We start from the raw sequence: 56,111 nt of genomic DNA on the forward strand, positions 1-56,111 counted from the left end.
TCCCCCTAGCGCGCAGCCTTACGCCCACTCCTCCGACCAGCTGCGCGCATATCGGGCGTGCCTTCCCCCGAAGGCACGCCCTCTTTTTGGCCTTCCCTCGCCGTGCTCCGCCTTCGGCCGGGAACCTGCGCGGCCGAAGCGTGGTTGTCCGGCCCGAGCAACAAGGAACCCCCTATGAAGAACCTCCTGATCGGCGCCGCCTTCCTCGGCCTCGCAGCCTGCGGCGGCCAGGGCGACGACAAGGCGGCCGAGGATGTCGAGCAGGCGTTCGAGAATGTCGCGCAGAATCTCGAGGCCCAGGCCGAGAACGCCACCGGCGCCACCGAGGAACGGCTCGAGGACGAAGCCGAAGTCTTCCGCGAAACCGGCGAAGCCGCCGCCGAAGCGATCGACGACGTCGATCTCAACGCCCAGGCCACCGTCAACACGCAATAAGTCGCCGCTGCAAGGCATCAGCGGCCGTGACACAGCGTCCCCCGTCACCCCGGACTTGATCCGGGGTCCACCTTCCCCTTTACGTCGGGAGAGAAGGTGGATGCCGGATCAAGTCCGGCATGACGAGGAGGGATAGACGTGCGCATCATGATGGCGGCCGCGGCTGCGGCCTTGCTCGCTTCCTGCACCACCCAGGGCGCCGCCGATGCGGAGCCGGAGGCCTCCTCGCGCTACACCTTCTGGCGGCCCGCGCCGGTCGAGAACGCGACCGAGCCGTCCGAGGTCATCAAGAACGCCGCCGCCACCGACTGGCGCGACGTCGATCCGCAGAACCTCCTGATCATGGACCTCAAGGACGGCGGCCGCGTCGCTATCGAGCTCGCGCCCGATTTCGCGCCGGTCCATGTCGCCAACATCCGCGCCCTCGCCCGCGGCGGCTGGTGGACGGGCGCCAGCATCTACCGCGTCCAGGACAATTACGTCGTCCAATGGGGACTCAACGAAAGCGACAAGCCGCTGCCAGCCGGCGTCGCCAAGACTCCGCCCGCCGAATATCACCGCCCCCTCACCGGCCTCGACGTCCGCGCGCTTGGCTTTCCCGACAGCTATGCGCCGATGGTCGGCCATGCCGGCGGCTGGCCGGTCGGCTACGATCCCGAAGAAGGCCGCGCCTGGCTCGCCCATTGCTACGGTATGGTCGGCGTCGGCCGCGATCTCGCGCCCGACACCGGCACCGGCGGCGAGCTCTACGCGATCATCGGCCACGCCCCCCGCCACCTCGACCGGAACATCGCCGTCGTCGGCCGCGTCCTCGAAGGCATGGAGAGCATGACCGCGCGGACCCGCGGCACCGAGGCGCTGGGCTTCATCAAGGACCCGACCCAGCACGTGCCCATTGCCCGCATCCGCCTCGCCGCCGACATGCCCGAAGGCGAACGCCCCGCCTATCAGGTGATGCGCACCGACGCCCCCGCCTTCACCGCCTACGTCACCGGCCGCGCCAATCGCGGCGGCACCTTCTTCCAGGTCGCCGCGGGCGGCGTCGACCTCTGCAACGCCCCAGTCCCGACGCGCCGCAAAGGCGTCGGCTGAGGCGAGAGCCGGTTCGCGAGCACCTGCCAAGGGCGGATAGGCGGACGCTAACCTGATGCGATTGCTGGTTATTGACATGGACGAGCGGCATGTCGTCTAACTGCAACCTGTCGCGCGACTCACTGTCGTGCATTCATCGGACGAGGAGGACAGCATGCGGCTTGGCTGGTTATCCACTCTGTTCCTGACGACCGCTCTCTGGTCGGCCGGTGCAGCGGCTCAGGCAAATCCCCGCGAGCAGTTGCGCGTCTACAATCAGCAAGCTGACCCGCTCAGCCGCGAGCGCGACTGGCGTGAATACCGCAAATACGATCATGACCGGCTGGAGAGCGGCCAGCGAGCCTATTACGCCAATCGCTATTATCGCGACGGGCGCTTCTATGAAGCGCGTCTGCTGGGGCCGGACGATCGTATCTATCGGGGTCGCAACGACCAATATTATTGCCGGCGGCCGGACGGGACGACGGGGCTGATCGAGCGCGGGCTGGCAGGCCGCATCAGCCAGGACATGTTGGACCGCGGCGCGTCGGTCATTCTCGCTGACCTGGCCAATACGCGCGGCGGATCGGCTCTCGCTCTGGCCGTTGACCGGCAGGAAGTGGTGTGCCGCTGAGCCATGGTGGCGTCACATGGGGGCGACACCCGTTCCCCTAGAGGAGTCCGGGGTGTCTATTTTCGGAAAGAATGCAGGGTCGCCGGCCCTCGCGTAAAAGGGCCGGCGTTGAAAGGGCGGTGCAGCCTCTCGGCGCACCGCCCTAACTTGATAGTCTGAGATTAAGCGGCGAACGCCTGGGCCGGATCGCCATAGACCGGGCCGCGGATCGTGCGGACCGTGGCGCCGCCGGCGACGAGAGGCGCGCTCTCGAGCGGCAAAGCGGTGGTGCAGAAGGCGCATTCCGCCATCATGCGGCCGATATACCAATGGGTGTGACCGCAGCCGGGGCAGTGGTTGGTCTCATGCTCGCGATAGACGATGTGATAGCCCCTCACGCCCGCCTTCGGGATGATGCAACCGCCACGCGCTTCCAGAACATTGGTAGCCATTTCAAATACCTCGTGAACTCTACTTCGAATGGCTCAACGAGCATCAAGGTTAATCGTTGCATGTCGCGGAGATGAATGGAGCCGCGCGCGCCCGCCACGGACGTGAAAAAAGGCGCCCGCTCCGAGGGGTTGGGAGCGGGCGCCAGAGGACCAGGTCCAGGCGTAGACGAGGTCCCGTCTCAGACGATCATGAGGTCGGTCTGCAGCATCATCGGGTCGAAGCCGGAGGCCGAGAAAGCCGACAGGTCGACGATCGACTGGATCTCGATGTCGCCCTCGACGCCGCCGTCCAGGATGTCGATGCCGGGCCCGCCGATCAGCACGTCGGTGCCGAGACCACCGAACAGGGTGTCGTTGCCCCCGCCGCCGATCAGCACGTCGTCGCCATCGCCGCCGTCCGCCGTCAGCAGGATGCCGGAGGCGTCCAGCCCCGACGCCTCGATCACGTCGTCGCCGTCGAGGCCGTTGATGATCAGCCGGTCGATCCCGGCCTCGAAGCCCGTGATGTTGACCTGCGCACCGAGCCCGAGCACCGACACTCCGCCGGCGTCGCCGAACACCAGAACCACGTCGTCCAGGTCGGTGGCATTGATGATCACCGTGTCGGCCGCCCCGTCGCCAGCCCCGCCGGCACCGGCGAGGTTGAGGTTGATCTCGCTGACGTCGGTGCCGCTGAGATCGCCGATCCGGATCGTGTCGGCACCGCCCAGCGCGCTGAAGTCGATGGACTCGGTGTCGTCGAGGTCCATCACGACGCTGGCGACATCGCGGGTGAACAGCGCCCGCCCGCCATTGGCGACGATGTTGATCTGCTCGCTGGCATTGCTGCCGTTGAAGACCATGGTGTCGAAGCCGTCCTGGCCCTCGATCACGTCATTGTCGTCGCCCGGGTTCCACACGAACGTGTCGTCGCCCGCGCCCATCAGGGCGAGGTCGTTGCCGTCGCCGCCGGTGAAGAGATCGTCGCCCTCCGAGCCCAGGATCACATCGTTGCCGAGGCCGCCGTTGATGGTGAGCTGGATGCCGTCCGCCTCCAGGCTGGTGGCGTCGATCACGTCGTCGCCCTGGCCGCCGTTGAGCGTCACCCGGTCGTTGGCCTGCTCCGCCTGGAAGACGTTGATCTGGGCGCCGAGCCCGAAGATCGTCACCCCGCCCGCGTCGCCGGCAATGCCGAACACGTCGTTGCCCGCGGTGCCGGTGGCCGTCACCGTGTCGGCCGCGCCGTCGCCGCCGCCGTTCGGGCCGCGCAGGTCGATCTCGATGTCGGTCACGTCGGTGCCGCTGAGGTCGCCGATCACGATATTGTCGGCGCCGCCGAGGCCGCGGTACATGATGCTCTCGACACCATCCATGTCCATGGTGACGCTGGCGACGTCGCGGAACAGCAGCGCCCGACCGCCATTGGCGGCGATGCTGACATTCTCGCTGACGTTGGAGCCGAAGAAGAGCAGCTGGTCGGTGCCGTCCTGGCCCTCGATCGTGTCGCTGCCGTCGCCCGGATCCCACTGGAACACGTCGTCGCCCGCGCCGAGAAGGGCAAGGTCGTTGCCGTTGTCGCCGAACACGAAGTCGTGGCCCTCGCCGCCGATCAGCACGTCCGCGCCCTGGCTGCCGAGGATCGTGTCGTTGCCCGCGCCGCCATCGACGGCGAGCTTGGCGACGCCCGCCGGCACGGTCGTCGCCGTGAAGCTGTCATTGCCGCCCAGCAGATTGACGACGAACGAGTCGTTCGCCCCTTCCGAGCCGGTGACGTTCACGACATGAGCGAGCCCGACCAGACTGAGGCTGCCGCCCGCCCCGAACAGGTCAACGACATTGTCGTTGTTCGACGCATTGGCGATCACCGTATCCGCCAGATTGTCGCCCGCCGTGCCGCCGAACGTGCCCGACAGGTTGATCTTCACCTCGTCCACATCGGTTCCGGCCATGTTGTTGACCACAATCGTGTCCGCACCGCCCAGCGCGTTGATCTCGAGCTTCTCGACGTCGTTCATGTCCATGACGATGTTGCCGACGTTGCGCGTGAACAGCGCCCGCCCGCCATTGTTCGACAGCTCCATCACCTCGTTCGCCGCGCTGCCGTTGAAGCGGAGGGTGTCGAAGCCGTCCTGGCCCTCGATCACGTCGCTGCCGTCGCCCGGATCCCATTGCGCGACGTCGTCGCCGGCGCCGAGCAGGACCACGTCGTTGCCCTGCTGGCCGTCGACGAAGTCGTTGCCGTCGCCGCCGATCAGGATGTCGGCGCCGTTGGAGCCTAGGATCGTGTCGTTGCCGGTGCCGCCGTCGACGGTGACGCCGATCAGCGCGGCGAGGTTGCCGGTCGCCGAGAAGGTGTCGTCGCCGCCGTTCATGTTGACGACGAGCTGCTCCATCGTGCCGAGATCGAGCGAGAAGGGCGCCGGGTCGAGCCGGTCGAACCGCACCCGCGTGCCGTTGGCGGTGACGGTGAAGTTCTCCGCGCCGCCGCCGCCATTGACCTCGGCCGTGTCGGTGCCGGCGCCGCCCTCCCACAGGTCGGTGTCGTCGCCCGGGTTCCAGATGAAGCGGTCGTTGCCGCTCTCGCCGAACAGCTGGTCGTCGCCGTCGCCGCCGGTCAGCGTGTCGTTCTCGGAGCCGCCGAACAGGAAGTCGGCGCCGCCCTTGCCGAGCAAGGTGTCGTTGCCCGACTGCCCGAACAGCAGGTCGCCGCCCGATCCGCCGGTCAGCGTGTCGTTCCCGGCCCCGCCGAACAGATTGCCGCGCGGCAGCGCGCCGCTCGTCTCGCTCAGCGTCATGACGTCATTGCCGCCCTGGCCGAACATCTGGATGAGCGACGTGTTGGCGACGGTCGGCGTGCCCCCCAGCACCGGCACCGCGCCGCCATTGACCAGGATCTGGCCCGCCGCGTTGCGGCTGATCGCCATATTGTTGTCGAGCGAATCGCCGAAATTGGTGAGCGTGCCCTGGCTGAAGTTCGCCGTCACCGCGGCGATGCTGAAGTCGCCGCCCGTGCGGGCCTCCATCTCCTCGGCCTGTTTGAGCAGCTTCTTCGCTTCCTTGATCTTGTCGTGCATGTCGTACCCTCCCTGATCTCGCTGAAATGCCGGCGCTTGCGAGGTTGCCGGCGGGAGGTTCGGCTACGGGCGTGTCGTGTGAGCGAGCGTGGGAAGCCGCGTAGGATTTGTGCCGCGCAAGCGTTGAAACGGGCGCCGGCCGTTCAAACGGAAGCGGCAATGCTTGTCCTTATGGCCGGCGTGAACCGGACTGAAGCTCGCCACTCGTCCTGTCGGTCCGACTGCCACGCCTTGACGCTTTCGCAATAGCCGGGGATACCAGCGGCAACTCACGAGAAATAAGGGAGCTTCCGATGTTCCAGGCCTTTGCAAGTCGTGCGGCTGCCGTAGCGATGCTGGTGGCTGTTTCGTCTCCATCCTTCGCGGGCGGCGATAAGAAGCCCGAGTCGGACGACCGGGTGATCTGCAAGGTCGAGCGCTCGTCGACGAGTCGCATTGCCGCCGTGCGCCGGTGCAAGACCGCCGGCGAGTGGCAGGTCGAACGCAAGCGCGCGGAGGGTCTCCACGCCGATCGCGAGAATTACCTGCTCCGTAATCCCCAGAACTCGAGCGGCTCTCTCGGCGTCCCTGCGGATCTGCGCGGCACGCCGAACTGAGGCCCGTCTTCTCGGCTCGCCGGTAATCGACCAGCTCGATCGCTCGGCGGCTGAAGGCGCAGCGTCCCCAAGCCCCTCCTTGCACCGCGCGACCCGTTCACCGGCCGCAATCCTATCCGCCGTCCTCCGGCAGCTGCGCCCGCACCCCAGGCGCCGAATAGCCGCACCCGGTCGCGTTCGTCCCGTCCGGCACGGTCCCGTCCGGCAACGGCAGCACGCCGCGCGCGTTGGCGCGCTCCCACACCTCCGCCGGCAGCGCGGCGAGCTGTTTCGCCTCCTCGGTCACCGGTCCCCAGCCGGGCGGGCAGATGCGGCCGTCGGGCGCCCGCACGTAGCCTTTCTTCACCAGTTGCTCCTGCTTGCGCTTGAGCTTGGCCATCATCCGCTCGGCCGCCTCCTTGCCGCGCCGCTCGCGCTCCTCCGGGGAGAGCTCGCACAGGCAGTCCTCGTAGCGCGGCTTGGTACCGCCTCCGCCCGCCCCGCCGGCCCTGCCCGCGACGCCCGGGAGCGGTCCGTATTTCTCCCGGTTCGACGCGGTGAGCAGCATGCGGAAGATGCCGTCCGACCGCTTGATCCGCGTCCCCACCTGCTTGCCATAGTGGATCACCGGTCCTCGATGCCGGTCACCCCCCGCTCCCAGGCGAGCGTCTCCATATGCCCGCCGGCCTTGTCGATCGCGACCCGGCACTGCCGGTCGAAGTCCGGATCCTTGGCGCGCCAGTCGTTGATCGTCTTGCGCGACACACCCGAGACCCGCGCGGCGTCGGAGACGCAGCCGGTCTTGGCGAGCGTCTTGATGCATTTTCTGCGCTTGGCGGCGGTGAAGCCGTCCGCCCGCTCCCGCGGCGCCGGCGGGCGCGAGCGCCACGTCTCCAGCACCCGCTCCACCTCGGCTGCGAACCCGGCGTCGTTCTTGCGCGCCCAGTCAACCGATCCGGTTCCCACCCGAACCGCCTGCGCGGCCGCCTTGATCGACCCCAATTGCTCCAGCTTCGTCACGAACCGGCGCTTCTTCTCAGCCCCGAACTCCCGCGGCCTTCCCATCTCGTCCTCCCGCTCAAAGCAGAAGCCCATAACCAAATAGGTAATCTGTAGGAAAGGGGGTCTCTGAGATTGCGGGCTGGCAATTCTCCGCATTTTGTTGGATCAACTTATAGAGTTCGGTCTGGGTACGGCGTCACTTCGGGAGAAGCTGTGGTCACGTCGCTCCTTTATGTCAGTCGCAGCACGCTGCTGATGCCGGATCAGATCGGGGAGATCGACGCCATCGTGGAGGTCGCCCGCTCGCGCAACGCGGCGCTGGACGTCACGGGAGCACTCGTCTTCACCAGGCTGCACTTCGCCCAGATCCTCGAAGGATCGGCGGCAGCCGTCGACGAGTTGATGCGCAGCATAGAGGCCGACCCGCGCCATACGGACGTGGATGTCGTCGACGTGAGAGAGTCGAGCGGCCGCCATTTCGCCGGCTGGAGCCTGGCCTATACGGGCTTCTCAACCCGGATCGACCAGCCCATCAGCGAAATAGCCGACCGCCGCTCGGATGCAGGCCTCGAAGCCAAGATCAGGCGGTTGCGCCGATTGATGGTGGAGCTGGCGATCCCCACGGGCTGAGCTTTCCCGCCAGTCCCCGTTACGGTGCGGGAAAACGTGTCGCTCGGGCACCGCGCCTCCGCCAGATGGCAGAAGGAGACCGGGTTAACGCGCTGCTGGCGCAGACTGCTGGATGCCTCACCTACAAGGCGCGGATCGCATGACGCAGAAGCGAGAGGAGCCGCTGGCGCTGGATATGCCATTCGGGGAGCCGCTGGAGCGGTTCATTCAGATTGACCCTACCGAGCTACCGGACAACGTTAAGCTGAGACAAAAAGAGGGGCCGCCGAAGCGACCCCCAACCCCGAAAGGCGTTGACGACGAGCCTCCCCGCCCGAAGGGGAAGACTTAGCGGACTGGCCTACCCGTTACCGGGAGCGCCAGTGCGCGCTAACGTGCTCGATCCGGCCGAAGCGGATGCGGTAGTAGGCGGCGACGAAGACCATCGGCCCGTCTCCTCTACGGAGTGGGTTGCATTTGATGGCCGAAAATGCGATTCTCTCAGGGCAGACAGAGGTAACCGGTTTAGCCATCGGCGACTCGGACGCCGCCCCCTAGCCGGGGCGGCGTTTCCGATTCTGGGGGCACTCGCTACTCGATAGACGATCCTCCGATCCGGCACCTGCGCCGTCTACGGGCGCTTGTCCAAGAACGGTGGTATCGTACCCGCGCCGCCCGCGCAAGCCTCGGCCAAGGGTCACCATCTCAGTTCAGGCGATTGTTGAAATTGAGCCCGCACTCGTGTATCAGTTCTCCCGTCTGCAGGAGAACAAACCATGGCTAAGCTACCTTCGGGGCGGTTCCCGTTCATCAACCTGTCCAAAGCCCTAGAGCGGGCGCAACAGATTTTCGAAAACGATAAGAACAACAAGGGTCTCAAGATGCCGGTGGCATTCGCGGCCTGGGGCTACTCCGACAAGAGCAGCGGTGGCTTCCAGACAGTCGGCGCACTCAAGCAATATGGCTTACTGGAGGACGAGGGCGCCAAGGACGATCGTTCCGTGAAGCTCACGGCGGAAGCGCGTCACTATTTCCTGACAGAGATTGAGGAGGACAAGAACCGCCTCCGCGCCAAGTTTGCCTCCAAGCCCAGTCTCATGAACTACCTACTGGAGCAGTGGGAGTTCGGCACGATCGATGACGCGGTAGCTCGGTCGCACCTCAAGACGGTCATACACCTCAACGACCAGTCAGCTCGGAGTGCGCTTGGCGTCTACAAGGACAATCTCGCCTTCCTCAAAGTTAGCGGTTCTGCTAAGAAGGAGCCTATTAACCAGAACGGAGATCACAAGCCTAAGCCCAACCCCGATCTGTTTCGTTCTGCGCATGTTCCAGAAACGCACGTGGAGGTGTCAGAAGAGGCCCCGAAGAACGTAAGGGTCGGCGACAGAGTCCAAGCCACCGTCAATGGGATGGACCAGTTCGATCTGCCGAGGGTTGTGACGGAGGTGTTTCGCGATGCGGAGCGTGGCTGGTTTGTCTCTGTGCAAGGCGAGAAGGGTGCGCTGCCGATGGAGCAAGTGACAGTGATGGACCATGGCGCAGGCACGAAGACTCAGCGCGATGACGCGGACACTGGCGGCGAGAAGAAGCCCAACCCAATTGAGATCTTCATGTCGTCCAGCAACCGGCTGCAAATCACGGCTGACATCGACAGGCAGGGCGTGGATAAGCTTCGGTCTCTACTAGATAAGTATGCCGAGATCCTCGACCTCATGAGCTGAGAACAGAGAACGGCGAGTGCGCTACGTCTTGATCCTGCTGCTAATGCCAGTCTTGCTGCCGCTCGTCGTTTTCGTGATCGTCACGTCTGGGCTGCTTCGCTTGATTGGCTCAGAGGAGCTGGCAACCAAATACTTGCTGCTCCTCACTCGAATCCAGATGGCGCTGTTCCCGCCGCGCTAGGCGGAGTCAGACACCTATATAGGTCCCAAACGGATGATTTCAGGTGTCGATGTCAAAGCCTTTCCCGAGGACGACCCAATTGCTACAGCCCAGCCGATCCTACGCCAGCTGAATATACGTAAGGGGGCCCCGCTATGACCGCCGTCGGCAACAACAGCCTGAACACCCGCTCCACGCTCGACGTCGGCGGCCGCTCCTACGCTTATTACTCGCTCTCGAAGGCCGCCGCCGCGCTCGGCGACGTCTCGCGCCTGCCCTTCTCGATGAAGGTGCTGCTCGAAAACCTGCTCCGCTTCGAGGACGGCATCACCGTCACCCGCGAGGACATCCAGGCGATCGTCGACTGGCAGGACAATAAGGGCAAGGTTGAACGGGAGATCCAGTATCGCCCGGCGCGCGTGCTGATGCAGGATTTCACCGGCGTCCCCTGCGTCGTCGATCTCGCCGCGATGCGCGATGCGATCACCAAGCTCGGCGGCGATCCGACCCGCATCAACCCGCAGGTCCCCGTCCACCTCGTCATCGACCACTCCGTGATGGTCGACGAGTTCGGCACCCCCAAGGCGTTCGAGAAGAACGTCGCGCTGGAATATGAGCGCAACATCGAGCGCTACCAGTTCCTCAAATGGGGCCAGACCGCGTTCGACAATTTCAAGGTCGTGCCGCCCGGCACCGGCATCTGCCACCAGGTCAATCTCGAGAATATCGCCCGCGCCGTCTGGTCCTCGCGCGACCCGTCGGGCGAGGAAGTCGCCTATCCCGACACGCTCGTCGGCACCGACAGCCACACCACGATGGTCAACGGCCTCGGCGTATTGGGCTGGGGCGTCGGCGGGATCGAGGCGGAGGCGGCGATGCTCGGCCAGCCGGTGTCGATGCTGATCCCCGAAGTGGTCGGCTTCCGCCTGACCGGCACGCTCGGCGAAGGCATCACCGCCACCGATCTCGTCCTCACCGTCACCCAGATGCTGCGCAAGAAGGGCGTGGTCGGCCGCTTCGTCGAATTTTACGGCCCGGGCGTCTCCGAGCTCAGCCTCGCCGACCGCGCGACCATCGCCAACATGGCGCCCGAATATGGCGCGACCTGCGGCTTCTTCGGCATCGACCACAAGACGCTCGACTATCTCCGCCTCACCGGCCGCCCCGACGACGAGATCGCGCTCGTCGAGGCCTATGCGAAGGAGCAGGGCTTCTGGCTCGATGCGGGCGCGGCGGACCCCATCTTCACCGACACGCTCGATCTCGACATGTCCTCGGTTCAGCCCTCGCTCGCCGGTCCCAAGCGGCCGCAGGACAAGGTGCTGCTGAGCCAGGTGGACGAGGAATTCTGCGCGTCGGTGCAGAAGGAATATGGCGTCAACCGCGAGGCGATGGCGGAGCGTTATTCCTGCGACGGCCACGGCATCGGCCATGGCGACGTCGTCATCGCCGCGATCACCAGCTGCACCAACACCTCCAATCCGTCGGTGCTGGTCGCGGCCGGCCTCGTCGCCCGAAAGGCGCGGGAGAAGGGGCTCGACCGCAAGCCCTGGGTAAAGACCAGCCTGGCGCCGGGCTCGCAGGTCGTCACCGACTATCTCGACCGCGCCGGCCTCTCCGAGGATCTGAACGCGATCGGTTTCGATCTGGTCGGCTATGGCTGCACCACCTGCATCGGCAATTCGGGGCCGCTGCCGGAGCATATCTCCAAGGCGATCCACGCCAACGACCTCGTCGCCGCCTCCGTCCTCTCCGGCAACCGCAATTTCGAGGGCCGCGTCAGCCCTGACGTGCGCGCCAATTACCTCGCCTCGCCGCCGCTCGTCGTCGCCTATGCGCTGAAGGGGACAGTCACCGAGGACATGGTCCAGTCGCCGATCGGCAAGGACCGCGACGGCGCCGACGTCTACTTGCGCGACATCTGGCCGACCAACGCCGAGGTCCGCGCCCTCATCGACCAGCATGTCAACGCCGACATGTTCAAGGCGCGCTATGCCGACGTCTACAAGGGCGACGAGCAGTGGCGGGCGATCGACGTCACCGGCGGCGCCACCTATGCCTGGGACGCGACCAGCACCTACATCCAGAACCCGCCCTATTTCGAAGGCATGAGCATGACCGCGGCCGGGCTCACCGACATCGTCGGCGCACGTCCCCTCGCCATCTTCGGCGACTCGATCACCACCGACCACATCAGCCCCGCCGGCGCCATCAAACTCGACAGCCCCGCCGGAAAATATTTGACGGAACATCAGGTCAGCCGCGCCGACTTCAACAGCTACGGCGCCCGCCGAGGCAACCACGAAGTCATGATGCGCGGCACCTTCGCAAATATCAGAATCAAGAATGCCATGACCCCCGGCATCGAAGGCGGCGTCACCAAATACATCCCCACTGGCGAGGTCATGCCGATCTACGACGCGGCGATGCTCTACAAGGCGAGCGCCACCCCGCTCGTCGTGATCGCCGGCAAGGAATATGGCACCGGCTCCTCCCGCGACTGGGCGGCCAAGGGCACCAACCTCTTGGGCGTCCGCGCCGTCATCGCCGAGACCTATGAGCGTATCCATCGCTCGAACCTCGTCGGCATGGGCGTGCTGCCGCTCCAGTTCCTCAACGGCGAGAATCGCGACAGCCTCGGCCTCACCGGCGACGAGAGCTTCACCGTCACCGGCGTCGCCGATCTCCAGCCGCGCCAGGAAGTGGATGTCGAGGTCACCCGCGCCGACGGCAGCCGCACCAGCTTCCGCGCCCGAGTCCGCATCGACACCCTGAACGAGCTCGAATATTTCCGCGCCGGCGGCATCCTGCACTATGTGCTGAGGAAGCTCGCCGCGTGAACCTCGTGGCCGCATGCCATTGCGGCCGCGCGACCATCCGACTGCCGCGCACGCCCGATTTCGTGACCCAGTGCAATTGCAGCCTGTGCGCGAAAACGGGCTTTCGCGGCATCTACTACGCGTCCGACGAGATCGAGATCGCCGGCACGTTCGATGAATACACACGCGAAGACATCGGCGAGCCCTTCCTCAAGACGCTGCGCTGCCGGACTTGCGGCGTCGCTACCCACTGGGAGCCGCTCACGCCGCCGCCGCACGCGCGGATGGGCGTGAATGCCCGCCTGCTCGATCCGGCCGCGCTCGCCGACGTCGAGGTGCGCGAAGTGGACGGCGCGAGCTGGTGAGCCTGCCCGAGCTCCTCATCGAGATTGCCGGCTGGGCGGGCGCGGGGCTCATCCTCGCCGCCTATCTGCTGGTGTCAACGGGACATCTGACCGGCCAGTCACAGGCCTTCCAGTGGATGAACCTGGTCGGCGCGGCCGGCTTCGTGATCAACAGCGGCTATCACGGAGCGATCCCGTCTGCCGCGCTCAACGTGATATGGATGCTGATCGGAGCGGTGACCTTATGGCGGATCCTGAAGGCAAGAAGCTCGTCGATCTCAGCCACGTGATCGAGCATGGCATGGTCACCTACAAGGGCCTGCCGGCGCCGCTCATCTGCGACTATTGGACGCGCGAGGCCTCGGCCGCGCTCTACGACGATGGCGCCACCTTCCAGATCGGACGGATCGACATGGTCGCCAATACCGGCACCTATCTCGACAGCCCCTTCCACCGCTACGCCGAGGGCGCGGACCTCTCCCAGCTCGACCTCGCCTCGCTCGCCATGCTGGACGGCCAAGTCGTCCGCGCGCCGCACGTGCAGGGCCTCGCGATCGATGCGCCCGACGTCGCCGGGCTGGAGGTGCGCGGCAAGGCGGTCCTGTTCCATACCGGCTGGGACGAGCACTGGCGCACCGACCGCTATTTCGAGAACCACCCCTTCCTCACCGCCGCAGCCGCCAATCTCCTCGTCCAGAAGGGCGCCAGGCTGGTCGGCATCGACAGCTACAATATCGACGACACCCGCGCCCGCGCCCGGCCGGTCCACTCGATCCTGCTCGCCGCCAATATCCCGATCGTCGAGCACATGACCAATATCGGCGCACTTCCCGACGAAGGCTTCCGCTTCTCCGCCGTGCCGCCGAAGATTGCCGGCATGGGCACCTTCCCGGTGCGCGCCTTCGCCCAAGTCTAGCTTGCCCTCCGCGACGCGCGCCCCCTAGGGCGCGTCCGGAATGGACGACACCTCTCCTCCCAGCTCTCCCCGCGCCGGCCGCTACGCCTTCGCCGCCTTGATCGTGGCGAATATCTTCCTGGCCTTCGGGCCGTGGATGGTGCGGCTGTCGGACGTGGGGCCAGTCGCGGCGGGATTCTGGCGGCTCGCGCTGGCGATACCGTTCCTGCTGCTGCTCATGCGCGTCGGGCGCAAGGGGAGCTTCGCGGTCGGCTGGGGCATGGCGGGCGTGATCGCACTCGGGGGCGTCTTCTTCGCCGCCGATCTCGCCGCCTGGCATTACGGCATCGTCCGCACCAAGCTCGCCAATGCCACACTGTTCGGCAACACGGCGAGCCTCATCTTCCCCGTCTACGGCTTCATCATCGCCCGAGCGCTGCCGGGCAAGGTGCAGATCGGCGCGCTCGTCCTCGCCATCGTCGGCGCCGGCCTGCTGCTCGGCTCCAGCTACGAGCTTTCGGCCGAGCATTTCGAAGGCGATCTGTTCGCTATCCTCGCCGGGCTCTTCTACTGCCTCTACCTCATCGTCATCGATCGCGCGCGCAGGACGTTGGCGCCGATGCCGGTGCTCGCGCTCGCCACCATCGCCGGCGCCCTCCCCATCCTGCTCTTCGCGCTCGCGCTGGGCGAGCAGGTCATGCCCCGCGACTGGACTCCGCTCATCCTGCTGTCGCTCGGCAGCCAGGTGATCGGCCAGGGGCTGCTCGTCTATGCGGTCGGCCATCTGAGCCCCCTAGTGGTCGGGCTTGGGCTTCTGACGCAGCCGGTAATCACCGCGGTCAACGGCTGGCTGGCCTATGACGAGCGCCTCAGCACGACCGATTTCGTGGGCGCGGTCCTGATCTGCGCCGCTTTGGTGCTGATCCGGCTGCCCGAGCGCGAGCCGGCGGACTTGCGTTGAGCCCGTCGGCGCATCATCTAGCGGGCGGAGAGCCGATGAGCGAAACCGCCCCGATCGCCCCCGAGGATATGACGCTGGACGAGCTGCGGCGGGCGTTGGCGCCGCTGCTGCCGGGCCACGCGGTGTTCGACGGCTGGGGCGACAAGGCGATCACGATGGCCGCCTCCGAGCTCGGCGTGCCGGCGGAGCGGGCACGGCTCTGCTTCCCGGGGGGTGCAGTCGAGATGATCGACGCCTGGTTCGACGCCATCGACCTCGCCATGGCGCGCGCGTACCCGCTCGAGCGCATCGCCAAGCTCAAGATCCGCGAGCGCATCCGCGACCTCGTCCTGTTCCGGATCGAGGTGATCAACCCGCACAAGGAGGCGCTCCGCCGCGCGCTCGCCATCCTCGCCCAGCCGGTCCAGGGCCTCACCGGCCCCCGCCTCGCCTGGCGCGCGGCCGACCGGATGTGGCGCATCGCCGGCGACACCTCGACCGACTTCAACCATTATTCCAAGCGCACCATCCTCGCCGGTCTCTACAGCGCGACGATGCTCGTCTTCCTCGACGATGACACGGAGGGGCTCGTCACCACCCGCGGCTTCCTCGACCGCCGCATCGACGACGTCATGCGCTTCGAGAAGTTCAAGGCGAGCTGGCGCGGCAGCCGCTCGCGCCTGCCCAGCCTCAGCCGCTTCCTCGGCCGCCTCCGTTATCCGGCCATCTGACGACAGGCATGACTCGCAAGCTCGTTTCCGCCCTCGCCGCCACCGCCCTGTTGCTGGCCGGCTGCGGCTCCGGCACCACCCCCGATTACACCCCCAACGTCACCGCCGAGGAGCGCGCCTTCGCCGAGAAGCAGCACCCGCAATTGCTCGCCGAGTTCGGCGGCGAATGGACCGGTCCTGAAGCGGCCTATGTGAAGCGCCTCGGCGGCACGCTCGCCGATGCCGCCGGCCTGTCCGGCCAGTGCACCTTCACCATGGTCAACACCGACGTGGTCAACGCCTTCGCCGTGCCGGGCTGCTACATCTACGTCACGCGCGGCCTGTTCGGCATCGTCAACAGCGAGGCCGAGCTCGCCTCGGTGATCGGCCACGAGATCGGCCATATCGTCGCCAATCACAGCCAGCGGCGCCAGAAGCGTTCGATCTGGAGCGGCCTAGGCGCGCTTGCGGTCGGCGTCCTCACCGGCTCCGAGACGCTCGCCAACATGGCCGGCCGCGCCGCGCAATTCTACACGCTCAGCTATTCGCGAAAGCAGGAATATGAGTCGGACGATCTCGGCATCCGCTACCTCGCCCAGGCCGGCTACGATCCCTATGCGGCCGCCGACATGCTGGAATCGCTCGCCGATCACGACACCTACATGGCGCAGACCCGCAACATGGATGAGGCGAGCGCCATTCCCGCCTGGGCGCGCAGCCATCCGCTGACCGAGGATCGCATCAAGCGCGCCAACCGCCAGGCCGAGGCGACCGGTCACGGTCCCGACGTGCTCCCCGAATATGAGGACCGGTTCCTCCGCCAGGTGGACGGGCTGATCTGGGCGGACGATCCCGAGCAGGGCTTCGTGCTCGGCCGCCGCTTCGCCCATCCGGGTATGGGGATCACTTTCGAGGCGCCGCCCGGCTTCTTCCTCACCAACAATCCCCGCGCCGTGCTGATCGACGGCGAGGAAATGCGGGGCCAGTTCGGCGGCGGGGTGCTGCCGCCGGGCGGCCTTCCGGCCTACACCCAGCTTCTTCTCAAGGAAGTGCTCGGCCAGACCGCCAGCAGCGCCCGCATCGGCGAACCGCAGCGCGCGGTCGTCAACGGCCTCGACACGATCTTCGTGCCCGCCCTCATCCAGTCCCAGGGGGGACAGGCTCAGGTCACCGTCGCCACCTTCCAGGCCCGCGGGCGCGAGGCCTTCCACTTCATCCTCGCCGGTCCGGCGGGCAACGACCAAGCGATCAATGCCCTGGTCAACTCCTTCCGCCTGCTCTCGCCGATGGAAGCGGCGAGCCTGAGGCCGCGCAAGATCGACGTGGTAACCGTCGGCCCCGGCCAGACGATCGCGTCGATGGCGCGGCAGATGGCCGTGCCGGACCACCAGATCGAGGCCTTCCTGATGCTCAACGACCGAGACCCGAAGCCGGAGCTGAGGCCGGGCGAGAAGGTCAAGCTCATCGTCCAGGGCTGATCCTGGCGCATTTCGCAATCATCGCGCCGCCGCTGCCCGGCCACATCAACCCGATGGCTGTCCTGGCGCGCGCATTGGAAAAGCGCGGCCACCGCGCCACCTTTCTCGGCTTCCCCGACATGGCGCCCCGGCTGCCGGCGGGCGCATCGTTTCAGGCGTTCGCCGAGCGCGATCAGCCGCCGGGAAGCCTGGAGCCCTATCTGAGGCGGCTGGCCAGCCTCGGCAGCCCGATCAGCACCTGGCGGTTCATCCGTGATCTTGCGGGCTTCACCGATGTGATTTGCCGGGAGCTGCCCGGTGCGCTGGACCGGCTCGCACCCGATGCTCTGATCATCGACCAGACCGACGCCGCCGCCAGCCTGGTGGCAACGGCCCTAGGCATCCCGTTCGCCAACGTTGCAAACGCACTGCCCCTGAACCTCGAGCCCGCCGTCCCGCCGCCCGTGCTTCCCTGGCCGTATGATCCGTCGGAAAAAGGCCTGCGCCGCAACCGTGGCGGCTACCGGGTCGCTCGCGTCGTCGAGCGGCCGATCACCAAGGTGATCCGACGCCATGCCGAGCGGCTCGGGCGACCGGACATCCGCTTTGCCGACGAGACCTGGTCGACCCGCGCGCAGATCACCCAGTGTGTCCGCGGCCTCGACTTTCCGCGCGAGCGGCTGCCAGCCTGCTTTCACTATGTGGGGCCGTTCAGGGAGGAGGATGAACCGCTCGACTTCGCCCTGCCACCGGACGGAAAGCCGCTGGTCTACTGCTCGCTCGGCACGCTTCAGGGCTCACGTGCCGGGATATTCCGAGCCGTGTCCAAGGCCGCTGCCGATCTGGACGTCACCTTGGTCATCGCTCATGGCGGGCTCCTCGCCGACAGGGAGATCGCACGACTGAGCGGCCAGCCGATCGTACGGCCTTATGTGCCGCAGCGGGCATTGCTCGCCCGGTCGGCGCTCGCCATCACCCATGCCGGCTTCAACACGGTCATGGACGCCCTGAGCTTCGGCGTCCCGATGGTCGCGCTGCCGATCACCTTCGAGCAGCCCGCCACCGCCGCACGTCTGGAGCGCGTCGGCGCAGCAGTCGCACTGCATCGGCGCCGAAATCCGGCGCGGATCCGGAGCGCTATCCTGGAGGTGCTGCAGAATTCGAGTTATCTCGAGGCCGCGCAAAGGCTGCAAACGGAGATCGGCAGCGCCGGCGGCGTCGGCAGAGCGGCCGACCTTATCGAGGCGTCGCTCGTAGCCGGGGAAGCGCCCACCAGGGCGTCTGCGGCGAGCGATGATGCTCGTGATGATAGCCGAAATGGTAGCAGCTGATCAGTGAGGCGAGATAGCCGAACTCGTTGCTGCGTGCCCGGTGCCGGTCGGTGAACTCCGTCTCGCCGCGGCGATGGGGCAGGTAGGTGCCGAAAGTGAAGAGCTGTAGCGACGACAGGATCGCCGGCACGCCCCAAAAGAGCAGGGCGTTCACCGGTGAGGCGCCGAGGATGAAGATGTAGGTTCCGAGCAAGGCCGCCAGCACCGCGAACTCGCGCCAGCCGAAATATTCGCGGAAGAAGGACAGATACCATGGCCAGAAACGGTTCGAATGCGAGAAGTCCGGGTCCCCGTCTGTCCCCGCATGCTTGTGGTGGTCGTGATGCTTGGGGAGCAGCCGGTCGTAGCGGAAGCCGGCATAGAGGCCGAGCATCACGCGCCCGACCGCCCGGTTCACCCCCGGCCGTCCCGGCGCCAGCGAGCCGTGCATGCAGTCGTGGGCGACGATGAACAGGCCGACGTTCAGCCAGGTGAGCGCCAGCACCAGCAGCGGCGCAACAGCGACACCTTGTCCGTCCAGGCGATGGAAGAAGACGCCGTAGATGTGGAGGCCAACCCATGCCCCGCCGATCAGCGCTGCGAGGGTCAGGCCGGTCGCGGCCTGGCGTCCGGCGCCGCGGGCGGGGAAGGCGGCTTCGGCGGTCATTTCAGCCTGATCGAGTGGGTAGCGTCGCCGCCGAAACGGAACGCTGCCTTGCCCCAGGCGGGCGGTCCGAAGAGGCCGCGGCTGTTGTTGGAAAAGCCGTAGGGCTCCAGCGGCATGCCGACGAAGTTGAAGTTCATCCGGCCGTCCAGATTGAGATCCTGGAACACCATTGCACCATAATGCCCTGCGGCAAGGCCTTCGACCAGGATCTGCGCCGAGGCCGCGCCGACCTTGCGCTTGATCTCCCGCACCGCGCCCGCTTTCGCATTCCAGTTCCGCTCTGCATCGAACAGCAGCACCATGATCTGGCCGCGGGGCTTCAGCCCCTCGATGCTGAGGCTCAAAGTGGCCGCTTCAGCCGGAACGGCGACCAGCAGGGATGCGGCAAGCAACATTGCTGTTTTCATTGGATTCCTGGATACGCTTTACATCACGGCGCCTGCTTACGCCTCAACGCTCCGGCTCGCCAGACGCTTCCGCTTGCCACTGGATTTCGACGCGGCTTATTGATAATCAGTCGCATCTAGCCACGATGGACTCACCCGCCTTGCGCCTCGACCAGCTTCCGTTCCGCACTCCCGCCACGGTCAGCGCGATCGATTGGTCGGTGCTGTCCGAGGCGGATGCCAAGCGGCTGCGCAACCTCGGCTTCGACGAGGGAGTCGAGATCGAGGCGCTGCACGGCGCGCCCTTCGGCAAGGACCCGCTCGCCATTCGCGTGGGACGGATGATGGTGGCGATGCGCCGCGCCCAGGCGCGTGCGGTGAGCGTGTCGATCGAAGCGATGGACCTCGCCGCGGAATGACCGCCATCCCGTTGATCGCCGTCGTCGGCAATCCCAATGCCGGCAAGAGCGCACTGTTCAACATGCTCACCGGCGCGCGCCAGAAGGTCGGCAACTATCCCGGCGTGACGGTCGAGCGTAAGTCCGGCCGCCTGTCGCTGCCGGACGGGCGCCCGGCCGAACTGGTCGACCTCCCCGGCGCTTACAGCCTCGACCCCTCCAGCCCGGACGAGGAAGTGACGCGCGACGTCGTCATCGGCCGCCAGCAGGGCGAGCGGCTGCCCGACGCCTTGCTGATCGTCCTCGACGCGACCAATCTGGACAATCACCTTCGCTTCGCTTTGCAGCTGATCGACCTTGGCCTCCCCACCGTCGTGGCGCTCAACATGGCCGATCTTGCCAAGCGCGACGGCCTCACGATCAACCTCGCCCGCCTCAGCCAGGAGCTCGGCGCGCCGGTGATCGAGACGGTGGCGGTGCGCCGCCGCGGGCTCGACGAGGTCAAGGAGGCGCTCAGCCTCGCCGTCACCGCCGAGCGCCGTCCGCGGGCCGCGGAGGCCGAGTTCGTGGCCGTCCAGCGCCGCGCCCGCGCCATCGTCAAGGCATCGGTGCTCGGTGGGACCACCGCGCGCCGCTCGACTGCCGTCATCGACGCCGTCGCGCTCCATCCCGTCGCCGGCCCGATCATCTTCCTCGGCCTGATGTTCTTCATGTTCCAGGCCGTGTTCGCCTGGTCCGAGGCGCCGATCGGCTGGATCGAGGGCATCGTCACCGGCCTGCAGGGCCTCGTCACCGACGCGCTGCCGGAGGGCTTCCTCCGCTCGCTCCTCGTCGACGGCGTGCTCGGCGGCGTCGGCGCGGTGGTCGTGTTCCTGCCGCAGATCCTGATCCTGTTCCTGTTCATACTGTTGCTTGAAGCAACCGGCTACATGGTCCGCGCCGCCTTCCTGATGGACCGGCTGATGGCGCGGGTCGGCCTCTCCGGCCACGCCTTCATCCCCTTGCTCTCCTCCTTCGCCTGCGCCGTGCCCGGCATCATGGCGACGCGCAGCATCGAGGATCCCAAGCACCGCCTCACCACCATCCTGATCGCGCCTTTGATGACCTGCTCGGCGCGCCTGCCGGTCTATGCGGTGATTATCGGCGCCTTCATCCCGGCGACCAGCGTCGGTGCCGGGGTCGGGCTCCAGGGGCTGGTCATGTTCGGCCTCTATCTGGCCGGCATCGCCGGGGCGCTGATCGCCGCGCTCGTCCTGCGCCAGACGGTCGCGCGGGGCGTGCAGCGCGGCTTCATGCTGGAAATGCCCAAATATCAGATGCCGAGCGTCCGCGACGTCGCGATCGGCCTCTGGCAGCGCGCGATGATCTTCCTGAAGCGCGCCGGCACCATCATCCTGGTCTCGACGATCATCCTCTGGGCCCTCCTCTCCTACCCGCAGCCCCGCCCGGGCGAATCGGCGCTCGACAGCTCCATCGCCGGCAAGCTGGCCGCCGGTCTCGAGACCGTGGTCCGCCCGATCGGCTTCAATCATGAGATCGCGCTGGCGCTTATCCCGGCCATGGCGGCGCGTGAGGTGGCCGTATCCGCCCTCGCCACCGCTTATTCGATCGAAACCGACGACGAGGCCGCGACCGAGACGTCGCTGATCGACCGACTGCGCGGCCGCTGGTCGCTGGCGACGGCGCTCGCATTCCTGGCCTGGTTCGTGTTCGCGCCGCAATGCTTATCCACAGTTGCGGTGACGCGGCGGGAAACCAACGGGTGGAAGTGGCCCGCCTTCATGCTAGCCTATCTGTTCACCCTGGCCTATCTGGCCGCCGGGGCGACATTCTGGGCGGCAACCGCCCTCGGCTTATGAGGATTCTGAAATGGCGGGCGTGAACAAGGTCATCCTGGTCGGCAATCTCGGCGACGATCCCGAGTCGCGGTCGCTCAACAATGGCGGCGAGGTTGTGAACCTGCGGCTGGCGACGTCCGAGACCTGGAAGGACAAGGACGGCCAGCGCCAGGAGCGGACCGAGTGGCACCGCGTCGTCATCTTCAACGAGAATCTCGGCCGCGTCGCCAAGCAGTTCCTGCGCAAGGGCTCGAAGGTCTATCTGGAGGGCCAGATCCAGACCCGCAAATGGACCGACAATAACGGCCAGGACAAATATTCGACCGAGATCGTGCTCCAGCGCTTCCGCGGCGAGCTGGTCCTGCTCGACGCCAAGGGCGGAGGCGGCGGCGGTGGCGGCGGCAGCTTCGGCGGCGGCAACGATTATGGCGACAGCTTCGGCGGCGGATCGAGCTCCGGCGGCTATGGCGGCGGCAATCGCCAGCAGCGCCCGCAGCCGGCCTTCGACAGCGACCTCGACGACGACGTCCCGTTCTAGTCAGCGTCACCCGGCGAAGGCCGGGGCCTCAGCGAAACCTAGCACCGGCGCCTTCTCGTCCTGAGATCCCGGCTTTCGCCGAGATGACGGCTACTTACCGAGCTTGTCCTTCAGCGCCGCCAGTCCGGCAAAGGGGCTCGACTCCGCCTTCGCCTCCTCCTCGCTCTTCACGCCGGCCTCACGCAGAGTGTCGGCCGCCGCAGCGGAGCGCGGAAATGGATCGAGCGCCAGCGACAGCGTCTCCGCCACGGCCTCGCCAAGATCGACCGATCCGCCCGAATAGAAGACGACGTCGAGCTCACCTTCGCTCAGCTCCACTTCTTCATCGGGTGTATTGGCCACCGGCTCCGGCCGAAACTTGATCTCGAACTCCTCCTCCACCTCCGCCGGCACCGGCTCGCCGGTCGCGACGCAGCTCTGGGTCACCTTCGCGCTGAGCGTGCCGCGCGCCTGCACCGCCTCTCCGTGGCGGGTCAGTTCGGCCTCGGCGCTGAGATGCTCGATCCCGATCAGCCCGAAGCGCTCGGCGAGCGCCGCCCGCTCTTCCTCGTTCGCGCCGATCGACAGCGCCCGGGCAGCGCTGCCGAGCGTGTCCACGCGAACGGTCCGGCTGAACTCCGGCTCGATCACAGCGCCGGCACCTTTCCGTCGAGCAGCGCCTCCCGCTCCGACGCCTCCAGATCGGCCCGCAATTGCAGCAGCCGCGCGGTGACGAAGGCGACCGCCTCCTCGGAGGGGGGCGTCTCATGGAAGATGTTGCGGGTCACCGCGGCGCGCATCTCCGGCTCGTCGCGCGCGTCGCGAAGGGCGCCGAGGCGTCCGCCGAGCGCCCCCATCAGGCGGCCCATCTGCTTGCCAACGACGAGGTCACCGATGCCGATCTGGCGAAGCGAGCCTTCCATGTCGTCAATGAACAATTCGGTGAGCAGGGTGGTGGCAAGCCGCGTCTCCCTGTCAGGCTCGCGCTCCAGCCTCAGCAGCACCAGCGCCGTCACCGCGGCAATGACATCGAAGCGGCCGTCGATCGTGTCGGGCACCTGGCCCTCGCGATACCAGGCCGGATCGCGTCCGAGGGCGACGACGCTTTCATAGAGCGGTAGCATCCGCGCCCGGTCGGACCGTCCGCCGCCGAGGATGCGCGAGAGAAAGGACAAGGATCACTCCATCGGTCACACGGGGCGCACCCTTGCGCGCCTCCGCCACATTGCCTTAATGGTGAAGCCGACGGTGGCCCGCAAGCAGGGCCCCGGCGCGGAGGTGTCGCGCCGGCGAGTTTCAGGAGATTTTTCAAGCATGAACGCCCGCTTCGGAAAGAGCGCCGCCCTGGCGATGCTGCTCGGCACGACCCTTCTCGCCACCGCCGCCTGCACCAAGGTCCGCGATCATCAGGGCTATCTGGTCGATCAGACGCTGGTCGCCTCGGTTCAGCCCGGCGTCGACAACCGCGATTCGGTCATCGCGACGCTCGGCCGCCCGAGCTTCGTCGGCCAGTTCGACCAGCGCGACTGGTATTACGTCTCGCGCGAGAACCGCAATTATGGCTTCAACAAGCCGCGTCCCTCGGAGCAGACGATCCTCCACATCCGCTTCGACGAGGCCGGCAACGTTGCGTCGGTCGATCGCAGCGGGCTCGAGCAGGTCGCCTCGATCAACCCGACCAGCGAGGAGACCCCGACCCTCGGCCGCAACCGCGGCTTCTTCGAGGAGCTGTTCGGCAATATCGGCCAGGTCGGCCAGGTCGGCGCCGCCGGCCGCACGACCGACAACCCGCAGTAACTCCCGAACCGTCATCCCGGCGGAAGCCGGGATCTCTACGAGAACTCACGCCGGCGCCTTCGCGTCCTGAGACCCCGGCTTTTGCCGGGGTGACGCTTATCTGACGATCCCCCCCGCGGCGAGCACGGCCAGCGTCACCAGGTCCGAGGCGCTTGCGGTCATCGGTGCGATCTGCACCGGCTTCTTCATGCCGACGAGCATCGGCCCGATCACCGCGTCGCCGCCCAGCTCGCGCAGCAGCTTGGCGGCGATGTTGGCGGTCTGCAGGCCCGGCATCACCAGCACGTTGGCCGGACCGGTGAGACGGCTGAACGGATAGATCTTCTGCATCACCGGATTGAGCGCCACGTCCGGCGGCATCTCGCCTTCATATTCGAAGTCGACGCCTGGGCCGCGGTCGAGCAGCTTCACGGCCTCGCGGATGCGCTCGAGGAAGCTCCCTTCCGGATTGCCAAACGTCGAATAGGACAGGAACGCCACCCGTGGCTCATGCCCCATCCGCCGCGCCACCTCGGCGGTATGGCAGGCGATGTCGACCAGCTGCTCGCCGGTGGGGCGCTCGGTCACCGTCGTGTCGGCGAGGAACACCGTGTGGCTCTGGCCGACGAGCACGTGGACACCGAACGGCGTCACCCCCTCGACCGGATCGAGCACCCGCCGCACCTCGCGCAGCGACTGGGCATAGGGCCGGGTGAGGCCGGTGATCATCGCGTCCGCTTCGCCCAGCTCCAGCAGCAGCGAGGCGAACATGTTGCGGTCCTGATTGACGATCCGCTCGACTTCACGGTGGAGATAGCCCCGCCGCTGCAGCCTCTTGTAGAGATGCTCGACCATCTCGGGCACGCGGCCATAGGTGCGGCTGTTGTGCACCTCGAAGCACTCGGCATCCTCGACGCCGAGCGCGCGCAGCCGGTCATGCACGTCGTCGCGCCCGACCAGCACCGGCACGCCGTAGCCGCCGTCGCGGAAGGCGATCGCGGCGCGGAGGACGGTATCCTCCTCGCCCTCGGCGAAAAGGACCCGCTTCGGATTCGCCCGCGCCGCCTCATAGGCCAGCGTCAGCACCGACGTAGTCGGGTTGAGCCGCGAGCGGAGCGCCGTCCGATAGGCATCCATGTCCTCGATCGGCCGCTGCGCGACGCCTGAGTCCATCGCCGCCTTGGCGACCGCGGCCGGCACGATCTCCATCAGCCGCGGATCGAACGGAGCGGGAATGATGTAGTCGGCGCCGAACGTATGCGCCTTGCCACCATAGGCCGCCGCCACTTCCTCCGGCACCTGCTGGCGGGCGAGGTCGGCGAGCGCTTCGGCCGCCGCGATCTTCATCTCCTCGTTGATCGTCGTCGCGCGCACGTCGAGCGCGCCGCGGAAGATGAAGGGGAAGCCCAGCACGTTGTTGACTTGGTTCGGATAGTCCGACCGGCCGGTGGCGACGATCGCATCCGGCCGCGCGGCCTTGGCCTCAGGTGGCGTGATCTCGGGATCGGGATTGGCCATGGCGAAGATGATCGGCTGCGGCGCCATATCCTTGACCATCTCGGGCTTCAGCGCGCCGGCGGAGGAGAGGCCGAGGAAAATGTCGGCACCCTTCAGCGCTTCCTCGAGCGTGCGCGCATCGGTCTTGGCGGCATGGGCCGACTTCCATTGATCGAGCCCTTCGCGGCCCTGGTAGATGACGCCCTTGCGGTCGCACATGATGACATTGTCGTGCGGCACGCCCATCGCCTTGATGAGGGCGGTGCAGGCGATCGCCGCCGCGCCGGCGCCGTTCACCACCACCCGCACGTCCTTGACGTTGCGTCCGGTCAGGTAGCAGGCATTGATGAGGCCGGCCGCGCTGATGATCGCGGTGCCGTGCTGGTCGTCGTGCATGATCGGGATGTTCATGCGCTCGCGCAGGGTCTGCTCGATGATGAAGCATTCCGGCGCCTTGATGTCCTCGAGGTTGATGCCGCCGAAACTCGGTTCCATCAGGGCGACCGCGTTGATGAAGGCGTCGGCATCCTCGGTCGCCAGCTCGATGTCGATCGAATCGACGTCGGCGAAGCGCTTGAACAGCACCGCCTTGCCTTCCATCACCGGCTTCGACGCAAGCGCGCCGAGATTGCCGAGGCCGAGGATGGCGGTGCCGTTGGAGATGACCGCGACGAGATTGCCTTTCGCGGTATAGTCGTAGGCCTTGCCTGGATCGGCGGCGATGGCGCGGACCGGTACGGCGACACCGGGCGAATAAGCGAGGCTGAGGTCGCGCTGCGTCGCCATCGGCTTGGACGCGATGATCTCGATCTTGCCGGGCCGCCCGCCCATCTGGTGGAAATCAAGCGCTTCCTGTTCGGAAAACTTGACGTTGCTCTCGCTCATGCCGGCTCTCCCCCTGTCGGCGTGAAGCTGTAGGCCGCGACTCAGGCGTTCGGCAAGGCTCGCAAGGAGAGCAGGACGGGATTCCCGCCGCCGCGCCCCAGCGGCGGCGGGCGCCCCCGTCAGCCAGTGCGAGCGGGGCCCGGCGCCGGCGGCGCATCATGCTGCCGACCAGGCCGAAGCCGGAGATCAGCATCGCCCAGGTGGCGGGCTCCGGCACCGCATTGTTCACGAACGGGATCTCGTTGAGTTTGGCGATCTCGGTCGCGCCGAGCACGCCGTCATAGACGCGGAGCGCGGCGATGCTGCCCGACGACCATTCGCCGAGGCCGCCCTCCAGGATGTTGTCGGCGAAGAAGGTGAGCTTGCCCGACCCCTTGCTGAGGCTCATCACGTCCGAAAGCGTGCTGAACGAGGCGCCGCCGTCGATGAAGGCGCTGACCTTGTTGCCGTCCACGGTGAGCACGACGTTGCGATAGGCGCCGCTGACGAAGTTCACGTTGCTGCCCGCCTGCGGAAAGACGGTCAGGTTGTTGGCGGTGTTGACGTAGAAGCCGTCGTCGTCCGTGCGGTCGTTGGTGCCGAGGATGCGGCGCCAGCCGCCGTTGCGCTCGTTGAACTTGAACGTCATCGCCACCGAATAGCTGTTCGCCCCAAGCAGCCCGGCTGCATCGAAGACGAGACCGCTCTGGCTGCCGCCAGCGGTCGCACCGCGGAAGTTGAAGACGGTGCGCTCGGTGCCGAACACCGTGTCGGTGCCGAAGCCGCTCGTGCCGGTCGGATCGATCAGCCCGAGGGTCGGGCCGCCGGCCGTCGACGAGGTGAGGCTGTTGTCGAAGCCGTAGCTGCCGACGAGTGTGGCGGCGGAAGCGGGCGCGGCCGGAAGGGCGACCGCGAGCGCGGCCGCAAAATATACACGGATCACAAATAACCCCCAATGAGCCAAGGATTTGTCAGCGCGCGGAGGACCCGCGACTGGTAAATGCGCCGCTAACCAAGGGCGCGCTCCTTCGCCTCATGTCGTGCGACAAAGGCGGTGGCGGCATCGACGAAAATGCTGTGGACGATCTCGTCGCCAACGGTTCCGCAGGGCGGTGATAGCCTTTAACGATGAAGCGGATGGCAACCGCCCGCGCCAAGATCGATTCCGCTCCCACGCCGATGATGGTGCAATATCTTGCGCTCAAGGCGGAGGCCGCGGACTCCCTGCTCTTCTACCGTATGGGCGATTTCTTCGAATTGTTCTTCGAGGATGCCAGAATTGCCGCCGCCTGCCTCGATATCGCGCTGACCGCCCGCGGCGAGCATGAGGGCGAGCCGATCCCGATGTGCGGGGTGCCGATTCACGCAGCCGAGGCCTATCTCGCCCGCCTGATCAAGGCCGGCCACCGCGTCGCGATCGCCGAGCAGACCGAGAGTCCGGCGGAGGCGAAGAAGCGCGGCTCCAAGTCGGTGGTGGCCCGCGCCATCGTGCGGGTGGTGACGGCGGGCACGCTGACCGAGGAAGCGCTGCTCGAGAGCCGCGCGACCAACTGGCTGGTCGCCACCTCGCGGGTCGGCGATCGCTGCGGCGTCGCTGCCGCCGACATCTCCACCGGCCGCTTCGAGCTCTGCTCGGTGACACCGGCCGCACTGGAGGCCGAGCTCGCCCGTCTGGCGGCGGCGGAGGTCGTCATGCAGGATGATCGCCGCACCGGCTTCGACAGCCTCGCCGGCGAACGGCGCCTGAAGGAGCGGTTCGAAGTCGCGACCCTCGACGGCTTCGGCAGCTTCGACCGCGCCGCGCTCGCCGCGGCGGGAGGCCTCCTCGCCTATCTCGACGAGGTCGCGCGCGACTCTCTCCCTTTCCTCCGCCCGCCGGTCGGCCGCGCTGCCGACGGGCACATGATGATCGATGCCGCGACCCGCGAGAGCCTCGAGCTCACCGTCTCCGCCAGCGGCACCCGCGCCGGCAGCCTGCTCGCCGCCGTCGACCGCACCGTCACCGGCGCCGGCGCCCGCCTTCTTGCGGCCGACATCGGCGCGCCTCTGCTCGATCGGGACGCGCTGGAAGCGCGGCTCGACCTCGTCACCCTGTTCGAGCGCGATGCAGGCGCCCGCGATGCGCTCCGCCGCCAGTTGAAGGCCCTGCCCGACATCGGCCGCGCGCTCGGCCGCCTCGTCGCCGGCCGCGGCTCCCCGCGCGACCTCGGCCAGCTCCGCGACGGCCTCAACGAAGCCCGCCGCCTCCACGACCGCCTCGGCGCGCTTCCCGACCGGCCTCCGCTTCTCGACGCGCTGCTTCCGAGCCTCGTCGGACATGGCGAGCTGGTCGACCTTCTCTCCCGCGCGCTCGTCCCCGCCCCGCCGATCGACACCGCGCAGGGCGGCTACATCGCCGAAGGCTATGACGCCGCTCTCGACGAACTCCGCGCCACCGGCGGCGAGGGCCGCCGCGCCATCGCTGCGCTGGAGGCGCGCTACCGCCAGCAGACCGGCATCGCCTCCCTGAAAATCCGCCACAACAACGTGCTCGGCTACCATATCGAGGTCCCCGCGCGGAACGCCGACAAGCTCATGGCGGCGGAGTCGGGCTTCACCCACCGCCAGACCATGGCCGGAGCGGTCCGCTTCAACGCGCCGGACCTGCACGAGCAGGCGCTGCGCGTCGGCCAGGCCGGCGCCCACGCCCTCGCCGCGGAGGCCGCCCACCTTGAGGAGCTGATCGGCGCAGCCTTGAAGCGCTCGCAGCCCATCGCCGAGGCCGCCGACGCCCTCGCTCGCCTCGACGTCGCCGCCGGCCTTGCCGAACGCGCGACCGAAGGCGGCTGGACGCGCCCGCATTTCGCCCCGCACAATTGCTTTGACGTCGAGGGCGGTCGCCACCCCGTGGTCGAGGACGCGCTCCGGACCAGCGGCGGCCGCTTCGTCGCCAACGATTGCCGCCTGTCGGAGGACGAACGCCTCTGGCTCGTCACCGGGCCGAACATGGGCGGCAAGTCTACCTTCCTTCGCCAGAACGCGCTCATCGCCTTGCTCGCGCAGGCCGGCTCCTACGTCCCCGCCACCCGCGCCACGCTGGGCTTGGTGGACCGCCTGTTCAGCCGCGTCGGCGCGTCCGACAATCTCGCCCGCGGCCGTTCGACCTTCATGGTCGAGATGGTCGAGACCGTCGCCATCCTGGCTCAGGCGACGCCGCGCAGCTTCGTCATCCTCGATGAGGTCGGCCGCGGCACCTCCACCTATGACGGGCTCGCCATCGCCTGGGCGGTCACCGAGGCAATCCACGACCGCAACCGCTGCCGCTGCCTGTTCGCGACCCATTATCACGAGCTCACGCGCCTCGCCGAGCGCCTCGATGCCCTCACCCTCCACCATGTCCGCGCCCGCGAATGGAAAGGCGACCTCGTCTTCCTGCACGAGGTCGCGAAGGGCCCCGCCGACCGCAGCTACGGCCTCGCCGTTGCCAAGCTCGCCGGCCTCCCGCCCCCGGTCCTCACCCGCGCCAAGTCCGTGTTGAACAAGCTCGAGGAAGGCCGCGCCGCAACCGGCGGCATCGCGGCAGGCCTCGACGACCTCCCGCTCTTCGCCGCCGCGCAGAAGGAGGAGCCGCAGCCCGATCCGCTCGCAGCCGCCCTCGCGGAGGTGGATGCCGACGCCCTCAGCCCGCGCGAGGCACTCGATTTCATTTACCGGCTGAAACGATTGGCCGCAGATTCGGCCTAACGTCATGTTCCCGACACGGAGTCTCTGGTAAACAGCGACTCGCTCACCTGAGGCAGAAGTCCCGCCGATCCAGCCGGACCGGACCCATCCGCTCGCGATGAGCGCGTAGCCGCGTCTCGTTTCAGCATGAATGGGGGAGTCTCCTGCATGAACGCGATCACCACCTCCGACGGCACCAGCATATTCTACAAGGATTGGGGAGCGAAGGACGCCCAGCCGATCGTCTTCCACCACGGCTGGCCGCTCAGTGCCGACGACTGGGACAACCAGATGATGTTCTTCCTGGAGCGCGGCTACCGGGTGATCGCGCATGATCGTCGCGGTCACGGCCGCTCGACCCAGACCTGGACCGGCAACGAGATGGACACCTACGCCGCCGACGTTGCGGCGCTGGCTCGCGCCCTCGATCTTCGCGATGCGATCCATGTCGGCCATTCGACCGGCGGCGGCGAGGTCGTCCGCTATGTCGCCCGCGCAGAACCGGGCCGCGTCAGCAAGGCGGTGATCATCGGCGCGGTCCCACCGATCATGGTGAGGAGCGAAGCCAATCCGGGCGGGCTGCCGATCGAGGTGTTCGACGGCTTCCGCGCCGCGCAGAACGCCAACCGCGCCCAGTTCTTCCTCGATATCCCGTCCGGGCCCTTCTACGGCTATAACCGGCCGGGTGCCGCTGTATCGCAAGGCGTGATCCAGAATTGGTGGCGGCAGGGCATGATGGGCGGCGCCAAGGCCCATTACGACTGCATCAAGGCCTTCTCGGAAACCGACTTCACCGAGGATCTGAAGGCGATCCAGGTGCCGGTGCTGGTGATGCACGGAACGGACGACCAGATCGTGCCCTATGCCGATTCCGCGCCGCTCGCGGCCAGGCTGCTGAAGCGCGGCACGCTCAAGACCTACGAGGGCCTGCCGCACGGCATGTGCACGACACATCCGGACATCATCAACGCCGACCTCCTTGCCTTCATTCGCGATGAGACGATCGCATCGGAGGCGGAGCAGGGGCCGATCGAAATGGTGATCGTGCCCGCCTGATTGCGTCGGATCGGAGGCGCCGACGTGACGGCGGCGCCCCGAGGCCCTATGCCGGGAACATGCCCGAGCGCAGCTACCCCGTTCCCAACCGCCGCGCGATCATCGACCGGCGCGCGCTCGCGGACCGGATGGCGACGTTCGGGCCAGACGATCGTAACCAGGTTGCCAAGCTGCTTAGGGAGGCGCTTGCGCAGGGGCGCGCGGAGATCGCCCGCCGGCTTGAGGCGAAGCCCTATGCCGGCACCGAAGCCGCAGCCGCCTACGCCTTCCTGACCGACCAGATCCTCCGCCTCACCTATGACTTCGTCACGCAGCGCCTCTATCCGCTCGCCAATCCAACCTCCTCCGAGCGCCTCCTGCTGGTCGCGGTCGGCGGCTATGGGCGCGGCGAGATGGCGCTCCATTCGGACGTCGACATCGCCTTCGTGACGCCGTGGAAGCCGACCGGCTGGACCGAGCAGGCGATCGAGGCGATCCTCTATTTGCTCTGGGACCTGAAGCTGAAGCTCGGCCATTCGTCGCGCTCGATCGACGACATGATCCGCGCCGCCTCGGGCGACCACACGATCCGCACCGCCATCCTCGAATCCCGCTACCTCTGGGGCGACGAAGCCCTGTTCGACGAATTGCAGGCTCGCTTCTGGCAGGAGGTCGCCGCCGGCAACGCCCCCGCCTTCGTCGCCGAGAAGCTGGAGGAGCGCAACGAGCGGCACCGCCGCATGGGAGACAGCCGCTACGTCGTCGAGCCCAACGTGAAGGAAGGCAAGGGCGGCCTGCGCGACCTCCACACCCTCTTTTGGATCGGCAAATATGCCTACCGGGTCCGTTCTGTGCCGGAACTGGTCGAGGCGGGCCTGCTGTCACGCCAGGAGCTCGGCCAGTTCCAGCGAGCCGAGCGGTTCCTGTGGGCGGTGCGGTGCCACCTTCACCTCATCGCCAACCGCGCCGAGGAGCGCCTGACCTTCGACTATCAGCGCGAGATCGCCGCCCGGATGCATTATGCCGACCGGCCCGGCAAATCGCCGGTTGAGCGTTTCATGCGCCACTATTTCCTCCACGCGAAGACGGTGGGCGACCTCACCGGCGTCTTCCTCGCTCATCTGGACGAGAAGTTCGCCCGCCGCGGCAGCCGTCTCGGCTTGCCGACACTGCGCCGCCGTCCGCGCAAGCTCGAAGGCTTCGTGCTCGACCGCGGCCGCCTGGCGCTCCCATCCGACGGCTTCTTCCAGGAAGACCCGGTTCGCCTGATCCAGATCTTTGCGCTCGCCGACAAAAACGAGTTGGAGATCCACCCGCTGGCGATGCGTGCCGCGAGCCGGGACGCCAAGCTGATCGACAGCGAAGTCCGCGCGGATCCCAGGGCGAACGCCCTCTTCCTCGACATCCTCACCAGCCCGCGCGATCCCGAGACCGTGCTCAGATGGATGAACGAGGCCGGCATCGCGGGCCGATTCGTTCCCGACTTCGGCCGCGTCGTCGCGCAGATGCAGTTCGACATGTATCACCATTATACGGTGGACGAGCATTCGATCCGCGCCATCGGTCTGCTCGCCCGGATCGAGAAAGGCGAGCTGAAGGAAGACCACCCGCTGTCGACTCGACTGCTGAAGCACATCACCTCGCGGCGCGTGCTCTATGTGGCGGTCCTGCTCCACGACATCGCCAAGGGGCGCGGCGGCGACCACAGCCTGCTCGGCGCGGAGGTCGCGCGCGACCTCTGCCCGCGCTTCGGCCTCACCGACGCCGAGACCGAGACCGTCGCCTGGCTGGTCCGCTGGCACCTGCTGATGTCGGCCACCGCCTTCAAGCGCGACGTCTCCGATCCCAAGACGATCGCGGATTTCGTCGGCCGGGTGAAAAGCCTCGAGCGCCTGCGCCTGCTCCTGGTCCTTACCGTCGTCGATATCCGTGCGGTCGGGCCGGGCGTCTGGAACAGCTGGAAGCGCCAGTTGCTGCACGAATTGTTCGACGCGGCCGAGGAGATGCTCCGCCTCGGCCACAAGCAGCGCGGCCGGCACGACCGGGTCGCCGCCGTCCAGGCGGAGCTCGCCGCGCGGCTTCGGTGGGAGGAGAGCCGCTTCGTCCGCCTGGCCTGGCACATGCCGGACAGCTACTGGCTCGCCGAGCCGCTCGACGTGCTTGAGAAGAATGCCCGCTTCATCGACGCCGCCGACCGTTCGCCCTCGCGCGTCAAGCCGGTGGCGATCAGCGTCCAGGAAGAGCGCGCCGCAACGCTCATCACCGTCTACGCCAAGGATCAGCCGGGCCTCTTCTACCGCCTCGCGGGAGCGATCAGCCTTGCCGGCGCCAACGTGATCGACGCGCGCATCCACACCTCCATCGACGGCATGGCGCTCGACAACTTCCTGGTCCAGGATCTGGCGGGCGCGCCGTTCGACGGTCCCCATCGGCTGAAGCGTCTCGAGCGCGCCATCTTGGACGCGCTCGCGGGCCAGGAGCCGATGGTCGAGCGCCTCGAGGCCAAGTCGCTCCCACTCGTCCGAGCCGAAGCGTTCAGTATCCAGCCCGCCGTCTTTATCGATAATGCGGCGTCCAACCGCTACACCGTCGTGGAGGTCAACGCCCGCGACCGCGCCGCTTTGCTCAGCGGCCTCGCCGAGGCGATCTTCCAGTCTAAGGCGATCCTACATTCCGCCCACATCGCCACCTATGGCGAGCGCGCCGTCGACGTCTTCTACCTGACCGACACCCACGGCGCGAAAATCGAGGCGCCGGCAAAGCTGAAGGCGCTCCGCTTGCGGCTGCTCAAAGCCGCCAGCGAACCCCAACCCGCAAAAGCCGCCGCCTGATTTCCTCCCCACGATCTCGTGGGAAGGGGGACCATGCGAAGCATGGTGAAGAGGGCGAGTCCGTGTCTCCCGATGCAAAAAGAAACGGCGCCTTGCGGCGCCGTCCCTCCACCACCCTTCAGGCGGTCCCCCTCCCCAGCAAAAGCTGGAGAGGAGAAGCTTAGAACCGTCCGCGAACGGTCAGGCCGTAGGTCCTCGGCTCCGACAGGAAGGCCGAGAAGAGCTGGTTGGCGGTGCCGAAGCCCAGAGGCGCGCCGAACTGCTGCACCTGAAGCCGGCTGTTCGCGCCCTGGAACGGGGCGTTGAACGCGACCTGGCGGTAATCCTTGTTGAACAGGTTCTGCGCCCAGAGCTCGACCGCCCAGCGCTCGTCCGGCCCGCGGACGCCGATGCGGCCGTTGACCACGGTGAACGACGGCTGCTCCTTCTCCGGGAACAGGTCGGAGCCCGTGTTGAAGTCGGACGTGTAGCGCGCATCGACGTAGACCAGGCCGCTGAGCCCGCTGTCACCGAGCGGTGGCGTGAAAGCCACCGAGCCGGTCAGCACATGCGGCGGTGCATTGGAGAGCTGCTCGCCCGGCAGCGCGAACAGGAACGGGTCGAGCGCCTCGCCTTGCGAGCTGCCGACTAGGTTGCGGCGATATTTGGTCTCGGCGTAAGTGTAGCCGCCGGTCAGACGAAGGTTCGGAGCGGGCGAGCCCGACATCTCGATCTCGACACCCTGCGAACGCACGCCCGGCGTCACATCGCCGGGGGCGCAGGTGCCGCGACCGGCCGCATTCACGCCCTCCGGATCCTCGTCGGTCGTGTCGCCGCCGACCAGATTCGAACAGCCATTGATGTTCTGGACGATGAAGACCGTGCCGTTGAACGTGTTCAGCTGGAAGTCTTTGAAGTCCTGCCGGAACGCGACGATGTTGAAGGTCAGGCCGCGCGGGCCGCTGATCTTCGCGCCGACTTCATAGGCATCGACCTTCTCGGCCGCGAACTGGAGATTGGCGGCGTCGGCGTTGCTGCGCGGCGAGAGCGCCGAGCCCAGGTCCGACCGATCGAGGTTGAAGCCGCCTGCCTTATAGCCCTTCGAGTAGCTGGCGTAGAGCAGGGTGTTGTCGTCCGGCTTGTAGGAAAGCACGCCGGTGCCGGTCCACTCGTCTTCCTTCCGCTCGCTGCGGATGTCGAGCCCGTTCAGCGTCGTGCTCGAGTTGCCCGTGCAGGTCAGCGTGATGATGCCGCCGATAAGGGTGCGGGTGCTGGCCGGGATCGCCGGGTTGACGAGGAGCGGCCCGAGCGACGCCTGCTGCACCGGGCAGACCGCGTTGTTGTTGTTGAACTCGGCCGAGAAGTCCTTCTTCTCGTTCGTGTAGCGCGCGCCGAGCGTCAGGCTGAGCTGGTCGGTGATCTTGATGATGTTGTGCGTGAAGAGCGCGTAATTGTTGCTCTCCTGGAAGTAATCCGCGCGCTGGTCGCCGACGTCGTTGACGGTGCTCAGCCGATCGATGCCGGCAAGGATCGCCGTCCCGGCCGGCCCGAGCGGGGCGAGCTGGGCGGTGAGAGCCCCGCGTCCGACGGCGCTGAGGCAGCCCGGATTGGCCGGATTGCGGAGCGCGGCAAGCGGGTTGACCGTGGCGACGATGCGGCAGGCGGCGAAGGCGCCATATTGCGTGCCGAACTTGGTGTTGTCGGCGACGTGCAGGTCCTCGTTTGCGTAATAGCCGCCGACCAGCCAGTCGAGACGATCGCTGAAGGCCGAGCCCTGCAGGCGAAGCTCCTGGCTGAAGGTCTTGAACTGGCGGAACACGTTGCCGTCGTCGGCGCGATAGGCAATGTCGACGCGGCCATAGTCGATGTCCGCGGCGCCGCCCGCCTTATACTCGCGATAGGCGGTAATCGACGTCAGCGACGCGCCGCCGAAATCCCAGTCGATCTGCCCCGAGATGCCGTAATCCTCGGTCTCGTTGCGGAAAGTGCGGCCGGGAGTGACGCTGATGACGCGGCTGAACGGATCGTCGACCGAGGGGAAGGTCTCGCCCTGGCTGCGCAGGATGTCGACGATGCGGTTGCTCGCGGCATAGGCGAAGTCCTGGCCGCCCGTCGGCGTCGGATCGAACGTCTCGCGGGTCTCTACGTACACGGCGCCGCAGCAGGATTCGTCCCGCTTCGTATAGTCGCCGATGATGCGGAACTCGATATTGTCGGACGGTTCGTAGAGCAGCTGGCCGCGCACGAAATAGCGGTCGCGGTCGTTGACGCGGCTCTCGGTGCCGTTCTGCGGGTTCTCGACGCGATAGAAGCCGTCGCGCTGGACGTAGACGCCGTCGAGGCGGAAGCCGAGACCGGACTCGCCGATCGGGCCGGTCAGGCCGGCGGCGCCGCGCAGGAAGTCGTAATTGCCGTAGGTGAGCTCGCCATAGCCTTCGAACCGGTTGAGGTTCGGCTTCTTCGAGATGATGTGGATGAGGCCGGCCGAAGCGTTGCGGCCGAACAGCGTGCCCTGCGGGCCGCGCAACACCTCGACCCGCTCGATCTCGCCAAGCTCGTTGAGGCCAACGCCGGTGCGCGAGCGGTAGACGCCGTCGATGAACACGGCGACCGAGCTTTCGAGACCCGGATTGTCGCCGACCGTGCCGATGCCGCGGATACGGGCGGAGCCGTTCGCCTCGGAACCCGTCGAGGAGACGAGCAGCGACGGCGCCAGCTGGTTGAGGGCGCGGATGTCGGTCGCGCCCGAATTCTGCAGCGTCTCGGCGGAGACGGCGGAGACGGCGAGCGGCACGTCCTGCAGGATCTGCGCGCGTCCCTGCGCGGTGACGACGATGCCTTCATCCTCGGTCGCAACTTCGTCGGTCGGGCTGACGTCGGCATTCGGATTGACCTCGCCCGCCTGCTCGGTCGGCGTGGTCTGACCGGTGTTGGTCGTATTGTCCTGCGCATGCGCCGGGACCGCCAGCGCAAACATGCCCGCGGACATCAGCCAAACGGATTTCCTGATCATCGACCTCTCCCCAATGCTCTGCTTTGCTTCAGAGCTACCGGGAAGGAGTGTTTGTCACCAGCGAAACCCGCAGTTTCCCGCCGTTTCCAGCGGTTTTATTGCATTTGCGCAACAAACCAGTTTCAGGTCGAAACGGATCAGAAATGGCTTCCGTTACGGAAAGCTGAGCTTTCCGCTAACGTAAGCGCCAGCCGGCTTATTTGGGGGAAAGCACCATCAGCATCTGGCGGCCTTCCATGCGCGGATGCTGCTCGACCTTGGCGGCGTCGATCGTGTCCTCCTGGACGCGCTGCAGCAGCTTCATGCCGAGTTGGCCGTGCGCCAGCTCGCGGCCGCGGAAGCGCAGCGTGACCTTCACCTTGTCGCCTTCGCCGAGGAACTTCGAAATCGACTTCATCTTCACGTCATAATCGTGATCGTCGATATTCGGACGCATCTTGATCTCCTTGATCTCCTGCGTCTTCTGGCTCTTGCGGGCGAGATTGGCCTTTTTCTGGGCCTCATATTTGAACTTGCCGACATCCAGGAACTTGCAGACGGGCGGATCGGCGTTCGGGGACACTTCGACGAGGTCGAGTCCGACCTCGGCCGCCTGCTCGATCGCCTCGCGGGTGAACATCACCCCCAGGTTCTCGCCATTCTCATCGATCACGCGCACCTTGGGCACGGAGATGAATTCGTTGAAGCGAGGTCCGTTCATCGGCGGCGCCTGGGGGCGCCTCATCATCGGGGGACGTATAGTCGTATCTCCTTGAGAGTCTGAATGACTGACTCACGTAATAAAGACGCGAGCTGAATTAAAGATGTCCCGGCGGCGGAACGTTGCTTTTCCGCCGCTCTGTTGCCGATCAGACGCGAAGGTCGGGCGGCAGCGCTTCGGCCTTCAGCCGCTGCACCACTGCATCGAGCCCCAGCGCCTCCTGCCGCGCGTCCGTGCCGAGCGGGCGCAGCGCCACGGTGCGCTCCTCGGCCTCCCGCTTGCCGATGACGAGCAGGTTCGGAACCTTCTTAAGGCTGTGCTCGCGCACCTTGTAGTTGATCTTCTCGTTCCTGAGGTCCGTTTCGACCCGCAGCCCCGCCTTGCGGAGCTCCGCCGCCACCTCCTCGGCATAATCGTCCGCGTCCGAGACAATCGTCGCCACCACCGCCTGCACCGGCGCCAGCCAGAGCGGAAACTTGCCGGCATGATGTTCGATCAGGATGCCGAGGAAGCGCTCGAACGTGCCGAGGATCGCGCGGTGGAACATCACCGGCCGGTGCCGCGCCCCGTCCTCGCCGACATAGGAGGCGTCGAGCCGCTCAGGCAGCACGTAATCGAGCTGCAGGGTGCCGCACTGCCAGGTCCGACCGATAGCATCGGTCAGGTGGAATTCGAGCTTGGGCGAATAGAAAGCGCCCTCGCCCGGCAGTTCCTCCCAGCCATATTCCGGCGTGGCACGGCCGGTGAGGCGCACCGCCTCGCGCAGGTCGCTCTCCGCCTTGTCCCACATCTCGTCGCTGCCGAACCTCTTCTCGGGCCGCAGCGCCAGCTTGATCGCGTAATTCTCGAAGCCGAGATCGCGATAGACGAGGTCGAGCAGGTCGCAGAAACGCCGCGTCTCCTCGATGATCTGGTCCTCGCGGCAGAAGATATGGGCGTCGTCCTGCGTGAACTGGCGCACGCGCAGGATGCCGTGAAGCGCGCCGTGCGGCTCGTTGCGGTGGCAAACGCCGAACTCGGCCAGCCGCATCGGCAGATCGCGATACGACTTGATGCCCTGCCGGAAGATCAGCACGTGCGCCGGGCAGTTCATCGGCTTCAGCGCCATCAGATCGCCTTCGCCCGAGAGGACCGGCCCTTCCTCCTCGGTGTTGGGCACCTCGTCCGGCACCACGAACATGTTCTCGCGATATTTGCCCCAGTGGCCGGACTGCTCCCACTGCCGCGCGTCCATCAGCTGCGGCGTTTTCACCTCGAGATAGTCATGCGCGTCGAGCCGGCGGCGCATGTAAGCTTCGAGCTGCCGCCAGATGATATAGCCGTTGGGATGCCAGAAGACCGATCCATGCGCCTCCGCCTGGAGGTGGAACAGGTCCATGTCCTGGCCGATCCTGCGATGGTCGCGCTTCGCCGCCTCCTCCAGCCGCACGAGATGCGCGTCGAGCTGCTTCTTGCTCAGCCAGCCCGTCCCGTAGATCCGCGACAGCATCGCATTCTTCTGATCGCCGCGCCAATAGGCGCCCGACACACGCGTCAGCTTGAACGCATCGGGCGCGAGCTTCCCCGTGGTGGCAAGATGCGGCCCGCGGCACAGGTCCAGCCACCCGCCGGAGCGGTACATGGTGATCGGCTCGCCCTCGGGCAGCTCCATCACCCATTCCGCCTTGAACGTCTCGCCCTGATCGATGAAGAACTGCCGCACCTGCTCGCGCGTCCAGACCTCGCGCACCAGCGGCTCGTCGCGCGCGATGACGCGGCGCATCTCCTCCTCGATCGCAGGAAGATCGTCGTCGGTGAACGGCCCCCGCTCCGGATTCGGCGCGAAGTCGTAATAGAAGCCGTCCTCGGTGGCCGGCCCGAACGTGATCTGCGTCCCCGGGAATAGGTTCTGCACCGCCTCGGCGAGCACATGTGCATAATCGTGCCGCGCCAGCTCCAGCGCGTCGCGCTCGTCCTTGGCCGTGATCAAAGCGAGCTCGGCATCTTCCTCGAAGGGGCGCATGATGTCGCGCACCTCGCCGTTCACCCGCGCCGCCAGCGCAGCCTTGGCCAGCCCCGGCCCGATCGCGGCGGCGACGTCGGCCGGCGTAGTCCCCTGCTCCACCTCGCGCACGGAGCCGTCGGGAAGGGTGATGCGGAAATGCTGCGTCATGATGCCCGCGCATGTAGCGATGGCGCTCGGGAACCTCCAGCCCCGAAGCGCGCGGCTTTCCGCAACTTGCCAGCGACGCACGCCCCGGCCATGCTGCTGAAAAATCAGGGGGTGGGATGAACGACCATTGGGGCGGTCAGGCGGCCGCGGAGGCGCCGCGCGGCGCGACGATCGACTTTACCGGTCGCTGGCAGGAATTCCTGCCGGTCGCGCTGACCAACCTGCTGCTCACCATCGTGACGCTCGGCATCTACCGCTTCTGGGCGAAGGCGCGGGAGCGCCGCTATCTCTGGAGCCGCACCCGCTTCGTCGACGACACGCTCGAATGGACGGGCACCGGCACCGAGATGCTGGTCGGCTTCCTCATCGTGATGGCGATGCTGCTGCCCGCCTTGCTGATCCTCAATTTCGGCATCGAGGCGATGATCCTCAGGGGCATGTTCGTCGCGGCCGGCGTCACCGCCTTCGTCCTCTACGGCCTGCTCTTCTACCTCTACCATGTCGCCCGCTTCCGCTCGCTCCGCTATCGCCTGAGCCGGACCTACTGGCGCGGGATCCGCGGCGGCAGCGACCATCCCGGCTGGCATTACGGCTGGTCCGGCACCTGGAAGACCGCCGCCGGCTGGGCCGTGATCGGCCTGCTCGTCCCATGGTCGATGACCCAGCTCTGGAACGAGCGCTGGAGCAAGATGAGCTTCGGCCCCTTCGCCTTCACCGCCAACGCGCACGAGAACGGGCTGATGAAGCGCTGGCTTCTGGTCTATCTGACGCCGGTCGTCGGCATCGTCCTGATGATCGTCCTCGGCGTCGGGGCTGTCTTCATGAGCGCCGGCCCTGGCGAGGAGAGCGGCCCGCCGATCGCGCTGATGGCGAGCATCTTCCTCGGCATCGGCCTTACCTATCTGACCTTTCTGCTCGTCAGCCTCAGCTTCTACGCCCTCTTCTACCGCCACGTCGCGGCAGCAACGGCGATCGGGGACGTGCGCTTCACATTCACCGCCCATACGAAGGACTGGCTGAAGCTGATCCTGGGCCATATCGGCCTGGTCATCGTCACCCTGGGCGTCGGCCTGCTGTTCCTCGGCTACCGGAACTGGTCCTTCATCGTGCGCCACATGGAAGCCTCGGGGTCGATCGACTTCGAGCAACTGACCCAGTCGGAGACCCGCGCCCCGGGCGATGCCGAAGGCCTCGCCGACGCCTTCGACTTCGGCGCCATCTGAGCCGATGATCGAGGCCTGGTTCTACGACGGTCACAGTGCCGTCAAACGCTCGGCAATGGTGGCGGCTGCCGAAGGGGGGCTCCGGTTGGCCGCCCCTTCCGGTGCCGAAGCCTTCGTCGCGACCGAGCAGCTCACCCATGTCGAGAGCCGTGATCGCGAAGAGGTTTACGGCCACAAGGAGATCGGAGGCTGGCGGCTCGGCATCCCGAAACCGATCCCCGCCGAGCTCGAAGCCATGCTCCCCCGCCGCCAGGTCTATGGCCGCTGGATCGATCGTGTGGGCATCGTTCCAGCCCTGGTGGTCGCCGTGCTGATCTCGGCGGCCGTGCTCCTTGCCGGCGCGCAGCTCCCGGACCTGCTCGCGCCGCATGTGCCGGTGAGCTGGGAGCGCCGCTTCGGCGACGTCCTCGTCGGCAACATCGATGAGCGCACCTGCAGTCGGGAGGAAGGGCAGGCCGCGCTCGACAAGCTCGTCGCGACGCTCACGCCCCGCCACCGGGAGCTCAAGGTGCGGGTCGCCGATATCGGCATCGTAAACGCCGTCGCGCTTCCCGGCGGCAACATCGTCATCTTCAAGCAACTGCTGCTCGAAGCCGAGAGCCCCGACGAAGCGGCCGGCGTGCTGGCGCACGAGATCGCCCATATCGAGAATCGCGACGTCACCCGCGCAATGATCCGCCATTACGGCCTCAGCATCCTGCTGACCGGCCTCGGCGGCAATACGGGCGGCAACGTCGATACCTTGCTCACCGCCGGCTACAGCCGCCAGGCGGAAGGCCAAGCCGACCGCGACGCGATCGCCGCCCTCGGCCGCGCCGACATCTCGCCCGCGCCCACCGCCAAATTCTTCGAGCGGATGGACAAGATGGAGCGCAGCCTGCCGCAGCTCGACGAGACGTTGAGCTATATCTCGACCCACCCGCTCTCGAAGAACCGCCGCCAGCTCTTCCAGAACGCAGCGCAGAAGGGCCGCACCTATCGCCCCTCGCTGACTGAGCACGAGTGGGGCGCGCTGCAGGACATTTGCTGGCAAGGCCCGGTCGAGCCGAAGCGGGTGGATAGGTAAAGCCCACCCACTCACACCGCTCGCCCTGAGCCTGTCAAAGGCTGTCCTTCTCTTCCAGCGCCGGGAGAAGATCAGGGCTTCGACAAGCTAAGCCCGAGCAGTGGGGTTAAATCGAGGCCGGTGTTCGGCTAGTCCGCCCGCCATGATTGACATCCATCATTTCGACGCCGGCGGCGACCGCCGCCTCGCTTACCGCCTGCGCGAGGGACGCGGGCCGACCATCGTCTTCCTGCCCGGCTACATGTCCGACATGGAAGGCGGCAAGGCGGTCGCCCTCGACGCATGGGCGGAGACGCAGGGCCGCGCCATGCTCCGCTTCGATTATGGCGGCTGCGGCGCGAGCAGCGGCGATTTCGACTCCCAGGGTCTCGCCGACTGGCGGAACGACGTGCTCGCCATGGTCGATGCCTTCACCGAGGGGCCGGTGGTGCTGGTCGGCTCCTCGATGGGCGGCTGGCTGATGCTGCTCGCAGCCTTGTCGTGGCCGGAGCGCGTGGCGGGTCTCGTCGGCATCGCGCCCGCGCCCGACTTCACCAGCTGGGGCTTCACTCAGGACCAGAAGATGACGATCCTCCAGCACGGCAAGCTGGAAGAGCCCTCGGCTTACAGCGATCAGCCCTATGTCACCACCCGCACCTTCTGGGAGAGCGGGGAGTCGCTGCGCCTGCTCCACGCCGACATCGACATCCATTGCCCGGTGCGGATCCTCCATGGCCAGGCCGATCCCGACGTCCCCTGGGCCTGGTCGCTGGAGCTGATGAAGAAGCTGCGTTCAGCCGACGTGCAGGCGACTTTCGTCAAGGACGGCGACCACCGCCTGTCGCGCCCGCAGGACATCGCTCTCCTCATCGCGACGGTGAACAGCCTGCTGGAGACCCTGTGATTTCGCTCCTCATTGCGCTCGCGGCCGCCCAGGCGGCTCCCGTCACGCCGGACAGCTGCGCCGCGACCATCAAGGCATCGCCCGAGCAGGCCGTCACGATTGCCAGTGAGTGGCGGATCAAGGGCGGCGGACTCGATGCCCGCCAGTGTCTCGGCCAAGCCTATGCCGCGCTCGGCCGCTGGGCGCCTGCCGCCACCGCCTTCGAGCAGGCGGCGATGGACGCGCAGGTCGCCAAGGATCCGCGCCTCGCCGACTTCCGCGTCCAGGAGGGCAATGCCTGGCTCGCCGCCAAGGACCCGCTCAAGGCGCGCCGCGCCTTCGATGCGGCCCTCATCGCCGGCATCGCCTCCCCCGAGCTGGAGGGCGAAGTCTATCTCGACCGCGCCCGCGCCCTTGCCGCGCTCGGCGACGCCGCCGGCGCCCGCGCCGACCTCGACAAGGGGCTGGCGCTGGTCCCCGGCGATCCGTTCGGCTGGTATCTCTCCGCCGCGCTCGCCCAGCGCGAAGGCGATCTCGTCCGCGCCAAGACGGATATCGCGAAGGCCGTGGCGGGCGCGCCCGACGACGCCGACATCCTCCTCCTCGCCGGCAACATCGCCGGCCTCTCCGGAGAGCTCGACGCCGCCCGCCACTTCTTCACCCGCGCCGCCAAAGCCGCGCCCGACTCGCCCTCCGGCAAGGCGGCCTCCGCAGCCCTCGCCGCGAACGCCGCCCCCGAACCGCCCGAGCCTCAGTTCAAGTAGAATTCGATCGTCGTCACGACCCGGACCTTCTGCAAAGGCGAGGCGCCGGCCGAGGAGCCACCTTCCCCATCGACATCGCCATCGCGGGCGCCAATCGAGAAATAGCCCTGCGTCGCCTGCTTGATGCCGCCCACCGCCGTGCCGCTGTCCTTGGCGAATTGCTGCGCGCTTTCCCGGGCGCTGTGCGTCCCTTCGGCGATCATCGCGGGCTTGATCTGGTTCAATTTGGTGAAGCTGTAGACGATCCCGCTCCCCTCCTCGAGCGCGACTCCACTGCGGATCAGGTCCGCCTGCCGCGCATGCGCCGCCCGCGCCTTCATCACGTCGGTCGTCCGCAGCTGCAGCCGCCGCCGCACCGTCACGCTCTGCCGCTGGCGCGCATTGTCGTAATAGGAATTGACGCTGGCGCCGGTGTCGCTCAGCTCCTCCGGCCTAAAGCCCATTCGCGCAAAAAAGGCGCGCACCGCCCGCGTCTTCTCGTCGACCGAGGCCTGGACCGGCCCAAGCTCCGGCCCCTCTTCCGAAAAAGCGATCGTCCAGGTGGCGAGGTCCGCCGTCACGTTGCGCTCGGCAAGCCCCCTTACCGTTACCGACCGCTCCGCCATCCGCGCCCGCCTAAGCCCATCGCCGAGCAGATAGCCGGCCAACACGATGCCCAAGGTGAAAATCAGAACCGCAGCCAGAATCGTCGTCCTGTTGTCGCGCCACGCCTCAGCCATTTCTCGTTCTCCTGCCCGCGCGGAGCCGCCGCACGGGGTAGCGGCAGAAAGCAGGCCTCACGATGAACCGTGCATTTATAGCGGTGAGCCGAGCTGCTGTTCTGGATGCACTGTGGCGTTGAAGACACGCGTCATGTGGAGCAGAAGGCGCCCGTCAGCAGGAGGTTCGGTTGAAATATCTGCACACGATGATCCGCGTCTCGGACCCGGAGGAGACCATCCGCTTCCTTAACCTTGTCGGCCTTCAGGAAGTTCGGCGAATGGAGAGCGAGCAGGGCCGCTTCACGCTCATCTTCCTGGCCGCGCCGGAGGATATGAACGGCCCGGGCGAGCGTGCCGATGCGGAGGTAGAGCTCACCTACAATTGGCCGTCGGAGAATAGCGACGCCGAGCGCTATGGCGGCGGCCGCAATTTCGGCCACCTCGCCTACCGCGTCGACGACATCTACGAGACCTGCCAGCGCATCATGGACGCGGGCTACACGATCAACCGACCGCCTCGCGACGGCCACATGGCCTTCGTGCGCACGCCCGACAACATCTCGATCGAGCTGCTCCAGGCGGGCGACCGGCTGCCGCCGCAGGAGCCCTGGGCCTCGATGCCGAACACCGGCACATGGTGAGCGTCGCGCCCGAAGCGCAGCCGGAAGGGGCAGCCACCTCGACCCCGCGCCGCGAGGCGGGCCTGCTCATCAACATCGACGTGCCGGACATCGAAGCCGGCATCGCTTTCTATACGACCGCGCTCGGCCTCCATGTCGGCCGCCGCTTCGACGACGACTTCGTCGAGCTGCTCGGCCGCGATGTGCCGATCTATCTGCTCAGGAAGGATGAAGGCACCGCGATCGGGCCGGCCGGCGGCGACATCCGTCGCTACAATCGCCACTGGAGCCCGATCCATCCCGACTTCGTCGTCGACGATATTGAGATGGCGCGAGCGGTCGCACTCGCTGCCGGCGCCGTCCAGGAAGGGGAAACCTGCGACGCGCCCTATGGCAAGCTCGCCATGTTCGCCGACCCGTTCGGCCACGGCTTCTGCCTGATCGAGTTCAACAAAAGGGGCTATGATGCCCTCCTCCCTTGAGATCGTCCGCATCCCGGCGCTCAGCGACAATTACATCTGGCTCGTCCACGAGCCCGCCTCCGGCGAGACCATGGTCGTCGACCCGGCGGAGGCGGAGCCGGTGCTTGCCGAAGCCGAGGCGCGCGGGTGGCCGATCAGCCAGATCTGGAACACGCACTGGCATCCGGACCACACCGGCGGCAACGCGGCGATCAAGGAAGCAGCCAAAAGGGCGGGGGGCGTGTGCACCATCACCGGCCCCGCCGCCGAAGCCGATCGCATCCCCACGCTCGATCGCCAGGTGCGCGAAGGCGACACCGTCCGGCTCGGCGCGATCGAGGCGCAGGTGATGGAGGTCCCCGCCCACACCGCCGGCCACATCGTTTACTATCTGCCGTCGGAAGCCGTTGCCTTCGTCGGCGACACCTTGTTCGCGATGGGCTGCGGCCGCCTGTTCGAAGGCAATGCCGAGCAGATGCACGCCAATCTCCAGCGCCTTGCCGCTTTGCCGCCGGAGACTGAAGTCTATTGCGCCCATGAATATACGCTCTCGAACGGCCGCTATGCCCTGGCTGCCGAGCCGGACAATGAGGCGATCCGCGCCCGCATGTTGCGGGTCGAGGCGGCCCGTGCCGTCAATGAAGCGACGGTCCCGACCACGATCGCGCTTGAACGGGCCACCAACCCGTTCGTCCGCGCGACCTCTGCCGAGCAGCTTGCGGAGCTGAGGCGCGGAAAGGATAATTTCAGAGGCTGAGGGGCGTTCCTGCGCCCCGTGCGTTGCCTTTTGGATGGAGGCAGAGATGAAGACGATCCTGGCAATTTCCCTGGCCGCTCTGGCGACTGCCTGCGCGCCCGCCGATCCGGTCGCGACCGCGGAGCGGGCGGAGGCGGACGCGATGCAACTGGCCGACGCCATTCGCGATCGGACGCCAGGCGAACCGATCAGCTGCGTCAATCAGCGCGACCTGCGCGGCAACCGCTCCGCCGGCGAAGGCGCCGTCATCTTCACCGGCGCCGGCAGCCTCATCTACGTCAACCGCCCGCCTGCGGGCTGTCCGGAGCTCGACTCCGGCCGCGCCCTGATCACCCGCACGACCACCGGCCGCCTCTGTCGGGGCGACATCGTCTCCGTGGTCGATCCGGTGACCGGCACCAACTACGGCTCCTGCGGCCTCGGCGACTTCGTCCCCTACCGCCGCAGGAGCTAAGCCCTCTCCCCAGCGGGGAGAGGGAGCTACTTTTTGTAGAGCGCGTCCAGCCGATCGCCATAGACCTGCTTCAGGACATGCCGGCGGATCTTGATCGAGGGGGTGAGCTGCTCGTTCTCCACCGTGAACGGCTCGTCCGCGATCACGAAGCGGCGCACCTTCTCGATCACCGACAGGTCCTTGTTGACCCGGTCGATCGCTGCCGAGATCGAGCGATAATAATCGGGATCCTTGCCCAAAGCGGCAAAGTCGAAGGCGCGGCCGTTCTTGCGGCACCACTCGCAGGTCCATTCGGGATCGGGCACGATCAGACCCACCACGTACGGCCGCCGGTCGCCGACCACCATCGCCTGGATGATCTCCGGCTGCAGCGTCAGCATCCCCTCGACTCGCTGCGGCGCGACATTGTCCCCCTTGTCGAGGATGATCAGGTCCTTCTTCCGGTCGGTAATGACGATCCGGCCCTGCTCGTCGATGTGACCGACGTCGCCGGTATGCAGCCAGCCGTCGATGATCGTCCGCTCGGTCTGGGCCGGGTTGCGCCAATAGCCCTTCATGACGAGCTCGCCGCGCACCAGGATCTCGCCGTCCTCGGCGATCCGGACCTCGGTATTCTTCATCGGCGGCCCGACCGTGTCCATCTTGATGCCGGCGCGAGGCCGGTTGCAGCTGATCACCGGCCCCGACTCGGTTTGGCCGTAGCCCTGCAGCAGGGTCAGCCCCAGCGAGTGGAAGAAGATGCCGACGTCCGGATTGAGCGGCGCGCCGCCCGACACCATCGCCTTGATCCGCCCGCCGAAGCGCTTCGAGATCTTGGGCCGCAGCGTCCGGCCGAGGATCAGCCGCATCGGCTGGTCCCAGAGCGGCACCTCGCCGGCATAGTCCTTGGCACCGATGTCGAGCGCGCGAGCCATCAGATAATTGGTGAGCTTGCCCTGCTTCTCGATGCTCTTGAGGATGCGCTGCCGCAGCACCTCGAACAGCCGCGGCACGACGACCATGAGCGTCGGCCGCACCTCCTCGATATTGGATGCGAGCTTCTCGAGGCCTTCCGAATAATAGATCTGGGCGCCGAGCGCGATTGGGAACATCTGCCCGCCGCTATGCTCATAGGCGTGGCTGGCCGGCAGGAAGGAGAGGAACACCTCCGCATCCCAGCCGAAGTCGGTCGAGATGATGTCGATGCAGCCCTCGACATTGTGGAGGATCGCGCCGTGATGCTGCATCACCCCGCGCGGTGCGCCGCCCGTGCCCGACGTGTAGATGATGCAGGCAAGGTCCGAACGCTGGAAGGTCGCCGCCGCTGCACACGCTTCCACGTCCGGCGTCTCCGCCGCGATCAGCGCCGGCCAGTCATGGAAGCTGATCGTCGCCGACTGGGCGCCGCGGATCGGCTCGATGCCGATCACATGCTCGCAGACGTTCGACTGCACCACTGCCGGCAGCAGCGCCTTGGCCAGCTTCTCCGACGAGACGATCACCGCCCGGGCGCCGCTATCCTCCAGGATGTGGAGGTGATCGCGGGTCGTGTTGGTGGTGTAGGTCGGCACCGTCACGCAGCCGGCGGCCATGATCGCCAGGTCGGCCATGCACCATTCCGGCCGGTTCTCCGACACCAGCATCACATTGTCGCCGGGCCGGAGGCCGATCCGCTTCAGCGCCGTGGCGAGCGAGGCGACCGTCTCGGCCGCCTGCCGCCAGCTGATCGAGCGCCATTGCCCGTCATTCTTCGCCCACAGGAACGGCCGGTCGCCGCCCTGCGCCGCGCGCTTGAAGAACATCGCGACGAGGTTCGGGAAATGCTCGAGCTGCCGCGCCATCGCTGCTTTATTCTCTCCGCCAATTCTCAGCGCGGGAGGCTGCTCGAAAATGGATGCTGAAACAAGTTCAGCATGACGAGCTATTGGGACAAAGCCACGCCTTCGCTGCGCGGATCGGCGGCGCCGAGCCAGCGGCCGCCGACGCGCTCGACGGCATTGGCCTTGAAGCCCGGCTCCCGCACCGTGACCTTGTGACCGAGGGCGGTGAGCGCCGGGACCAGGCGCTCCAGGGGCGTGCCGCGCTCCACAGCGATCCCCTGGCCTGCCGAAGTCATCGTCGGCAGCGCGATCGCGTCGCGCGCCGAGCGGCCCCAGTCGACCACGCCGATGATCGACTTGGCGACCTGCATGATGATCGTCGGTCCGCCCGCCGCGCCGAGCGCCAGCCGCACCTCGCCGTCCGGGCCGTAGACGATCGTCGGCGACATCGAGCTGCGCGGGCGCTTGCCGCCCTCGACCCGGTTGGCGACCGGAACGCCATTCTCCTCCGGCACCACATGGAAGTCGGTGAGCTCGTTGTTGAGGAACATGCCGTCGACGGTCACGCCCGATCCCCACGGCGCCTCGATCGTCGAAGTCAGGGTGGCGACATTGCCCCAGCGGTCGGCGGCGGCCATGTGCGAGGTGCCGGCGGGCTCCTCATAAGGCACCATTGCCACCCGCGTCGCGCCCGGTGGGTTGCCGTGAGTAACGTGGGGAATCACGCGGTCGCGGCGGATCAGCGCGGACCGGCTGGCCAGATAATCGGGGTCCATCAGTCCTGCCGTTGGCACCGGAACATGGTCGGGATCGGCGAGGTAGGCCTCGCGATCGGCATAGGCCAGACGCATCGACTCGCCGATCAGGTGCCACGCCTCCGGGCTGTCCGGTCCCAGCGCCGACAGGTCGAATCGCTCGAGCTGCTTGAGGATCGCAAAGACCGTCGTCGCCCCCGAGGAGGGCGGTCCCATCCCGCAGACCCGGTAACTCCGATACGTCCCGCACCTGACCTCGCGCTGCTGGGCGTCGTAGGTGACGAGATCGCCCTCGGTCATCGGCGCCGGGTGGCGCGGCGCCGTGTTGACGGCGCGAACGATCCGGTCTGCAATCGGTCCGGTGTAGAAGGCGTCCGGACCGCCGCGGGCGACCTCCTCCATCAGCGCGGCAAGCTCCGGATTGCGGATGGTGGCGCCCACCGGTTTGGGCTGGCCGTTGGCTTCGAAGAAAGTAGCGCGGGCCCATGGCGTCAGCTTCAGCGCGTCGGGCCGCCAATCGGCCACCGCATCCTGGCCGCGCGGAGTCAGCTGGAAGCCATCGCGCGCCAGGCGGATCGCCGGCTCGAACAGCCGCGCCCAGGGCAGCTTGCCGTGCTTGGCATGAGCGAGCGCGAACATGCGGACATTCCCTGGCACGCCCGCCGCGCGGCCGCCGATCGAAGGATTGTCGATCACCTTGCCGTTCGCATCAAGGAACCAGGCCGGGCTTGCCGCCGACGGCGCTTCCTCACGGCCGTCGAAGCTGGTGAGCGCATCGCTGCCCTCGTCATGATGCACCAGGAAGCCGCCACCGCCGATGCCCGACGATTGCGGCTCGACCACCGTCAGCGCGATCGCCATCGCGATCGCCGCGTCGGCCGCGCTGCCGCCAGCCCGCAATATCTCGCGTCCCGCTTCCGCCGCGCGCGGATCGGCGGCCGACACGACGCCGCTCCCCGCGACGACCGGCGGCGCCGTGTCCTGCGCCGTCGAAGCCGCGCAGGCGCTCAGCAGGAGAAGGGGCAGGAGCGGACGGAGGAGGCGGGTCAACATCGGCGCGACACTAGCCCCCTGCGCCGCAGCGGCAAGCGCTAAGAAAGCCCGTCTGTTCCGACCGCCTCCGCGACGTTGCGAAAGCCGTGGCGGCGAAGCAGCCGCCTGAGGTCTCGCGCCATCGTCCTGGCCAGCCCCGGCCCGGAATAGACCAGGGCGGTGTAGAGCTGCACCAGGCTCGCTCCCGCCCGGATCCGTTCGAACGCATCCTCGCCGCTGCCGATGCCGCCCGCGGAGATCAGCGGCATCGCGCCGCCGGTCGCGCTGCGGAAATCGCGCAGCCGCTGCAGCGCGAGCGGCTTCAGCGGCGCCCCCGAAAGCCCGCCCGACTCGTCGCGGGAGCGCGATTTCAGCTTGGGGCGTGAGATGGTGGTGTTGGCGACGATCAGAGCATCGAGCCGCCGGTCGGCCGCCACGGCTGCGATATCATCGATGTCGGCCCGCTCCAGATCGGGCGCCACCTTGAGGAACACAGGCGTATCGCCGCGCGCCTCCATCACCGCAGCGAGCAACTCGTCCAGCGCCCCGCGATCCTGTAAAGCCCTGAGGCCCGGCGTATTGGGCGAGGAGATGTTGACGGTGAGATAGTCGCCGAGCGGCGCCATCGCCCGCGCGGCCATCGCATAATCGGCGATCCGGTCCGAACTGTCCTTGTTCGCGCCGATATTGATGCCGACGATGCCGCCCCGCTTGCGCCGCTCCAGCCGCGCCCGCGCCGCCTCCAGCCCGCCATTGTTGAAGCCCATCCGGTTAATCACTGCCCGGTCCTCCGCCAGGCGAAACAGCCGCGGCTGCGGGTTGCCCCGCTGCGGCTGCGGCGTAAGCGTCCCCACCTCCGTGAAGCCGAATCCCAATCGCAGGATCTGACCGAAGACCTCCGCATCCTTGTCGAACCCGGCGGCGACACCGATCGGATTGGGGAAATCGAGCCCCGCCACCCGCACCCGGAGGCGCGGGTGCGGCTCGGTCCGACCCGCCGGCATCAGCTTCAGCGAGGCGATCGTCAGCCGGTGCGCCGCCTCCTCCTCGATCGAGAAGAGCAACGGCCGGATCAGCGGGAACAGCGCCACCTCAATCCACCCACTGCAGCACGAAATCGCGCAGCGCCCGCGCATCGTGCAAGGCGTTGTGCGGCACCTTGCTGTTCATCGCGGTGCTGAAGCCCGGGCTGCTGACGAATTCGAAGCGCATGCTGCCTACCGGCGCAATCTCGTTCGGCCCCGTCACCAGCAGCATGCAGAAATGCGCGATATCCTCCGGCCAGTCGGCGACGATCACCGGATCCCGGTCCGCTGCCAGATAGCGGGCAAGCTCGGCGGCCGCCTCCTCCCGCGAAACCGGCTCGCTGTAAAACCCCTGAGGCACGGAGCGCAGATACGGCAATACGTTCCGCTGCACCCAGCCGTGCACCTCCTCCGGCAGCTCCAGCACGGCGTAATATTCCTGGTCCCCATGCTCCGGCACAAGGCCGAGGCTGATCAGTTCGCCCGCAAATCCGTTGAACTCGGTATCGAGGAAATAACGCATCGGGACGCCCATAAAGGCACATCCTGATGTGTGCGAGGGGCGGTGGCGCTTGATTTCCCGCCACAACGGGCCCAGATGGCAATCGGATCGAATTGCTCCTATTTCAGATATGCGCCTCACCTCCCTTGCCGATTACGCCGTGGTCATGATGGCCGCAGCCGCGCGCCACCGCGAAGGCGCGCGGCTGTCGGCGACCCTGCTGGCGGGAGAAACGGGCGTGCCGCTGCCGACCGCGCAGAAGCTGATGGGCCGCCTTGCCGCCGCGGGTCTGCTGACCTCCGTCCGCGGCACCGGCGGCGGTTTTCAGCTCGCGCGCGCGGCGGACGGCATCAGCCTGGTGGACATCATCGAGGCGGTGGAAGGACCAATCGCCATGACGACCTGCGTCGATGAGGCACGCAATGACTGCGCCCTTGACGGCCATTGCCAGGTCAAACCCCATCTGAGCGCCGTCAATGGCGCCGTCCGCGGAGCGCTCCAGGGCGTCTCGCTCGCCAGTCTAGCCGAGGCCAAATAATGTCGTCCGACGAGATCAACGTCCGCAATCAGGAAGCCCAGGATGCGATCGATCGCGCCTCCAGCTACGAATGGGGCTTCACCTCGGACATCGAGCAGGAATTCGCGCCCAAGGGGCTGAGCGAAGACACGGTCCGCTACATCTCCGCCAAGAAAGGCGAGCCAGAGTGGATGCTCGAATGGCGGCTCAAGGCCTATCGCGCCTGGCTGACGATGGAGGAGGTCACCTGGGCCAAGCTCGACATCCCGGCGATCGATTTCCAGGACGCGTACTATTATGCCGAGCCCAAGCAGAAGCCGACGCTCAAGAGCCTCGACGAGCTCGACCCCGAGATCCGCCGCACCTACGAGAAGCTCGGCATCCCGATCGAGGAGCAGAAGGTCCTCGCCGGCGTCGAGGGCGCGCGCAAGGTCGCGGTCGACGCGGTGTTCGACAGCGTCAGCGTCGCCACCACCTTCCGCGAGGAGCTGAAGCGCGCGGGTGTGATCTTCCTCAGCATTTCCGAAGCTGTCCGGGAATATCCGGACCTGGTGCGGAAATACCTTGGGAGCGTCGTGCCCCAGCGCGACAATTTCTTCGCCTGCCTCAACAGCGCCGTCTTCTCCGACGGCACCTTCGTCTACATCCCGGAAGGGGTGCGCTGCCCGATGGAGCTCAGCACCTATTTCCGCATCAACGCCGCGAACACCGGCCAATTCGAGCGCACCCTGATCGTCGCCGACAAGGGCAGCTACGTCTCCTACCTCGAAGGCTGCACCGCCCCCATGCGCGACGAGAACCAGCTCCACGCCGCGGTGGTCGAGCTGGTCGCGCTCGACGATGCCGAGATCAAATACAGCACCGTCCAGAACTGGTATCCCGGCGATGCCGAGGGCAAGGGCGGCATCTACAATTTCGTCACCAAGCGCGGCGCCTGCCGCGGCGACCGCTCGAAGATCAGCTGGACCCAGGTCGAGACCGGCTCCGCCATCACCTGGAAATATCCGAGCTGCATCCTCCAAGGCGAGAGCAGCGTCGGCGAATTCTATTCGGTCGCGCTCACCAACAATCGCCAGCAGGCCGACACCGGCACCAAGATGGTCCACCTCGGCAAGAACAGCCGCTCGACCATCGTCTCCAAGGGCATCAGCGCCGGCCGTTCCAACAACACCTATCGCGGCCTCGTCCGCGTCAATGCCGGCGCCGACAATGTCCGCAACTTCACCCAGTGCGACAGTCTGCTGCTCGGCGACCAGTGCGGCGCCCACACCGTCCCCTATATCGAGGTGAAGAACCCTTCGGCTCAGATCGAGCACGAGGCCACCACCTCGAAGATCAGCGACGACCAGCTCTTCTACGCCATGCAGCGCGGCCTCAACCAGGAGGACGCGGTGGCGCTGATCGTCAACGGTTTCGCCAAGGAAGTCCTGCAGCAGCTCCCGATGGAGTTCGCCGTGGAGGCGCAGAAGCTGCTTGGGATCAGCCTGGAGGGTTCTGTTGGCTAGAACGCCACCAGCCTCCGCTCGTCCCGAGCGAAGTCGAGGGGCGTTGGCACCGACTCATCACGAGCGCCCTTCGACTACGCTCAGGACGAACGAGATTTTGGAACTGCATTGATGCTCAAGATTGAAAACCTCCACGCCGAGATCGACGGCAAGCAGATCCTCAACGGGCTGACGCTCAGCGTCGGCGCGGGGGAGGTGCATGCGATCATGGGGCCGAACGGCGCCGGCAAGTCGACGCTCGGCTATGTGCTCGGCGGGCGGCCCGGATATGAGGTGACGCAGGGCTCGATCGTCTTCGACGGCAAGGACCTGCTCGACATGGCGCCAGACGAGCGCGCCGCGGCGGGCCTGTTCCTCGGCTTCCAATATCCGGTCGAGATTCCCGGCGTCTCCAACGTCCAGTTCCTGCGCACCGCGATCAACGCCCAGCGCCGCGCCCGCGGCGAGGTGGAAGTGAGCGCCGGCGACTTCCTCCGCCTCGTCCGCGCCCAGGGCGACGCGCTCGGCGTCTCGATGGACATGATGAAGCGCAACGTGAATGTCGGCTTCTCGGGCGGCGAGAAGAAGCGCAACGAGATGGTCCAGATGGGCCTCATCGACCCGCGCCTCGCCGTGCTCGACGAGACCGATTCCGGCCTCGACATCGATGCGCTGCGCGTCGTCGGCGACGGCATCAACCGCATCATGCGGGGGCCCGATAAGGCGGTGCTGCTCATCACCCACTATCAGCGCCTGCTCGACATCGTCGAGCCGGACCATGTCCACGTGCTGGCGGAAGGCCGCATCGTCCGCTCCGGCGGCCCCGAGCTCGCCCACCAGCTCGAGCGCGAAGGTTACGGAGCCATTGCGGCATGAGTTTGCTGGAGCTCCCATCCAACCGACAGGAAGGCTGGCGCTGGAGCGACCTCTCCGCACTGCCTGAGATTGCCGCCCGCCGGCCTGCCGGTACGGTGCCGGAGGCGCTGCCGTGGATGGACTGCGCCCGCGAGGGACCGCGGCTGGTGTTCGTGGACGGCAAGCTTGCGGCGGAGCGAAGCAATCTCGGCACGATCGAGATCGGCGCCGTCCATACCGATCCTGCCGATCACGCGCTCGCCCGGCTCGTCAGGAATGAGGGCTGGAAGCTGAAGCTGGGCCGCCACCATGCACCGCAGGGGCTGGTGCAGATCGTCCACGTCACCACCGGCGGTGCGGATCATCTTCCTGCCGAGATCGAGCTGGACGTGGACGCCCAGGCATCCGTGGTCGAGACCTACATCGGCGAGGGCTGGGCGAACCGCCTCACCCGCATGACCTTGTTCAGGGGCGCGCGGCTGATGCTGAGCCGGCGTCTTCTCACCGGCAGCGGCTTCGTCAGCCTGACCGACCGGGCCATCATCGGCGAAGGCGCGAGCCTGGTCGCGGTGACGGTCACCGCCGGCGGCGCCGATACGCGGATCGACGGCCAGGTGCATCTCGCCGGCGAGGCGGCCTATGCGGAGTTCGGCGGCGCCCTCCTCGCCCGCGGCGCGCAGCGTCATGACGCCAATCTCGTCGTCCGCCACAATGCCGCTGGCGGCGTCAGCCGGCAGGTCTGGCGCTCTGTCGCGGACGACAAGTCCATCTGCTCGGTCGCCGCCCGCGTCGAGGTCGCCCGCGGCGCGCAGAAGACGGACGGCGAGCAGTCGCTCAAGGGCCTGCTTCTAAATCGCGGCGCCACGATCAACGCCAAGCCCGAACTGGAAATCTTCGCCGACGACGTCAAATGCGCCCACGGCGCCACGGTCGGCGAGCTCAACCGCGACGCCCTCTTCTACCTCGCCAGCCGCGGCGTGCCGCCCACCGAAGCCAAGGCGCTCCTCACCCAGGCCTTCGTCGCCGACGCCATCGACCGCATCGGCGAGGAAGAGGTGCGCGATGCCTTCCATGCAGATGCAATGGGCTGGCTGAACCAGGAGCCGTTCGTGTCGAGCGAAGTCGAGACACGCCTGCACGAGCGCTTCTCGACTTCGCTCGAAGCGAACGGAGAGGGTTGAGCATGGATATGCTGACCTCCACCCGCCCGCTCGACCGCCTCGCCGACTTCCCGGCCATTCCCGAAGGCTGGGCCTATCTCGATACCGCCGCGACGGCCCAGAAGCCGCGCGCCGTGATCGACGCCATCACCCGCGGCTATGCCGAGACTTACGCTACCGTTCACCGCGGCATCTATCAGCGCTCCGCCGATATGACGCTTGCCTTCGAGGCCGCCCGCCGCCGCACCGCTCAGTTCATCGGCGCCAATGCGCCTGAGGAAGTGGTCTTCGTCCGCGGCGCCACCGAAGGCATCAACCTCGTCGCCCAGAGCTGGGGCGGGACGGTCCTCAAGCCGGGCGACCAGATAATGCTCTCGGTGCTGGAGCATCATTCCAACATCGTGCCCTGGCAGATGGTGGCCGAGCGCACCGGCGCCGAGATCGATGTCGTGCCGCTGACCGTTGATCACCGCATCGACCTCGATGCCATGGCCGCCATGCTCACCGAGCGGCACAAGCTGGTCGCGCTCGCCCATGTCTCCAACGTGCT

The 56,111-nt window shown here is 67.0% G+C and carries 54 protein-coding genes (2 of these 54 only partly in view); 36 read left to right on the top strand and 18 right to left on the bottom strand.

Translation table 11 applies throughout. The features are described from left to right. From AC5JBD_RS16290 to AC5JBD_RS16305, 4 genes are all read left to right on the top strand, one after another. A protein-coding gene (locus AC5JBD_RS16290; protein ID WP_495722875.1) for a hypothetical protein crosses the window boundary here: on the top strand, positions 1-9 show its final stretch. It extends 165 nt beyond the left edge of the window; only the last 9 of its 174 coding nucleotides appear in the window; the start codon falls outside the window, past its left edge; its stop codon occupies positions 7-9. A 165-nt stretch (positions 10-174) separates the two neighbouring features. After that, on the top strand, positions 175-435 hold the full coding sequence (locus AC5JBD_RS16295; RefSeq protein ID WP_495722876.1) for a hypothetical protein: 261 nt from the start codon (positions 175-177) through the stop codon (positions 433-435). A 147-nt stretch (positions 436-582) separates the two neighbouring features. After that, positions 583-1,527 carry a peptidylprolyl isomerase gene (locus tag AC5JBD_RS16300; protein ID WP_495723004.1) on the top strand — a complete coding sequence of 315 codons (945 nt, stop codon included), beginning with the start codon at positions 583-585 and terminating at the stop codon, positions 1,525-1,527. Positions 1,528-1,681: 154 nt separating this feature from the next. After that, positions 1,682-2,140 (top strand): glycine zipper 2TM domain-containing protein, encoded by a 459-nt coding sequence (locus AC5JBD_RS16305; protein WP_495722877.1) that lies wholly within the window; start codon positions 1,682-1,684, stop codon positions 2,138-2,140. Between the two features lie 161 nt (positions 2,141-2,301). Here AC5JBD_RS16305 and AC5JBD_RS16310 read toward each other — a convergent pair whose 3' ends face one another. Together AC5JBD_RS16310 and AC5JBD_RS16315 are read right to left on the bottom strand one after the other, a co-directional pair. Next, positions 2,302-2,571 carry a hypothetical protein gene (locus tag AC5JBD_RS16310; RefSeq protein WP_495722878.1) on the bottom strand — a complete coding sequence of 90 codons (270 nt, stop codon included), beginning with the start codon at positions 2,569-2,571 and terminating at the stop codon, positions 2,302-2,304. A 179-nt stretch (positions 2,572-2,750) separates the two neighbouring features. Then, positions 2,751-5,624, bottom strand: coding sequence for a beta strand repeat-containing protein (locus AC5JBD_RS16315; protein ID WP_495722879.1), 2,874 nt, complete (start codon positions 5,622-5,624; stop codon positions 2,751-2,753). A 293-nt stretch (positions 5,625-5,917) separates the two neighbouring features. On the opposite strand from AC5JBD_RS16315, the gene AC5JBD_RS16320 reads away from it, so the two are divergent. After that, positions 5,918-6,220, top strand: a complete 303-nt coding sequence (locus AC5JBD_RS16320) for a hypothetical protein (RefSeq protein WP_495722880.1) — start codon at positions 5,918-5,920, stop codon at positions 6,218-6,220. Positions 6,221-6,332: 112 nt separating this feature from the next. On the opposite strand, the gene AC5JBD_RS16325 is transcribed toward AC5JBD_RS16320, so the two are convergent. Then, positions 6,333-6,827, bottom strand: coding sequence for a hypothetical protein (locus AC5JBD_RS16325; RefSeq protein WP_495722881.1), 495 nt, complete (start codon positions 6,825-6,827; stop codon positions 6,333-6,335). Beyond that, the gene (locus tag AC5JBD_RS16330; protein ID WP_495722882.1) at positions 6,824-7,264 is read right to left on the bottom strand and encodes a hypothetical protein; all 441 of its coding nucleotides are present in this window, start codon (positions 7,262-7,264) and stop codon (positions 6,824-6,826) included. The genes AC5JBD_RS16325 and AC5JBD_RS16330 overlap by 4 nt, the downstream gene beginning before the upstream one ends. Positions 7,265-7,414: 150 nt before the next feature. Here AC5JBD_RS16330 and AC5JBD_RS16335 point away from each other — a divergent pair, with 150 nt between their 5' ends. The 11 genes from AC5JBD_RS16335 to AC5JBD_RS16385 all read left to right on the top strand — a co-directional run bounded on the left by AC5JBD_RS16335 (position 7,415) and on the right by AC5JBD_RS16385 (position 18,190). Beyond that, entirely contained in the window at positions 7,415-7,831 is a 417-nt protein-coding gene (locus AC5JBD_RS16335; RefSeq protein WP_495722883.1) for a BLUF domain-containing protein, read from the top strand. Between the two features lie 755 nt (positions 7,832-8,586). Continuing rightward, positions 8,587-9,534: a hypothetical protein gene (locus AC5JBD_RS16340; protein WP_495722884.1), complete on the top strand. Its 948-nt coding sequence runs from the start codon at positions 8,587-8,589 to the stop codon at positions 9,532-9,534. 28 nt (positions 9,535-9,562) lie between these two features. Continuing rightward, positions 9,563-9,715 (top strand): hypothetical protein, encoded by a 153-nt coding sequence (locus AC5JBD_RS16345; protein ID WP_495722885.1) that lies wholly within the window; start codon positions 9,563-9,565, stop codon positions 9,713-9,715. Between the two features lie 134 nt (positions 9,716-9,849). After that, positions 9,850-12,534, top strand: a complete 2,685-nt coding sequence (gene acnA / locus AC5JBD_RS16350; protein WP_495722886.1) for an aconitate hydratase AcnA — start codon at positions 9,850-9,852, stop codon at positions 12,532-12,534. Continuing rightward, positions 12,531-12,878, top strand: coding sequence for a GFA family protein (locus AC5JBD_RS16355; protein ID WP_495722887.1), 348 nt, complete (start codon positions 12,531-12,533; stop codon positions 12,876-12,878). Before acnA ends, AC5JBD_RS16355 begins: the two co-directional genes overlap by 4 nt. Next, positions 12,875-13,147, top strand: coding sequence for a CBU_0592 family membrane protein (locus AC5JBD_RS16360; RefSeq protein WP_495722888.1), 273 nt, complete (start codon positions 12,875-12,877; stop codon positions 13,145-13,147). Before AC5JBD_RS16355 ends, AC5JBD_RS16360 begins: the two co-directional genes overlap by 4 nt. Continuing rightward, positions 13,102-13,773 (top strand): cyclase family protein, encoded by a 672-nt coding sequence (locus AC5JBD_RS16365; RefSeq protein ID WP_495722889.1) that lies wholly within the window; start codon positions 13,102-13,104, stop codon positions 13,771-13,773. The genes AC5JBD_RS16360 and AC5JBD_RS16365 overlap by 46 nt, the downstream gene beginning before the upstream one ends. 40 nt (positions 13,774-13,813) lie before the next feature. Beyond that, the gene (locus AC5JBD_RS16370) at positions 13,814-14,713 is read left to right on the top strand and encodes a DMT family transporter (protein WP_495722890.1); all 900 of its coding nucleotides are present in this window, start codon (positions 13,814-13,816) and stop codon (positions 14,711-14,713) included. A 35-nt stretch (positions 14,714-14,748) separates the two neighbouring features. Further along, positions 14,749-15,423 (top strand): COQ9 family protein, encoded by a 675-nt coding sequence (locus tag AC5JBD_RS16375; RefSeq protein ID WP_495722891.1) that lies wholly within the window; start codon positions 14,749-14,751, stop codon positions 15,421-15,423. Between the two features lie 8 nt (positions 15,424-15,431). Next, positions 15,432-16,880, top strand: a complete 1,449-nt coding sequence (locus AC5JBD_RS16380) for a M48 family metalloprotease (protein ID WP_495722892.1) — start codon at positions 15,432-15,434, stop codon at positions 16,878-16,880. A 53-nt stretch (positions 16,881-16,933) separates the two neighbouring features. Further along, positions 16,934-18,190 carry a glycosyltransferase gene (locus AC5JBD_RS16385; protein ID WP_495722893.1) on the top strand — a complete coding sequence of 419 codons (1,257 nt, stop codon included), beginning with the start codon at positions 16,934-16,936 and terminating at the stop codon, positions 18,188-18,190. Here the strand turns inward: AC5JBD_RS16385 and AC5JBD_RS16390 are convergent. After that, the gene (locus AC5JBD_RS16390; protein ID WP_495722894.1) at positions 18,096-18,836 is read right to left on the bottom strand and encodes a fatty acid desaturase; all 741 of its coding nucleotides are present in this window, start codon (positions 18,834-18,836) and stop codon (positions 18,096-18,098) included. The two genes, AC5JBD_RS16385 and AC5JBD_RS16390, sit on opposite strands and share 95 nt — an antisense overlap. Beyond that, entirely contained in the window at positions 18,833-19,243 is a 411-nt protein-coding gene (locus tag AC5JBD_RS16395; protein WP_495722895.1) for a DUF2141 domain-containing protein, read from the bottom strand. Before AC5JBD_RS16395 ends, AC5JBD_RS16390 begins: the two co-directional genes overlap by 4 nt. Positions 19,244-19,368: 125 nt before the next feature. Here AC5JBD_RS16395 and AC5JBD_RS16400 point away from each other — a divergent pair, with 125 nt between their 5' ends. From AC5JBD_RS16400 to ssb, 3 genes are read left to right on the top strand one after another with little or no spacing between them, the layout of a single operon-like run. Then, positions 19,369-19,641: a FeoA family protein gene (locus tag AC5JBD_RS16400; protein WP_495722896.1), complete on the top strand. Its 273-nt coding sequence runs from the start codon at positions 19,369-19,371 to the stop codon at positions 19,639-19,641. Then, positions 19,638-21,479: a ferrous iron transporter B gene (gene feoB, locus AC5JBD_RS16405; RefSeq protein WP_495722897.1), complete on the top strand. Its 1,842-nt coding sequence runs from the start codon at positions 19,638-19,640 to the stop codon at positions 21,477-21,479. The genes AC5JBD_RS16400 and feoB overlap by 4 nt, the downstream gene beginning before the upstream one ends. A 10-nt stretch (positions 21,480-21,489) precedes the next feature. Beyond that, positions 21,490-21,996, top strand: coding sequence for a single-stranded DNA-binding protein (ssb, locus tag AC5JBD_RS16410; protein WP_495722898.1), 507 nt, complete (start codon positions 21,490-21,492; stop codon positions 21,994-21,996). 90 nt (positions 21,997-22,086) lie between these two features. On the opposite strand, the gene AC5JBD_RS16415 is transcribed toward ssb, so the two are convergent. Together AC5JBD_RS16415 and AC5JBD_RS16420 are read right to left on the bottom strand one after the other, a co-directional pair. Next, a complete protein-coding gene (locus AC5JBD_RS16415) occupies positions 22,087-22,626 on the bottom strand; it encodes a YceD family protein (protein ID WP_495722899.1) in 540 nt (179 codons plus the stop codon). Further along, on the bottom strand, positions 22,623-23,150 hold the full coding sequence (locus tag AC5JBD_RS16420; protein ID WP_495722900.1) for a ubiquinol-cytochrome C chaperone family protein: 528 nt from the start codon (positions 23,148-23,150) through the stop codon (positions 22,623-22,625). The genes AC5JBD_RS16415 and AC5JBD_RS16420 overlap by 4 nt, the downstream gene beginning before the upstream one ends. A 139-nt stretch (positions 23,151-23,289) precedes the next feature. Between AC5JBD_RS16420 and AC5JBD_RS16425 the strand changes: the two genes are divergently transcribed. Continuing rightward, entirely contained in the window at positions 23,290-23,772 is a 483-nt protein-coding gene (locus tag AC5JBD_RS16425; RefSeq protein WP_495722901.1) for an outer membrane protein assembly factor BamE, read from the top strand. Between the two features lie 96 nt (positions 23,773-23,868). On the opposite strand, the gene AC5JBD_RS16430 is transcribed toward AC5JBD_RS16425, so the two are convergent. Beyond that, positions 23,869-26,133, bottom strand: coding sequence for an NADP-dependent malic enzyme (locus AC5JBD_RS16430; RefSeq protein WP_495722902.1), 2,265 nt, complete (start codon positions 26,131-26,133; stop codon positions 23,869-23,871). Continuing rightward, positions 26,090-27,055 (bottom strand): PEPxxWA-CTERM sorting domain-containing protein, encoded by a 966-nt coding sequence (locus AC5JBD_RS16435; protein WP_495722903.1) that lies wholly within the window; start codon positions 27,053-27,055, stop codon positions 26,090-26,092. The genes AC5JBD_RS16430 and AC5JBD_RS16435 overlap by 44 nt, the downstream gene beginning before the upstream one ends. Positions 27,056-27,291: 236 nt before the next feature. Here AC5JBD_RS16435 and mutS point away from each other — a divergent pair, with 236 nt between their 5' ends. The 3 genes from mutS to AC5JBD_RS16450 all read left to right on the top strand — a co-directional run bounded on the left by mutS (position 27,292) and on the right by AC5JBD_RS16450 (position 33,680). After that, complete coding sequence (mutS, locus tag AC5JBD_RS16440; RefSeq protein ID WP_495723005.1) at positions 27,292-29,835, top strand: DNA mismatch repair protein MutS; 2,544 nt, start codon at positions 27,292-27,294, stop codon at positions 29,833-29,835. A 147-nt stretch (positions 29,836-29,982) separates the two neighbouring features. After that, on the top strand, positions 29,983-30,870 hold the full coding sequence (locus AC5JBD_RS16445) for an alpha/beta fold hydrolase (RefSeq protein WP_495722904.1): 888 nt from the start codon (positions 29,983-29,985) through the stop codon (positions 30,868-30,870). A gap of 59 nt (positions 30,871-30,929) precedes the next feature. Then, positions 30,930-33,680 carry a [protein-PII] uridylyltransferase gene (locus tag AC5JBD_RS16450; RefSeq protein WP_495722905.1) on the top strand — a complete coding sequence of 917 codons (2,751 nt, stop codon included), beginning with the start codon at positions 30,930-30,932 and terminating at the stop codon, positions 33,678-33,680. A 160-nt stretch (positions 33,681-33,840) separates the two neighbouring features. Here AC5JBD_RS16450 and AC5JBD_RS16455 read toward each other — a convergent pair whose 3' ends face one another. The 3 genes from AC5JBD_RS16455 to thrS form a co-directional block, all read right to left on the bottom strand. Beyond that, on the bottom strand, positions 33,841-36,672 hold the full coding sequence (locus tag AC5JBD_RS16455) for a TonB-dependent receptor (protein WP_495722906.1): 2,832 nt from the start codon (positions 36,670-36,672) through the stop codon (positions 33,841-33,843). Between the two features lie 196 nt (positions 36,673-36,868). Further along, a complete protein-coding gene (gene infC, locus AC5JBD_RS16460) occupies positions 36,869-37,399 on the bottom strand; it encodes a translation initiation factor IF-3 (protein WP_495722907.1) in 531 nt (176 codons plus the stop codon). Between the two features lie 121 nt (positions 37,400-37,520). Beyond that, on the bottom strand, positions 37,521-39,524 hold the full coding sequence (thrS, locus tag AC5JBD_RS16465; RefSeq protein ID WP_495722908.1) for a threonine--tRNA ligase: 2,004 nt from the start codon (positions 39,522-39,524) through the stop codon (positions 37,521-37,523). A 116-nt stretch (positions 39,525-39,640) separates the two neighbouring features. Between thrS and AC5JBD_RS16470 the strand changes: the two genes are divergently transcribed. The 4 genes from AC5JBD_RS16470 (at position 39,641) to AC5JBD_RS16485 (ending at position 43,439) form a co-directional block, all read left to right on the top strand. Then, positions 39,641-40,747: a YjgN family protein gene (locus AC5JBD_RS16470; protein WP_495722909.1), complete on the top strand. Its 1,107-nt coding sequence runs from the start codon at positions 39,641-39,643 to the stop codon at positions 40,745-40,747. A gap of 4 nt (positions 40,748-40,751) precedes the next feature. Further along, positions 40,752-41,813: a M48 family metallopeptidase gene (locus AC5JBD_RS16475; protein ID WP_495722910.1), complete on the top strand. Its 1,062-nt coding sequence runs from the start codon at positions 40,752-40,754 to the stop codon at positions 41,811-41,813. A 142-nt stretch (positions 41,814-41,955) separates the two neighbouring features. Continuing rightward, complete coding sequence (locus tag AC5JBD_RS16480; protein ID WP_495722911.1) at positions 41,956-42,696, top strand: alpha/beta fold hydrolase; 741 nt, start codon at positions 41,956-41,958, stop codon at positions 42,694-42,696. Further along, a complete protein-coding gene (locus AC5JBD_RS16485; RefSeq protein ID WP_495722912.1) occupies positions 42,693-43,439 on the top strand; it encodes a tetratricopeptide repeat protein in 747 nt (248 codons plus the stop codon). Before AC5JBD_RS16480 ends, AC5JBD_RS16485 begins: the two co-directional genes overlap by 4 nt. Here AC5JBD_RS16485 and AC5JBD_RS16490 read toward each other — a convergent pair. Next, the gene (locus tag AC5JBD_RS16490) at positions 43,427-44,158 is read right to left on the bottom strand and encodes an SIMPL domain-containing protein (RefSeq protein WP_495722913.1); all 732 of its coding nucleotides are present in this window, start codon (positions 44,156-44,158) and stop codon (positions 43,427-43,429) included. The genes AC5JBD_RS16485 and AC5JBD_RS16490 overlap by 13 nt on opposite strands. A 170-nt stretch (positions 44,159-44,328) precedes the next feature. Between AC5JBD_RS16490 and AC5JBD_RS16495 the strand changes: the two genes are divergently transcribed. Genes AC5JBD_RS16495 through AC5JBD_RS16510 form a run of 4 tightly spaced genes read left to right on the top strand, consistent with a single transcriptional unit; the run spans position 44,329 to position 46,432 of the window. Next, positions 44,329-44,781 (top strand): VOC family protein, encoded by a 453-nt coding sequence (locus AC5JBD_RS16495; RefSeq protein WP_495722914.1) that lies wholly within the window; start codon positions 44,329-44,331, stop codon positions 44,779-44,781. Further along, positions 44,775-45,242, top strand: a complete 468-nt coding sequence (locus AC5JBD_RS16500) for a VOC family protein (protein ID WP_495722915.1) — start codon at positions 44,775-44,777, stop codon at positions 45,240-45,242. Before AC5JBD_RS16495 ends, AC5JBD_RS16500 begins: the two co-directional genes overlap by 7 nt. Continuing rightward, complete coding sequence (gloB, locus tag AC5JBD_RS16505) at positions 45,223-45,978, top strand: hydroxyacylglutathione hydrolase (RefSeq protein WP_495722916.1); 756 nt, start codon at positions 45,223-45,225, stop codon at positions 45,976-45,978. The genes AC5JBD_RS16500 and gloB overlap by 20 nt, the downstream gene beginning before the upstream one ends. A 46-nt stretch (positions 45,979-46,024) precedes the next feature. Beyond that, positions 46,025-46,432, top strand: coding sequence for a hypothetical protein (locus AC5JBD_RS16510; protein WP_495722917.1), 408 nt, complete (start codon positions 46,025-46,027; stop codon positions 46,430-46,432). A gap of 26 nt (positions 46,433-46,458) precedes the next feature. Here AC5JBD_RS16510 and AC5JBD_RS16515 read toward each other — a convergent pair whose 3' ends face one another. The 4 genes from AC5JBD_RS16515 to AC5JBD_RS16530 form a co-directional block, all read right to left on the bottom strand. Then, positions 46,459-48,252, bottom strand: a complete 1,794-nt coding sequence (locus AC5JBD_RS16515; protein ID WP_495722918.1) for an AMP-dependent synthetase/ligase — start codon at positions 48,250-48,252, stop codon at positions 46,459-46,461. 80 nt (positions 48,253-48,332) lie between these two features. Beyond that, positions 48,333-50,039, bottom strand: a complete 1,707-nt coding sequence (gene ggt / locus AC5JBD_RS16520; protein ID WP_495722919.1) for a gamma-glutamyltransferase — start codon at positions 50,037-50,039, stop codon at positions 48,333-48,335. A 38-nt stretch (positions 50,040-50,077) separates the two neighbouring features. Then, complete coding sequence (locus tag AC5JBD_RS16525; protein ID WP_495722920.1) at positions 50,078-51,154, bottom strand: quinone-dependent dihydroorotate dehydrogenase; 1,077 nt, start codon at positions 51,152-51,154, stop codon at positions 50,078-50,080. After that, positions 51,111-51,566, bottom strand: coding sequence for a hypothetical protein (locus AC5JBD_RS16530; protein ID WP_495722921.1), 456 nt, complete (start codon positions 51,564-51,566; stop codon positions 51,111-51,113). The genes AC5JBD_RS16525 and AC5JBD_RS16530 overlap by 44 nt, the downstream gene beginning before the upstream one ends. A gap of 109 nt (positions 51,567-51,675) precedes the next feature. On the opposite strand from AC5JBD_RS16530, the gene AC5JBD_RS16535 reads away from it, so the two are divergent. The 5 genes from AC5JBD_RS16535 to AC5JBD_RS16555 all read left to right on the top strand — a co-directional run. Further along, positions 51,676-52,083: an SUF system Fe-S cluster assembly regulator gene (locus tag AC5JBD_RS16535; protein ID WP_495722922.1), complete on the top strand. Its 408-nt coding sequence runs from the start codon at positions 51,676-51,678 to the stop codon at positions 52,081-52,083. Beyond that, positions 52,083-53,567 (top strand): Fe-S cluster assembly protein SufB, encoded by a 1,485-nt coding sequence (gene sufB, locus AC5JBD_RS16540; protein ID WP_495722923.1) that lies wholly within the window; start codon positions 52,083-52,085, stop codon positions 53,565-53,567. The genes AC5JBD_RS16535 and sufB overlap by 1 nt, the downstream gene beginning before the upstream one ends. A 111-nt stretch (positions 53,568-53,678) precedes the next feature. Beyond that, positions 53,679-54,422 (top strand): Fe-S cluster assembly ATPase SufC, encoded by a 744-nt coding sequence (gene sufC / locus AC5JBD_RS16545; protein WP_495722924.1) that lies wholly within the window; start codon positions 53,679-53,681, stop codon positions 54,420-54,422. After that, a complete protein-coding gene (locus AC5JBD_RS16550; protein ID WP_495722925.1) occupies positions 54,419-55,582 on the top strand; it encodes a SufB/SufD family protein in 1,164 nt (387 codons plus the stop codon). The genes sufC and AC5JBD_RS16550 overlap by 4 nt, the downstream gene beginning before the upstream one ends. A gap of 2 nt (positions 55,583-55,584) precedes the next feature. Further along, positions 55,585-56,111, top strand: the 5' end (the start) of a protein-coding gene (locus tag AC5JBD_RS16555; RefSeq protein ID WP_495722926.1) for a cysteine desulfurase. It continues 688 nt past the right edge of the window; only the first 527 of its 1,215 coding nucleotides appear in the window; its start codon is at positions 55,585-55,587; its stop codon lies off the right edge, out of view.

The sequence above is a fragment of the Allosphingosinicella sp. genome (assembly GCF_059502505.1).

Coding starts and splice junctions, on each gene's coding strand:
- AC5JBD_RS16295 (WP_495722876.1), top strand. CDS start 175: ATGAAGAACCTCCTGATCGGCGCCGCCTTCCTCGGCCTCGCAGCCTGC.
- AC5JBD_RS16300 (WP_495723004.1), top strand. CDS start 583: ATGATGGCGGCCGCGGCTGCGGCCTTGCTCGCTTCCTGCACCACCCAG.
- AC5JBD_RS16305 (WP_495722877.1), top strand. CDS start 1,682: ATGCGGCTTGGCTGGTTATCCACTCTGTTCCTGACGACCGCTCTCTGG.
- AC5JBD_RS16310 (WP_495722878.1), bottom strand. CDS start 2,571: ATGGCTACCAATGTTCTGGAAGCGCGTGGCGGTTGCATCATCCCGAAG.
- AC5JBD_RS16315 (WP_495722879.1), bottom strand. CDS start 5,624: ATGCACGACAAGATCAAGGAAGCGAAGAAGCTGCTCAAACAGGCCGAG.
- AC5JBD_RS16320 (WP_495722880.1), top strand. CDS start 5,918: ATGTTCCAGGCCTTTGCAAGTCGTGCGGCTGCCGTAGCGATGCTGGTG.
- AC5JBD_RS16330 (WP_495722882.1), bottom strand. CDS start 7,264: ATGGGAAGGCCGCGGGAGTTCGGGGCTGAGAAGAAGCGCCGGTTCGTG.
- AC5JBD_RS16340 (WP_495722884.1), top strand. CDS start 8,587: ATGGCTAAGCTACCTTCGGGGCGGTTCCCGTTCATCAACCTGTCCAAA.
- acnA (WP_495722886.1), top strand. CDS start 9,850: ATGACCGCCGTCGGCAACAACAGCCTGAACACCCGCTCCACGCTCGAC.
- AC5JBD_RS16365 (WP_495722889.1), top strand. CDS start 13,102: ATGGCGGATCCTGAAGGCAAGAAGCTCGTCGATCTCAGCCACGTGATC.
- AC5JBD_RS16370 (WP_495722890.1), top strand. CDS start 13,814: ATGGACGACACCTCTCCTCCCAGCTCTCCCCGCGCCGGCCGCTACGCC.
- AC5JBD_RS16375 (WP_495722891.1), top strand. CDS start 14,749: ATGAGCGAAACCGCCCCGATCGCCCCCGAGGATATGACGCTGGACGAG.
- AC5JBD_RS16380 (WP_495722892.1), top strand. CDS start 15,432: ATGACTCGCAAGCTCGTTTCCGCCCTCGCCGCCACCGCCCTGTTGCTG.
- AC5JBD_RS16385 (WP_495722893.1), top strand. CDS start 16,934: ATGGCTGTCCTGGCGCGCGCATTGGAAAAGCGCGGCCACCGCGCCACC.
- AC5JBD_RS16390 (WP_495722894.1), bottom strand. CDS start 18,836: ATGACCGCCGAAGCCGCCTTCCCCGCCCGCGGCGCCGGACGCCAGGCC.
- AC5JBD_RS16395 (WP_495722895.1), bottom strand. CDS start 19,243: ATGAAAACAGCAATGTTGCTTGCCGCATCCCTGCTGGTCGCCGTTCCG.
- AC5JBD_RS16400 (WP_495722896.1), top strand. CDS start 19,369: ATGGACTCACCCGCCTTGCGCCTCGACCAGCTTCCGTTCCGCACTCCC.
- feoB (WP_495722897.1), top strand. CDS start 19,638: ATGACCGCCATCCCGTTGATCGCCGTCGTCGGCAATCCCAATGCCGGC.
- ssb (WP_495722898.1), top strand. CDS start 21,490: ATGGCGGGCGTGAACAAGGTCATCCTGGTCGGCAATCTCGGCGACGAT.
- AC5JBD_RS16425 (WP_495722901.1), top strand. CDS start 23,290: ATGAACGCCCGCTTCGGAAAGAGCGCCGCCCTGGCGATGCTGCTCGGC.
- AC5JBD_RS16430 (WP_495722902.1), bottom strand. CDS start 26,133: ATGAGCGAGAGCAACGTCAAGTTTTCCGAACAGGAAGCGCTTGATTTC.
- mutS (WP_495723005.1), top strand. CDS start 27,292: ATGATGGTGCAATATCTTGCGCTCAAGGCGGAGGCCGCGGACTCCCTG.
- AC5JBD_RS16445 (WP_495722904.1), top strand. CDS start 29,983: ATGAACGCGATCACCACCTCCGACGGCACCAGCATATTCTACAAGGAT.
- AC5JBD_RS16450 (WP_495722905.1), top strand. CDS start 30,930: ATGCCCGAGCGCAGCTACCCCGTTCCCAACCGCCGCGCGATCATCGAC.
- AC5JBD_RS16455 (WP_495722906.1), bottom strand. CDS start 36,672: ATGATCAGGAAATCCGTTTGGCTGATGTCCGCGGGCATGTTTGCGCTG.
- infC (WP_495722907.1), bottom strand. CDS start 37,399: ATGATGAGGCGCCCCCAGGCGCCGCCGATGAACGGACCTCGCTTCAAC.
- thrS (WP_495722908.1), bottom strand. CDS start 39,524: ATGACGCAGCATTTCCGCATCACCCTTCCCGACGGCTCCGTGCGCGAG.
- AC5JBD_RS16470 (WP_495722909.1), top strand. CDS start 39,641: ATGAACGACCATTGGGGCGGTCAGGCGGCCGCGGAGGCGCCGCGCGGC.
- AC5JBD_RS16475 (WP_495722910.1), top strand. CDS start 40,752: ATGATCGAGGCCTGGTTCTACGACGGTCACAGTGCCGTCAAACGCTCG.
- AC5JBD_RS16480 (WP_495722911.1), top strand. CDS start 41,956: ATGATTGACATCCATCATTTCGACGCCGGCGGCGACCGCCGCCTCGCT.
- AC5JBD_RS16490 (WP_495722913.1), bottom strand. CDS start 44,158: ATGGCTGAGGCGTGGCGCGACAACAGGACGACGATTCTGGCTGCGGTT.
- AC5JBD_RS16500 (WP_495722915.1), top strand. CDS start 44,775: ATGGTGAGCGTCGCGCCCGAAGCGCAGCCGGAAGGGGCAGCCACCTCG.
- gloB (WP_495722916.1), top strand. CDS start 45,223: ATGATGCCCTCCTCCCTTGAGATCGTCCGCATCCCGGCGCTCAGCGAC.
- AC5JBD_RS16510 (WP_495722917.1), top strand. CDS start 46,025: ATGAAGACGATCCTGGCAATTTCCCTGGCCGCTCTGGCGACTGCCTGC.
- AC5JBD_RS16515 (WP_495722918.1), bottom strand. CDS start 48,252: ATGGCGCGGCAGCTCGAGCATTTCCCGAACCTCGTCGCGATGTTCTTC.
- ggt (WP_495722919.1), bottom strand. CDS start 50,039: ATGTTGACCCGCCTCCTCCGTCCGCTCCTGCCCCTTCTCCTGCTGAGC.
- AC5JBD_RS16525 (WP_495722920.1), bottom strand. CDS start 51,154: ATGCGCGGGCGCTGCGCGATTTCGTGCTGCAGTGGGTGGATTGAGGTG.
- AC5JBD_RS16530 (WP_495722921.1), bottom strand. CDS start 51,566: ATGCGTTATTTCCTCGATACCGAGTTCAACGGATTTGCGGGCGAACTG.
- AC5JBD_RS16535 (WP_495722922.1), top strand. CDS start 51,676: ATGCGCCTCACCTCCCTTGCCGATTACGCCGTGGTCATGATGGCCGCA.
- sufB (WP_495722923.1), top strand. CDS start 52,083: ATGTCGTCCGACGAGATCAACGTCCGCAATCAGGAAGCCCAGGATGCG.
- sufC (WP_495722924.1), top strand. CDS start 53,679: ATGCTCAAGATTGAAAACCTCCACGCCGAGATCGACGGCAAGCAGATC.
- AC5JBD_RS16550 (WP_495722925.1), top strand. CDS start 54,419: ATGAGTTTGCTGGAGCTCCCATCCAACCGACAGGAAGGCTGGCGCTGG.